At 66.9% G+C, this 54,048-nt stretch carries 51 protein-coding genes; 27 read left to right on the top strand and 24 right to left on the bottom strand.

Going from position 1 to position 54,048, the window contains the following annotated elements:
• Window positions 1-224: 224 nt before the first annotated feature.
• The 3 genes from Rhe02_RS35905 to Rhe02_RS35915 are packed head-to-tail and all read right to left on the bottom strand — an operon-like array spanning window position 225 to window position 2,501.
• Complete coding sequence (locus tag Rhe02_RS35905) at window positions 225-1,175, bottom strand: NAD(P)/FAD-dependent oxidoreductase (protein ID WP_203912913.1); 951 nt, start codon at window positions 1,173-1,175, stop codon at window positions 225-227.
• 28 nt (window positions 1,176-1,203) lie between these two features.
• Window positions 1,204-1,989, bottom strand: a complete 786-nt coding sequence (locus Rhe02_RS35910) for a S1 family peptidase (RefSeq protein ID WP_203912914.1) — start codon at window positions 1,987-1,989, stop codon at window positions 1,204-1,206.
• Between the two features lie 26 nt (window positions 1,990-2,015).
• Complete coding sequence (locus Rhe02_RS35915) at window positions 2,016-2,501, bottom strand: DUF4188 domain-containing protein (RefSeq protein WP_203912915.1); 486 nt, start codon at window positions 2,499-2,501, stop codon at window positions 2,016-2,018.
• A gap of 53 nt (window positions 2,502-2,554) precedes the next feature.
• Here Rhe02_RS35915 and Rhe02_RS35920 point away from each other — a divergent pair, with 53 nt between their 5' ends.
• Window positions 2,555-3,178, top strand: a complete 624-nt coding sequence (locus tag Rhe02_RS35920) for a MerR family transcriptional regulator (RefSeq protein WP_203912916.1) — start codon at window positions 2,555-2,557, stop codon at window positions 3,176-3,178.
• Here Rhe02_RS35920 and Rhe02_RS35925 read toward each other — a convergent pair.
• The 3 genes from Rhe02_RS35925 to Rhe02_RS35935 form a co-directional block, all read right to left on the bottom strand.
• Complete coding sequence (locus Rhe02_RS35925; protein WP_373320763.1) at window positions 3,175-3,768, bottom strand: aggregation-promoting factor C-terminal-like domain-containing protein; 594 nt, start codon at window positions 3,766-3,768, stop codon at window positions 3,175-3,177. The two genes, Rhe02_RS35920 and Rhe02_RS35925, sit on opposite strands and share 4 nt — an antisense overlap.
• A gap of 194 nt (window positions 3,769-3,962) precedes the next feature.
• On the bottom strand, window positions 3,963-5,255 hold the full coding sequence (gene phoH2 / locus Rhe02_RS35930) for an RNA 5'-3' helicase PhoH2 (RefSeq protein ID WP_203912917.1): 1,293 nt from the start codon (window positions 5,253-5,255) through the stop codon (window positions 3,963-3,965).
• A gap of 36 nt (window positions 5,256-5,291) precedes the next feature.
• Window positions 5,292-6,242, bottom strand: a complete 951-nt coding sequence (locus Rhe02_RS35935) for a GlxA family transcriptional regulator (protein WP_203912918.1) — start codon at window positions 6,240-6,242, stop codon at window positions 5,292-5,294.
• Window positions 6,243-6,313: 71 nt separating this feature from the next.
• On the opposite strand from Rhe02_RS35935, the gene Rhe02_RS35940 reads away from it, so the two are divergent.
• From Rhe02_RS35940 to Rhe02_RS35950, 3 genes are read left to right on the top strand one after another with little or no spacing between them, the layout of a single operon-like run.
• Complete coding sequence (locus Rhe02_RS35940; RefSeq protein WP_203912919.1) at window positions 6,314-7,570, top strand: MFS transporter; 1,257 nt, start codon at window positions 6,314-6,316, stop codon at window positions 7,568-7,570.
• A 29-nt stretch (window positions 7,571-7,599) separates the two neighbouring features.
• The gene (locus Rhe02_RS35945) at window positions 7,600-8,055 is read left to right on the top strand and encodes an RrF2 family transcriptional regulator (RefSeq protein WP_203912920.1); all 456 of its coding nucleotides are present in this window, start codon (window positions 7,600-7,602) and stop codon (window positions 8,053-8,055) included.
• 10 nt (window positions 8,056-8,065) lie between these two features.
• Window positions 8,066-8,836: an isoprenyl transferase gene (locus Rhe02_RS35950; RefSeq protein ID WP_203912921.1), complete on the top strand. Its 771-nt coding sequence runs from the start codon at window positions 8,066-8,068 to the stop codon at window positions 8,834-8,836.
• Window positions 8,837-8,949: 113 nt separating this feature from the next.
• Here Rhe02_RS35950 and Rhe02_RS35955 read toward each other — a convergent pair whose 3' ends face one another.
• On the bottom strand, window positions 8,950-10,785 hold the full coding sequence (locus Rhe02_RS35955; RefSeq protein ID WP_203912922.1) for a phosphoenolpyruvate carboxykinase (GTP): 1,836 nt from the start codon (window positions 10,783-10,785) through the stop codon (window positions 8,950-8,952).
• A gap of 270 nt (window positions 10,786-11,055) precedes the next feature.
• Between Rhe02_RS35955 and Rhe02_RS35960 the strand changes: the two genes are divergently transcribed.
• The 3 genes from Rhe02_RS35960 to Rhe02_RS35970 all read left to right on the top strand — a co-directional run bounded on the left by Rhe02_RS35960 (window position 11,056) and on the right by Rhe02_RS35970 (window position 14,706).
• Complete coding sequence (locus Rhe02_RS35960; RefSeq protein ID WP_203912958.1) at window positions 11,056-13,569, top strand: sigma-70 family RNA polymerase sigma factor; 2,514 nt, start codon at window positions 11,056-11,058, stop codon at window positions 13,567-13,569.
• Window positions 13,570-13,588: 19 nt separating this feature from the next.
• Entirely contained in the window at window positions 13,589-14,056 is a 468-nt protein-coding gene (locus tag Rhe02_RS35965; protein WP_203912959.1) for a GtrA family protein, read from the top strand.
• Window positions 14,057-14,118: 62 nt separating this feature from the next.
• Window positions 14,119-14,706, top strand: coding sequence for a GtrA family protein (locus tag Rhe02_RS35970; protein WP_203912923.1), 588 nt, complete (start codon window positions 14,119-14,121; stop codon window positions 14,704-14,706).
• 8 nt (window positions 14,707-14,714) lie between these two features.
• Here the strand turns inward: Rhe02_RS35970 and Rhe02_RS35975 are convergent, their stop codons facing one another.
• The 3 genes from Rhe02_RS35975 to Rhe02_RS35985 are packed head-to-tail and all read right to left on the bottom strand — an operon-like array spanning window position 14,715 to window position 16,405.
• Window positions 14,715-15,269, bottom strand: a complete 555-nt coding sequence (locus tag Rhe02_RS35975) for a PH domain-containing protein (RefSeq protein ID WP_203912924.1) — start codon at window positions 15,267-15,269, stop codon at window positions 14,715-14,717.
• Window positions 15,270-15,318: 49 nt separating this feature from the next.
• On the bottom strand, window positions 15,319-16,092 hold the full coding sequence (locus Rhe02_RS35980) for a biotin--[acetyl-CoA-carboxylase] ligase (protein WP_203912925.1): 774 nt from the start codon (window positions 16,090-16,092) through the stop codon (window positions 15,319-15,321).
• A gap of 16 nt (window positions 16,093-16,108) precedes the next feature.
• Window positions 16,109-16,405 (bottom strand): hypothetical protein, encoded by a 297-nt coding sequence (locus tag Rhe02_RS35985; protein WP_203912926.1) that lies wholly within the window; start codon window positions 16,403-16,405, stop codon window positions 16,109-16,111.
• Window positions 16,406-16,449: 44 nt separating this feature from the next.
• On the opposite strand from Rhe02_RS35985, the gene Rhe02_RS35990 reads away from it, so the two are divergent.
• The 7 genes from Rhe02_RS35990 (at window position 16,450) to Rhe02_RS36020 (ending at window position 23,028) form a co-directional block, all read left to right on the top strand.
• A complete protein-coding gene (locus Rhe02_RS35990) occupies window positions 16,450-18,024 on the top strand; it encodes an acyl-CoA carboxylase subunit beta (protein WP_203912960.1) in 1,575 nt (524 codons plus the stop codon).
• A 57-nt stretch (window positions 18,025-18,081) separates the two neighbouring features.
• Window positions 18,082-19,026, top strand: coding sequence for an NYN domain-containing protein (locus Rhe02_RS35995; protein ID WP_203912927.1), 945 nt, complete (start codon window positions 18,082-18,084; stop codon window positions 19,024-19,026).
• Window positions 19,023-19,205 (top strand): acyl-CoA carboxylase subunit epsilon, encoded by a 183-nt coding sequence (locus Rhe02_RS36000; RefSeq protein WP_203912928.1) that lies wholly within the window; start codon window positions 19,023-19,025, stop codon window positions 19,203-19,205. The genes Rhe02_RS35995 and Rhe02_RS36000 overlap by 4 nt, the downstream gene beginning before the upstream one ends.
• A gap of 53 nt (window positions 19,206-19,258) precedes the next feature.
• A complete protein-coding gene (locus tag Rhe02_RS36005; protein WP_203912929.1) occupies window positions 19,259-19,825 on the top strand; it encodes a hypothetical protein in 567 nt (188 codons plus the stop codon).
• A 65-nt stretch (window positions 19,826-19,890) separates the two neighbouring features.
• Window positions 19,891-21,294 carry a hypothetical protein gene (locus Rhe02_RS36010; RefSeq protein ID WP_203912930.1) on the top strand — a complete coding sequence of 468 codons (1,404 nt, stop codon included), beginning with the start codon at window positions 19,891-19,893 and terminating at the stop codon, window positions 21,292-21,294.
• Entirely contained in the window at window positions 21,291-22,394 is a 1,104-nt protein-coding gene (locus Rhe02_RS36015; protein ID WP_203912931.1) for a S8 family serine peptidase, read from the top strand. Before Rhe02_RS36010 ends, Rhe02_RS36015 begins: the two co-directional genes overlap by 4 nt.
• A 10-nt stretch (window positions 22,395-22,404) precedes the next feature.
• The gene (locus Rhe02_RS36020; protein WP_203912932.1) at window positions 22,405-23,028 is read left to right on the top strand and encodes a Maf family protein; all 624 of its coding nucleotides are present in this window, start codon (window positions 22,405-22,407) and stop codon (window positions 23,026-23,028) included.
• Here the strand turns inward: Rhe02_RS36020 and Rhe02_RS36025 are convergent.
• Genes Rhe02_RS36025 through Rhe02_RS36040 form a run of 4 tightly spaced genes read right to left on the bottom strand, consistent with a single transcriptional unit; the run spans window position 22,969 to window position 26,595 of the window.
• The gene (locus Rhe02_RS36025; RefSeq protein ID WP_203912933.1) at window positions 22,969-24,177 is read right to left on the bottom strand and encodes an MFS transporter; all 1,209 of its coding nucleotides are present in this window, start codon (window positions 24,175-24,177) and stop codon (window positions 22,969-22,971) included. The genes Rhe02_RS36020 and Rhe02_RS36025 overlap by 60 nt on opposite strands.
• A gap of 50 nt (window positions 24,178-24,227) precedes the next feature.
• The gene (locus tag Rhe02_RS36030; RefSeq protein ID WP_203912934.1) at window positions 24,228-24,983 is read right to left on the bottom strand and encodes an ABC transporter permease; all 756 of its coding nucleotides are present in this window, start codon (window positions 24,981-24,983) and stop codon (window positions 24,228-24,230) included.
• Between the two features lie 2 nt (window positions 24,984-24,985).
• Window positions 24,986-25,939 (bottom strand): ATP-binding cassette domain-containing protein, encoded by a 954-nt coding sequence (locus Rhe02_RS36035; RefSeq protein WP_203912961.1) that lies wholly within the window; start codon window positions 25,937-25,939, stop codon window positions 24,986-24,988.
• Window positions 25,940-25,995: 56 nt separating this feature from the next.
• Entirely contained in the window at window positions 25,996-26,595 is a 600-nt protein-coding gene (locus Rhe02_RS36040) for a PadR family transcriptional regulator (RefSeq protein WP_239124272.1), read from the bottom strand.
• Between the two features lie 69 nt (window positions 26,596-26,664).
• Here Rhe02_RS36040 and Rhe02_RS36045 point away from each other — a divergent pair, with 69 nt between their 5' ends.
• From Rhe02_RS36045 to Rhe02_RS36055, 3 genes are read left to right on the top strand one after another with little or no spacing between them, the layout of a single operon-like run.
• Window positions 26,665-28,410, top strand: a complete 1,746-nt coding sequence (locus Rhe02_RS36045) for an acetyl/propionyl/methylcrotonyl-CoA carboxylase subunit alpha (protein ID WP_203912935.1) — start codon at window positions 26,665-26,667, stop codon at window positions 28,408-28,410.
• A gap of 36 nt (window positions 28,411-28,446) precedes the next feature.
• Window positions 28,447-28,617: a hypothetical protein gene (locus Rhe02_RS36050; RefSeq protein ID WP_203912936.1), complete on the top strand. Its 171-nt coding sequence runs from the start codon at window positions 28,447-28,449 to the stop codon at window positions 28,615-28,617.
• On the top strand, window positions 28,617-29,012 hold the full coding sequence (locus Rhe02_RS36055; protein ID WP_203912937.1) for a type II toxin-antitoxin system VapC family toxin: 396 nt from the start codon (window positions 28,617-28,619) through the stop codon (window positions 29,010-29,012). Before Rhe02_RS36050 ends, Rhe02_RS36055 begins: the two co-directional genes overlap by 1 nt.
• Window positions 29,013-29,047: 35 nt before the next feature.
• Here the strand turns inward: Rhe02_RS36055 and Rhe02_RS36060 are convergent, their stop codons facing one another.
• Entirely contained in the window at window positions 29,048-30,481 is a 1,434-nt protein-coding gene (locus Rhe02_RS36060) for a GuaB1 family IMP dehydrogenase-related protein (RefSeq protein ID WP_203912938.1), read from the bottom strand.
• 180 nt (window positions 30,482-30,661) lie between these two features.
• Window positions 30,662-32,065, bottom strand: coding sequence for an NAD(P)H-quinone dehydrogenase (locus Rhe02_RS36065; RefSeq protein ID WP_203912939.1), 1,404 nt, complete (start codon window positions 32,063-32,065; stop codon window positions 30,662-30,664).
• A gap of 125 nt (window positions 32,066-32,190) precedes the next feature.
• Here Rhe02_RS36065 and Rhe02_RS36070 point away from each other — a divergent pair, with 125 nt between their 5' ends.
• The gene (locus tag Rhe02_RS36070; RefSeq protein WP_203912940.1) at window positions 32,191-32,646 is read left to right on the top strand and encodes a gamma-glutamylcyclotransferase family protein; all 456 of its coding nucleotides are present in this window, start codon (window positions 32,191-32,193) and stop codon (window positions 32,644-32,646) included.
• On the opposite strand, the gene Rhe02_RS36075 is transcribed toward Rhe02_RS36070, so the two are convergent.
• The 3 genes from Rhe02_RS36075 to Rhe02_RS36085 are packed head-to-tail and all read right to left on the bottom strand — an operon-like array spanning window position 32,611 to window position 34,926.
• Window positions 32,611-33,495: a GNAT family N-acetyltransferase gene (locus tag Rhe02_RS36075; protein WP_203912941.1), complete on the bottom strand. Its 885-nt coding sequence runs from the start codon at window positions 33,493-33,495 to the stop codon at window positions 32,611-32,613. The genes Rhe02_RS36070 and Rhe02_RS36075 overlap by 36 nt on opposite strands.
• Window positions 33,496-33,505: 10 nt before the next feature.
• Entirely contained in the window at window positions 33,506-34,297 is a 792-nt protein-coding gene (locus Rhe02_RS36080; protein ID WP_203912942.1) for a helix-turn-helix domain-containing protein, read from the bottom strand.
• On the bottom strand, window positions 34,294-34,926 hold the full coding sequence (locus tag Rhe02_RS36085; RefSeq protein WP_203912943.1) for an MBL fold metallo-hydrolase: 633 nt from the start codon (window positions 34,924-34,926) through the stop codon (window positions 34,294-34,296). Before Rhe02_RS36085 ends, Rhe02_RS36080 begins: the two co-directional genes overlap by 4 nt.
• A gap of 28 nt (window positions 34,927-34,954) precedes the next feature.
• Between Rhe02_RS36085 and Rhe02_RS36090 the strand changes: the two genes are divergently transcribed.
• Complete coding sequence (locus Rhe02_RS36090; RefSeq protein ID WP_203912944.1) at window positions 34,955-35,887, top strand: DUF4349 domain-containing protein; 933 nt, start codon at window positions 34,955-34,957, stop codon at window positions 35,885-35,887.
• Window positions 35,888-35,927: 40 nt separating this feature from the next.
• Here the strand turns inward: Rhe02_RS36090 and Rhe02_RS36095 are convergent, their stop codons facing one another.
• Both Rhe02_RS36095 and Rhe02_RS36100 read right to left on the bottom strand, forming a co-directional pair.
• A complete protein-coding gene (locus tag Rhe02_RS36095) occupies window positions 35,928-37,190 on the bottom strand; it encodes an amidohydrolase (protein WP_203912945.1) in 1,263 nt (420 codons plus the stop codon).
• A gap of 211 nt (window positions 37,191-37,401) precedes the next feature.
• Complete coding sequence (locus Rhe02_RS36100) at window positions 37,402-38,964, bottom strand: acyl-CoA mutase large subunit family protein (protein ID WP_203912946.1); 1,563 nt, start codon at window positions 38,962-38,964, stop codon at window positions 37,402-37,404.
• Between the two features lie 135 nt (window positions 38,965-39,099).
• Between Rhe02_RS36100 and Rhe02_RS36105 the strand changes: the two genes are divergently transcribed.
• From Rhe02_RS36105 to Rhe02_RS36115, 3 genes are read left to right on the top strand one after another with little or no spacing between them, the layout of a single operon-like run.
• A complete protein-coding gene (locus tag Rhe02_RS36105) occupies window positions 39,100-40,710 on the top strand; it encodes a serine/threonine-protein kinase (RefSeq protein WP_203912947.1) in 1,611 nt (536 codons plus the stop codon).
• 4 nt (window positions 40,711-40,714) lie between these two features.
• Entirely contained in the window at window positions 40,715-43,090 is a 2,376-nt protein-coding gene (locus Rhe02_RS36110) for a hypothetical protein (protein ID WP_203912948.1), read from the top strand.
• A gap of 45 nt (window positions 43,091-43,135) precedes the next feature.
• The gene (locus Rhe02_RS36115; RefSeq protein WP_203912949.1) at window positions 43,136-44,779 is read left to right on the top strand and encodes a phospho-sugar mutase; all 1,644 of its coding nucleotides are present in this window, start codon (window positions 43,136-43,138) and stop codon (window positions 44,777-44,779) included.
• Between the two features lie 20 nt (window positions 44,780-44,799).
• On the opposite strand, the gene Rhe02_RS36120 is transcribed toward Rhe02_RS36115, so the two are convergent.
• The 3 genes from Rhe02_RS36120 to Rhe02_RS36130 are packed head-to-tail and all read right to left on the bottom strand — an operon-like array spanning window position 44,800 to window position 48,411.
• Window positions 44,800-46,536 carry a glycosyltransferase family protein gene (locus Rhe02_RS36120; RefSeq protein WP_203912950.1) on the bottom strand — a complete coding sequence of 579 codons (1,737 nt, stop codon included), beginning with the start codon at window positions 46,534-46,536 and terminating at the stop codon, window positions 44,800-44,802.
• Between the two features lie 26 nt (window positions 46,537-46,562).
• Window positions 46,563-47,195: a uracil phosphoribosyltransferase gene (upp, locus tag Rhe02_RS36125; protein WP_203912951.1), complete on the bottom strand. Its 633-nt coding sequence runs from the start codon at window positions 47,193-47,195 to the stop codon at window positions 46,563-46,565.
• A complete protein-coding gene (locus tag Rhe02_RS36130; RefSeq protein ID WP_239124274.1) occupies window positions 47,137-48,411 on the bottom strand; it encodes a glycosyltransferase in 1,275 nt (424 codons plus the stop codon). The genes upp and Rhe02_RS36130 overlap by 59 nt, the downstream gene beginning before the upstream one ends.
• Window positions 48,412-48,526: 115 nt before the next feature.
• Between Rhe02_RS36130 and deoC the strand changes: the two genes are divergently transcribed.
• The 5 genes from deoC to cydD all read left to right on the top strand — a co-directional run.
• Window positions 48,527-49,477: a deoxyribose-phosphate aldolase gene (gene deoC, locus Rhe02_RS36135; RefSeq protein ID WP_203912953.1), complete on the top strand. Its 951-nt coding sequence runs from the start codon at window positions 48,527-48,529 to the stop codon at window positions 49,475-49,477.
• 2 nt (window positions 49,478-49,479) lie between these two features.
• Window positions 49,480-50,901: an aldehyde dehydrogenase family protein gene (locus Rhe02_RS36140; RefSeq protein ID WP_203912963.1), complete on the top strand. Its 1,422-nt coding sequence runs from the start codon at window positions 49,480-49,482 to the stop codon at window positions 50,899-50,901.
• Window positions 50,891-51,688 (top strand): aldehyde dehydrogenase family protein, encoded by a 798-nt coding sequence (locus Rhe02_RS36145; protein ID WP_203912954.1) that lies wholly within the window; start codon window positions 50,891-50,893, stop codon window positions 51,686-51,688. Before Rhe02_RS36140 ends, Rhe02_RS36145 begins: the two co-directional genes overlap by 11 nt.
• Before the next feature lie 57 nt (window positions 51,689-51,745).
• Window positions 51,746-52,258, top strand: a complete 513-nt coding sequence (locus tag Rhe02_RS36150; RefSeq protein ID WP_203912955.1) for a hypothetical protein — start codon at window positions 51,746-51,748, stop codon at window positions 52,256-52,258.
• Between the two features lie 22 nt (window positions 52,259-52,280).
• On the top strand, window positions 52,281-54,048 hold a 1,768-nt coding region (gene cydD / locus Rhe02_RS36155; RefSeq protein WP_203912956.1), incomplete at its 3' end, for a thiol reductant ABC exporter subunit CydD.

Here is a 54,048-nt window from a genome sequence, read left to right on the forward strand (position 1 = left end):
GCACAAACTCACGGCCCACAACCATCAGCGACCGATGCAAGGAAATGCCGCGCAAATTCATGGCTCGCAAACCACACGACCAGCGCGACGAGATGTGCAAATTTGCGGCGCGTGAAACCAGCGACGACTCAGAGAATCGGTGCAGGCAAAAGGAAAGGGGCGCGGGGAGGGGGCTAAGGGGCCGCGGCGACGCTGGCGCGGCCGGCAGTGGGGGCTGGGAGGGGTCAGCCGGAGGAGTGGCCGGGGAAGAGGTGGGCGGCGGGATCGATGGCGATGGCTGCGTTGTTTACGGCGGTGGCTGCTTCGCCGAAGCCGGTGGCGATGAGGCGCACCTTGCCGGGATATTCGACGATGTCTCCGGCTGCGAAGATGCGCGGCTGGTTGGTGAGCATGGTCGAGTCGACGAGGATGTGCCTCTTGTCGAGGGTCAGGCCCCATTCGGCCAGGGGGCCTAGGTCGGCGGTGAATCCGAGGGCGGCGACGATGACGTCCGCGGGGATGGTTTCGTTGCCGTTCAGCTCAACCGACTCGACACCGGGATCGCCAGTGATCTTGGTGACCTGTGAGTTGATCGCGATGCGGACGGGTAGTGCCTTCACCTTGTCGACGGTGGCGGCGTGGGCTCGGAACTTGTCCCGCCGGTGGACGAGGGTGATGCTGGCCGCGATGTCAGCGAGGGCCAGCGCCCAGTCGAAGGCGGAGTCGCCGCCGCCGACGATGACCACGTGCTTGCCGGCCAGCTCACCGGGTTGGGGCACGAAGAACACGATGCCCTCACCCGAATGCCCGTCCGCGGCCGGCAGTGGCCGCGGCGTGAAGGAACCGAGGCCGCCGGTGATGATGACCGAGCCGCAGGTGAGTTCCGTGCCGTCGGCCAAGCCCAGCACCGGCAGGCCCTCCGCGTAGGTCAGCGTCTTCGCCTGGACACCCAGGCGATATTGCGGGTTGAACGGTGCGGCCTGCTCCACCAGATTGGCGATCAGGTCACGCCCCAGCACCTGCGGAAACCCGCCCACGTCGAAGATCTGCTTCTCCGGATACATGGCCGTCACCTGGCCCCCGGCTTCCGGCAGCGTATCGATCACCGTTGTGGACAGGCCCCGGAAACCCGCGTAATAGGCGGCGAACAGACCCGTCGGTCCCGCCCCGATAATCGCGATATCGACGTCGCTCATGGCCGCAAACCTAGCTGGCGCAGCCCATCTACTCAATCGTGGATCGCTCGATAACCTTGGCGATATCAGGCAAGAAGCGCGATATCTGGGTGTAGATCCCAGGAAATTCCGCACGTCCGCAGCCCACACCCCAGCTGACTATGCCAACTTGCACCCAGCCGTTTTCGTGCCGGCGAAGCAGCGGACCGCCAGAGTCGCCCTGGCAGCTGTCCTTTCCGCCGCGGGCGGTGTCGCCGGCGCAGATCATGTCCGAGGCGACGATCCCGTAGCCCTCCTGGCCGAGGAGCTCGGCGCAGCGGCTGTCGGGGACGAACGGCACCTCGACCTTGCGCAGATTGCGCTGCTGCTTTTGGGAGCCCTCGCTGGTCGAGCCCCAACCGACCGCGACGAACGTCCCGTTGTCGAGGTCGGCGTTGCTCGGCAGCGTGACCACGGGCAGATCCAGCGCCTCGGCCAGCTTCACCACCGCCCAATCGTTGCCGTCCACCACCGAGTTGAAGCCGGGCGCCCGGCGGACCTCGCGGCTGCGCACATCGAAGGCGCTCTGCGAGTAGAGGTCACTGGAACCGGCGGTCACGATGACCGAGGAGGTGCGGCCGGACTTGCGCACGCAGTGGGCCGCGGTCAGCACGTACTGGGCGCGGATCAGGGTGCCCGCACAGCCGTTGGAAAGCCTTACCACCCAAGGGAACTCGCCGCGGGCGGCCCGGCTGCCGCCGATAACTTCGACCCGGGGATCGTCCGGCCGGGCGTGGGCGTGAGCTACGCCCGGCATCGAGAACAACAGGATCAACACCATCGCCATAGTCCTCATGTGAGGATGCTATCTCCCCGATTGTCCTATTTGACGGTAGCGACTCCGCGACGCTGGGCTGCAGAATCGCCCTTTCGCGCCACGGGCACGTGTTCTGCCGCCTTGGCCAGGCCCACTCGCGGCATGTTGCCATAGACGGTCTCGTATTTTCCGGCCGGTACCTGATAGGTCTCGTGCCAGATCCCCACGTCACCGTTGCCGCCGATGGCCCGGTTGAACGACTTCCACGCGGGGTTGTGCGGCATGGACGCGTCACGGGCGAACGCCTCGAGCTGTTCGGCGCTGCGCCAGTACTGCACGAGCAGCGGGCCGGTCGCGGTGATCGCGAAGGTGGCGCCCAGGAAGCCGGTCTCCGGCCTGCGGTAGAGCACCTTGAGCATGCGCGGCATGGCGGTGAAGACGGCCCACCATTTGTGCACCTTCCACGGCTTGTTGAAGCGCATGCCGATCAGGAACACCACGAAGTCGCCCTCGATATCTGCGGTCATCCTGCCGTTGAATACCCTGGCCATCACGGGCCACCTTTCCTCAGATACTGGATAGTGCTACTATCCATCGTATGAGAATGGCGGAGTTAAGTCAACGCAGCGGGGTCTCCATTGCGACGATCAAGTTCTATCTGCGTGAAGGGCTCCTGCCGCCGGGCACCGCCACCGGGCGCAACCAGGCCGACTATCCCGATGAGCACCTGCGCCGGCTGCGCCTGATCCGGGCGCTCATCGACGTCGGCGGGCTGACGGTCGCGGCCGCCAAGAACGTCCTGCAAGCCATCGACGATCCGGCCATCTACGGGCACGACCTGCTCGGCGTAGCCCATCACGCGATCGCGAAACAGTCGCGCTGGGATCGATCATCCCCGCAATGGATTGCGGCCAGGCGCGAAGTCGCCGAGCGAATCACCCAACTCGGCTGGCAAGTCCACTCAGAAGCGGCCGCGCTCGACCAGCTCGCCGATGCGGTGGCGGCAATGCGCGAGCTAGGCCAGGAGGACCTATTGTCGCTTTTGGACGTTTACGCCCCGGCCATGGAAAAGCTTGCGCAGAAAGAAGTTGAGGCGGTCGTGGCGCGAGGCGAGCGGGCCGCCATGGTGGAGGGCGTCGTCACCGGAACAGTTCTGGGCGAGGCAATCCTGACAGCGTTACGCCGCCTCGCCCAGGAACACGCTTCGGCAGGGCAGCAAGGGCCCTAGTACCAACCCTTGCTCTGGAAGGTGGCCCACGCGTTGCACGGGGTGCCGTAGCGGCTCTTGATGTAAGACAGCCCCCACTTCACCTGTGTCGCCGGGTTGGTCTTCCAGTCGTCACCGTAGGCGGCCATCTTGCTGCCGGGCAACGCCTGCGGGATGCCATAGGCGCCGGAACCTCCGTTCGAGGAGGTGTGGTTCCAGCCGGATTCCTTGGTCCACAACGGTTCCAGGCAGTTTGCCATATCGCTGAGGGTGAAGCCCGCTTCCAAAAGCAACGCGCATCCGATGGCGCGGTTGCCGCTGTACTCGTTACAGCTGGCGGGAATCTTCACGGTGACACCCGGACGGGACTTGCGGCTGGTCGTGCTGGCGGCCTTCTTGCGCGCCTCTTCGGCAGCAGCCGCCGCCGCGATAGCCGCTTCTTGCTCGGCTTTCACCTTGCGTTCCAGGACATTGTGCTGACTCCAGCCGTTGACGCTGGCCTCGGTCAGCTCCTGCTCGGCGAAGAGCGCCTCAGCGCTGGCCGCCTCTTGGTCAGCCTTGTTGTCCGCCAGGTAGAGCCCTCCGCTGACTCCGGTGAGGAGAGTGAGCATCGCTGCGGAGCGGATGCCAGCCTTCTTTAGCCGGGTCAGCTGAAGGCTCTGTCGATGTCGGGGCACGGGGGTGTTCCCTTCTCGTCAAAACAAGACAAGGAAACACCCTCGCGCACTTGTTGTCTGTTACGACTCACCCGCCCATACAAATGTGACTTGTATCACGCCGCATATCACCCTTTAGTGGGGTGAAATCACCCCTCCAGGAGGTCTGTTACCACTTCTGCGATGACCGAACGCTCTGACCGAGTGAGAGTCACATGCGCGAAGAGTGGGTGTCCTTTTAGTGTTTCGATGACGGCTGTTACTCCGTCATAGCGTCCTACGCGCAGATTGTCGCGCTGTGCGACGTCGTGGGTGAGAACAACCCTTGACCCTGAGCCAATTCGCGAGAGCACGGTCAACAACACGTTGCGCTCCAAAGACTGCGCTTCGTCAACGATCACGAACGCATCGTGAAGACTGCGGCCCCGAATGTGCGTCAGCGGAAGCACCTCAAGCAGTCCTCGAGAGAGCACCTCATCGCGGACGTTATCGTGCACCACGGCTCCGAGCGTGTCGAAGACGGCCTGCGCCCAGGGTGACATCTTTTCGGATTCCGAACCCGGCAGATAGCCGAGCTCCTGGCCGCCCACCGCGTAAAGCGGCCGGAACACGATGACTTTCTTGTGCTTGTTGCGTTCCATGACCTGTTCCAGGCCGGCGCATAGGGCCAACGCGCTTTTCCCGGTACCGGCCCGGCCTCCCAGCGAAACGATGCCCACCGAGTCATCCAGCAACAGGTCGAGCGCGATGCGTTGCTCCGCCGAGCGCCCGCGAATGCCGAAAGCCTCGCGATCGCCGCGCACCAGACTTACCGTCTTGTCCGCCTGTACCCGGCCCAGCGCCGATCCGCGCCCGGCGTGCAGGATCAGTCCAGTGTGGACAGGCAACTCGCTCGCCTCGTCCAAACCTATTGGCTCTCCAGCGTAAAGCGCGCTCATGTCCTCGTCGGTGATGTCCACTTCGGCCAGACCGGACCAGGTGGGGTCGGTCGCCTGACCGTGCCGGAACTCGTCTGCGGCAAGGCCTACCGCCGCCGCTTTGACACGCAAGGGCATGTCCTTGCTCACCAGCGTGACGTCCAGCCCTTCCGCACTCAGTCCAATCGCGACAGACAAAATCCGCGTGTCATTCGAATCGTTGCGGAAGCCTGGCGGAAGCAACTGCTGGTCGGCGTGATTCAGCTCGACGCGGATCGTGCCGCCCTCGTCGTTGACCGGCAGCGGCACGTCGAGCCTGCCGTGCTTGATCCGCAGATCATCAAGCTGACGCAGGGACTGTCGCGCGAACCAGCCAAGCTCGGGATGGTGCCGCTTACCCTCCAACTCGGAGATGACCACCAGCGGGAGCACCACGTCATGCTCCGCGAAGCGGCGCATGGCAGCGGGGTCGGCTAGCAGAACGGAAGTGTCTAGAACATAGGTGCGTCTCGGGACATCAACCATGACTCACGCTAACGGCCAGGCTGACCAAACACCAGGCTAACGCGCACTTCTAAAGGTTCTTCGATACGCCGTGGGGCCGACGCCGACGGTCGCGTGAAGACGCTGGCGCATCGCGGTGGCCGTGCCGAAGCCGGACTGGGTGGCGACCCGGTCGACCGGAAGGTCGGTCTGCTCGAGCAGGTGGCGTGCCCGTTCCACGCGCTGGTTGAGCAGCCACTGGCCGGGGCTGAGGCCCATTTCCTCGCGGAATCGCCGGGTGAACGTTCTTACGCTCATCCGGGCATGCTCCGCCATAGCGGACAAATCGAGTGGTTCGTGAAGCCTGTCCTGGACCCACGCCCTGGTGGGCGCGGTTGTGGTATCTGCTGGATCCGGTACCGGCCGCTCGATGAACTGCGCTTGACCGCCGTCCCGCCACGCCGGTGCGACACATCTGCGGGCCGCGTAGTTGGCCACCTCGGTGCCGTGGTCCTTGCGCACCACGTGCAGGCACAGGTCGATCCCGGCGGTCACCCCGGCCGAGGTGAGCACGTCGCCGTCATCGACGAACAGCACCTCCGGGTTGAGGTGCACCCGGGGATAGAGCCGCCGGAAGCGCTCGGCGTGCCGCCAGTGCGTGGTCGCCGGCCTGTTGTCCAGCAGACCAGCCGCGGCCAGCACGAACGCTCCCGTGCAGATCGAGATGAGGCGCGCTCTTCCGGAGGCTTCCAGCAGTGCTTCGCGTACCGGCTCGGCCAGGCCACCCGTGGTGATCGGCGGCCCGCCGTGGATCCCCGGGATGACCACGGTGTCGGCCTGCGCTATGGCCGAAAGGTCATGCGGCGCAACGATGTGACACATCCCGAACTCGGCGGTCACCCCCTCCGCGGTGGGCGTGCAGATCTGCAGCTCATAGCGCCCGTCGGTGCTGCCGAAGACCTGCGTCACGGTGCCCATGTCCATGGGGACGACGTGATCAAGGGCGAGGATGGCGACCCGATGTTTCATGGCCCGATTCTTTCACATAGTGGCCCTCCGGCCACTGGCACGCTGGATAGCGCTCACAGCAAGCTTGATCCGTGCGTAAACGCGTTCATTTCGCTTGGGTGGTTGTCGGCGTCGCTTTCATCACCCTGCTCGGCGCCGCCGGGTACCGCTCCTCGCCGTCAGTGCTGATGGTGCCGATCCAGGACGAATTCGGCGGGCCGCGGGCCGCCGTTTCCGCCGCGATCTCGGTCAACCTGCTGCTTTTCGGGCTGGTGGCGCCGTTTGCGGCGTCGCTGATCGAGCGTTTCGGCCTGCGCCGGGTGGCATCGGTCGGACTGCTCCTGATCGGGCTCGGCGCGGGCCTGCCCGTGTTCATCACCGCCACCTGGCAGCTCGTTTTCCTTTGGGGGGTACTGGTGGGCGCCGGCGCGGGATCCATTTCCCTCGTCTTCACGGCGAGCCTCGCCAACCGCTGGTTCGTCAAGCACCGCGGGCTGGTCACCGGCCTGCTCACCGCGGCCACCGCCACCGGCCAGCTCATCTTCTTGCCCGTGCTTGCGGCGCTTGCCGAGGAGCGGGGATGGCGCACGGCTTCGCTTGTGGTGGGGACAAGCACCCTGCTCGTGGTGCCCCTGGTCCTGCTCTTCCTGCGGGATCGCCCGTCCGACAAGGGTTTGCTGCCCTATGGCGCTGACGCTTCGTACACGGAGAACCGCGAGAAACCGGGCAACGCCATCGCCACGCTGCGCATGGCTTCCCGCTCCCGGACGTTCTGGCTTCTCGTGGCGGGCTTCGCGATCTGCGGCGCCACCACCAACGGGCTCATCGGCACCCATTTCCTGCCCGCCGCCCACGACCACGGCATGGCCCCCACCACGGCAGCCAGCCTCCTTGCCCTGATTGGGGTCTTCGACATCATCGGGACCGTGGGCTCGGGCTGGCTGACCGACCGGGTCGACTCGCGCATCCTGCTCGGCGTCTACTACGGGCTGCGCGGGCTTTCCCTGCTCTCCCTGCCACTCCTGCTGACCGGGGAGGTCAAGCCCAGCCTGCTCATATTCGTGATCTTCTACGGGCTCGACTGGATAGCGACCGTTCCGCCCACCGTCGCGCTGTGCCGCGAGAACTTTGGGGCGTCCGGAACCATCGTGTTCGGCTGGGTCTTCGCCTCCCACCAGATCGGCGCGGCCATCGCGGCGCTCGCCGCCGGTGCGGCTCGGGACGCGTTCGGCGACTACATCACCACTTGGATCTTCACCGGAGCCCTCGCGATCGTGGCAGCCGGACTCTCCGTAGCCATTCGCGCACTGCCCTCCGGTGTCCAGGATCCCGTCCCAGCCCATGCGTGAACTGTCGGCTGAGGCGTCATGATGGACAGGTGCAGATCTCGGCAAGGGGTGATTACGCGGTCCGGGCGACCCTGGAGCTCGCCGCCGCATACCCGGCAACAGTTTCGGCCCAGGCCCTCGCCGACGCGCAGGCATTGCCGCGCAAATTCTTGGAAGCGGTGCTCGCTGATCTTCGGCGCTCCGGTGTGGTCCACGCCGTCCGGGGCGCCGAAGGCGGGTACGTGCTGACCCAAGCCCCGACCGAGGTGACCATCGGATCGGTGCTGCGGGCCGTCGATGGTCCACTGGCCGGGGTTCGGGGTCATCGCCCCGAGCAGACCAGCTATGCGGGAACAGCCACCCACCTGCCCGAGCTGTGGGTGGCGGTCCGCGCCGCGGTGCGCAACGTCCTCGATGAGGTTTGCCTCGCCGAGGTGGTCACCGGGGACCTGCCCGCCCGAATCAAGGAACTGACCGCGGGACCAGACGCCTGGCAGCCGCGTTAGGCTGCCCCTGATGAAAATCCGCGACCTTGTCTACTCACTCTACGGACGGCGACTGGCCGCCAGCCTCGCCGGCAAGGCGCGACCCAGACACGTGGGCGTCATAGTCGACGGTAACCGGCGCTGGGCCCGCGAGATGGGCTACGTCGACCCCAACGACGGCCACCGGGTCGGCGCGGAGCGGATCAAGGAGCTGCTCCGCTGGTGCGACGAAGCGGGCATCGAGCACGTGACGCTCTGGCTGCTGTCCACCGACAACCTGTCGCGGCCGCCGTCCGAGCTCGATCCCCTGCTCCAGATCATCGAAGATCTCGCGACCGAGCTGGCCGAGGAGGGCAACCCCTGGCAGCTTCGGATGATGGGCGCCCTCGACGTCCTCCCGGCCGCCCACTCCGCCGCCCTCAAGGCAGCCGAGGAACACACCGTCGGCCGGCGCGGCGGGGCCCAGGTGAACCTGGCCATCGGGTACGGGGGGCGCAAAGAGATCGCCGACGCCGTGCGCTCGCTGCTGCAGGAACACGCCCGCGCCGGGTCCACGCTGGAAGAGCTGGCCGAATCCCTTGACGTAGAACACATCGCCGGGCACCTCTACACCAAAGACCAGCCCGATCCCGATCTCATCATCCGCACCAGCGGCGAGCAGCGGCTCTCCGGCTTCCTGCTCTGGCAGTCGGCCCACTCCGAGTTCTACTTCTACGACGGCAACTGGCCCGAGTTCCGCCGGGTCGACTTCCTCCGCGCCCTACGCGCCTACGCCGGCCGCCAACGCCGCTTCGGCTCCTAAGCAGACACAGCCTCACGTTGTTTGATCGGAGCGGTGCTGTTTGGCGTCGTCCTGCCGAGTGGCGCTAACGCAAGAGGCCCGCCGATGGCGGGCCTCCGCAAGAACCTAGTTGATTAGTCGTTGACGCCCAGGCGGGCTTTGAGGGCGTCCAGTTCGGCCCAGAGGACTCCGGGGAGTTTGTCGCCGAATTTGGTGAACCACTCCGTGATCTGGGGCAGCTCGGCACGCCATTCTTCCTCGGAAACCTCAAGCGCTGCTTCGATATCCGCCATCGGAACGTCCAAACCGGACAGGTCCAGATCGGACGGTGACGGGACGAAGCCGACCGGGGTTTCGATCGCGCCGCCGGTGCCTTCGAGCCGTTCTACCACCCACTTGAGAACGCGGGAGTTCTCACCGAAGCCGGGCCACAGGAACTTGCCACCCTCGCCGCGGCGGAACCAGTTGACATAAAAGATCTGCGGAAGCTTGTCGGCGTTGCCGTCGACGCCCTTGCCCATGGCGATCCAGTGCCGGAAGTAGTCGCCGGCGTGGTACCCGATAAATGGCAGCATCGCCATCGGATCTCGCCGCACGACACCGACCTGCCCGACCGCGGCGGCGGTGGTTTCGCTGGAAAGCGTGGCGCCCTGGAACACCCCGTGCACCCAGTCACGGGCCTGGCTCACCAGCGGGATGGTCGTCTTGCGGCGGCCGCCGAAGAGGATCGCCGAGATCGGGACACCGCGCGGGTCATCGTATTCGGGGGCGAGGATGGGGCATTGCGTGATCGGGGTGCAGAAGCGCGAATTCGGGTGGCTGGAAAGCTCTTCCGAGCCAGATGTCCAATCGCGACCCTTCCAGTCGGTCAGGTGCTCGGGCGGGGAACCCATGCCCTCCCACCAGATGTCGCCGTCGTCGGTCAGTGCCACGTTGGTGAAGACCGAGTTGCCGGAAGCCAAGGTGCGCATGGCATTCGGGTTGGTCTTCCAGTCGGTGCCGGGCGCCACTCCGAACAGACCGTATTCCGGGTTCACCGCGTAAAGACGGCCGTCCTCACCGAACCTCATCCAGGCGATGTCGTCGCCGAGGGTCTCCACCTTCCAGCCGGGGATGGTCGGCTCGAGCATGGCGAGGTTGGTCTTGCCGCACGCCGACGGGAAAGCACCAGCGATGTAGTGCACCTTGCCCTCGGGCGAGGTGAGTTTGAGGATCAGCATGTGCTCGGCGAGCCAGCCTTCGTCGCGGCCCATCGCGCTGGCGATGCGAAGTGAATAGCACTTCTTGCCCAGCAACGAGTTTCCGCCGTAGCCGGAGCCGAAGGACCAGATTTCGCGGGTCTCGGGGAAGTGGGAGATGTACTTGGTCTGGTTGCACGGCCAGGCGACGTCGGCCTGCCCGGCCTCGATCGGCGCGCCCACGGAGTGCAACGCGGGCACGAACTCGGCCTCGGTGCCCATCGCCTCAAGCACCTTGGTACCCATTCGGGTCATGATGCGCATGCTGGCCACGACGTAGGGGCTGTCGGTCAGCTCCACTCCGAACATCGGATTCTGCGCCGTGAGCGGGCCCATGCAGAACGGGATCACGTACATGGTGCGCCCACGCATGCTGCCCCGGTAGAGCTCGGTCATGAGCTGCTTCATCTCGGCCGGGGCCATCCAGTTGTTGGTCGGCCCGGCGTCGGCCTCGTCGACGGAGCAGATGTAGGTGCGCTCTTCGACCCGGGCGACATCGGACGGATCGGTGCGCGCCCAGAACGAGTTGGGCCGCTTCGTCGGATCAAGCTGGACGAGGGCACCGGCGTCTACAAGCGCACTGGTCAGCTGCTCCCACTCGGCCTGGGATCCGTCGCACCACACCACTTGCTGAGGCGTGGTGAGTTCGGCTACCTGCCGCACCCACGCGAGGAGCTTCGGATGCTTGGTCGGGGCCTGTTCCAGCCCTGGGATGACTGCCGGCGCGGTCATGAAATCGTCTCCTAATGGGTCTGCACTGACCTTTTGTTCAGGGTAAGGTCCCACGCCCCGAGCACGTCCACGCTAGCTTGTGAATAAGTGCACAAGCTTTTCCCGAAGCGCGTTCTGATGCACGAATCTGCGTCCAAACGAGCAACTTCCCGCAAATTCTTCGGTTCTTGTGATCGAGGTCCTAGGCCTTCTCCGAAACGGACATTTCCTCTAGGGTCATCAACGACCGTTATGTTCCCATTGTCCCCCTGGGAGGCGGCCGTGACCACCATGCTCGAACCCGAGCTGGAAAGCGACCCGTACTTGATATCCCTGGTGCGCGGCGGCGACACCGAGGCGTTCGGCCGGCTCTATGAGCGCCATGTGGCCGCGGCACGCAGGCTGGCGCGCGTGCTGACCCGCGATCCGTCCGACGCGGACGATCTGGTGGCCGAGACCTTCACCCGCGTGCTGTCCGCCATGCGGACCGGCCACGGACCCGACACCGCGTTTCGCGCCTACCTGCTGACGAGCTTGCGGCACACGCTCTACGACCGGGCCAGCCGCGATCGCCGCATCGAGTACACCGACGACCTGACCGCTTACGAGCGCCCCAACGCGCCGGAGGATCCGGCCGTGCGGACGCTCGAAAGCACCTACGCCGCAAGGGCTTTCGCCCGGCTGCCGGAACGGTGGCGGGCGGTGTTGTGGCACACCGAGGTCGAGGGTGAGAGCGCGGCACAGGTGGCGCCCCTGCTCGGGCTGACGCCCAACGGGGTTGCCGCGCTCGCTTACCGGGCAAGAGAGCGCTTGCGCCAGATGTATCTGCAGGAGCACATCGCGATCACCGAGTCGCCGCGCTGCCATTGGACCGGTACCCATCTCGCCGGCTACGTCCGTGCCGCGCTGGCGCGCCGGGATCGCTCCAAAGTGGAGGATCATCTCACCGAGTGCCACCGTTGCCGAGCGCTGCATCGCGAGCTTTCCGAGGAGAATTCGGGTCTGCGCAGCGTCATCGCCGGTCTGCTGTTAGGAGGCGCCGCTCCCGCCTACCTCGCCGAGGGCTCACCGCTCGGGGCACGCTGGCTGGCCACAATCGGGGCGGGGATCCTGTTGTGGGGCAAGGGCTGGCTCGCGCAGCTGGCCGCGATCGCGACCGAGTTGTGGTGGCGCGTGCTCAGCCTGCCCAGGTCGGTCATCCAGCGCTACGGCCCGGGCAACGTGGCTGCGGCCGGCGGTTTGGCGGGAGCGGGGCTCATCGGCGTCGCCGTCTTCACTGGTGTTCTGCTGCAAAGCACGCCCCAGCAACACGCGGCGCCCCCGCGCGTGCCGCCGCTGCCACGTCCGGTTCAGCCGCCGCCGACCGGGGCGGCTCAGCTGCTCCCGCCGCCGCAGCTTTCCGCGCCGCCACCCGTTCTGCTTCCGCTAGAGCCCACACCGGCTCAGACGAAACCGGCTCAGACGAAACCGGCTCCGGCCCCGGCGCAGGCCGGCTCCGCGGTCATCGCGTTTGAGCCCGCGCAGGCGCGCCTCACCGCGATGGGCAGCGGCACCTTGCCGATCACCGTACGGATGGCCGAATCGTCGGCGATGAGCTCTGATGCGCTTTCTTTGGGGGTACTGGTTCCTGCCCCCATGAAGCTGGCCGGTCCCGACGCGGGTGACGGCTGGCGATGTCAGGCCGGGGCCGGCACGGTCATGTGTGAGCGTGCCGGACCGGTGCGCAACGGCATGACCACCGCCAAGATCCCACTCGAAGTGGGAAACCTCACTGGCTACCAAGGTTTCGACGTCACGCTCAAGGCGGGCAGCACGGTGACCCGCTCGATGGTGCGGGCCCCCATCGCCCCGGCCGGGCTGGACGTCGGTTACGCCGCGCACGGCCACCTCGGCTACGCGCTCGGCGGTAACACGCTGCTGGCCTGCCAGCCCCGGCCCACCTGTCTCAGCTCGGACAACAACAGCCGGGCGATGCTGCCCGCGCTGCCCGTCGATCGGGAACCCGGCGCGCCGAAGGGGCTGCTGGCCGCTGGCGGACCGTCCGGGCCTTCGGGTCAGCTGGTGGCCCTGGCGGGTGGCAAAGCGGCCAGCGGCGCCCACCTCAGGCTCCCGGCTGGGGCGCGGGTGCGCTGGGCCGGGCTGACCATCACGGCGTCGGCCAGCGCCCCACCGGTTTTCGCCGGCGTGCATACGCCGCGCGGTGGCTGGTACCCGATAAAACTCAATCCATCAAAGAACGTCATCGCCGATAGAGCGGTCAGCCAGTCATTTGCCGAGGTCACCGACCTTGTTCGGGCCGATGGCGGCGGCGACTGGTGGCTGGCGACCGCCGCCGATGATCTTCCGAGCGGGCTGGGCCAGTTCGCCGGGTGGAGCCTTGCCGTCGTTTACGACAGCGCCGCCTCGGCCGACGGCGAGCTGGCCGTCTACCTGGGCCCGAAGCCGTTGCGCTGGCAACAGGAGGTTTCGGTGCAGCTCGGGGCGGGCGGCAAGGTCGACGTGGGACTGGTCGTCTGGGACGGGGATCGGGCGCTCAGCGGCGATTCACTGGTAGTCGGCAAGAACACAGTCGGTGATCCGGGCAACGTGGCGGGCGGCAGTAACGCTTCAGCGGTCGCCTGCACGGCCACCCCGGACCAGTGCGCGTGGCCGACCCCCGGTCTCGATGTGCTTCGCTTCCGCGGCAGCGCTGACGTGGGCGCCACCACCACCCTGCTCGCGGGAGAAGATCCATTGGAGCTTGGCGTTCTCGCGGTGCTGACGGAAACAGCGCAAGCCGGAGGGCGCGCCGTGGCGAGCCGGTAGGCTCAGGGGCGTGGTTGCCATGACCTTCACCTCTCGCCTTCTCCAACGCTTCCAGCATCTGAAATATGAGCTGGGAAAGTTCGGCATCGTCGGCGGGCTTGCCTTCATTCTGGATGCAGCGATCAACTCGACGCTGCTCTTCAACGGCATGAACGAGAACAAGGCGAAGATCATCGCCGCGGTGGTCTCGGCGAGCGCCGCCTTTATCGGTAACCGCTTCTGGACCTGGCGGGATCGCGAGAGGTCAGGCCTGGCCCGAGAATATCTTTTGTATTTCTTCTTCAACGCCGCCGGACTGGGTATAACCCTTATCGTGTTGAACTTCAGTCACTCGGTGCTTGGCAGCGTGTGGCCGGTTTTCACCACGAACATGGCCGACTTTTTGTCCGGCCAGCTAGTGGGCACGGCATTCGCGACGGTCTTCCGGTTCTGGGCCTACCGCAGATTCGTGTTCCTCGCGCCTGCTGCCGCCGAAGTAACACGGTGAGTTGGCGCGCAATGACGACACGTAAGCATGACCCGATGACAACGATCGCGTAAGGTGGCCCAGTGCGTCTAGACGGTCTACTTCCGCAGCGCCTGCGGACGCTAGCCCCGGAGGCGGTGAAATTCGCCGTCATCGGCGGCCTCAATGTGGTCGTCAATTTCATCGTCTTCAATCTGCTTCTGCTGGTCCCGGTGTTCCACAACGGCGAGCTAAAAGCCAAGGTCGTGGCCACCGCGGTAGCGATCGTGTCGTCCTACTTCATGAACCGGCACTGGACCTACAAGGACCGCGACAAGTCGGCCGCCCATCGTGAGTTCGTGCTGTTCGTCGGGTTCAACCTGGCGGGTCTGCTCATCGAGCTGACCGTGATGGGTGTCACCAAGTACTGGTTCGGCCTGACCAGCTGGCTGGCGATCAACGCGGCCTTCGTCATCGGTCTGGGCCTGGGCACCGTCTTCCGCTTCTTCACCTATCGGCGTTACGTGTTCCTGCACGCGCCTCAGGTGGTCATCCCGGCCCCGGCTGTCGAGGCCCAATTCGCCGAGCTGACAGCGCCGCTGGAGGCGGAATTCGCCGGAGCGGCGACCACCGCCCAGCGCAGGGGTTCCAAAAAGCGCGGGGCTCCGAAGAACCCCGCGCATATTCGCTAGCCGGAAAATCAGTTCGTTGTTTCCTGGGCAGTGGTGTCGCCCTGGGCAGGGACCCGGCGGCGCTCGTCGTCGTTGTACGAGTGCGCGTCGCGGTCGGCTTCCACAAGCTCGTAAAGCTTGGTCTGCACAATCCCAACCCGCGGGATGTCCTTGAGCACCGTCTGCCCGCGCTCGCCGGCCGACTCGATGGTCAAGGTGCCGCAGGTGAGCATCCGCTCCAGGAACGTCTGCGACATCGCGTGGTCGTTGACGCGCATCAACGGGATGTCGCGGCGATCACGAGAGAAGACGCCGGTCTGGAAGATGATGCGCTCGTTGGTGAAGACGTAGTGGGTGCACCGCCAGACGAGCCAAGGCCAGAAGGACAACCAGACGACGGCGATCAGAGCGATCCCTGCCACCACATAAAGCGCAGCGTTTGCCCAGCCCAGCGCCAGTCCGGTGACTACTGCGCCAACGGCCAGCAGAAGGACCAGCGTCGGCACGATCATTACTTTCCAATGTGGACGCAGATGCAGCACGATCTTTTCGTCGGCCGTCATCACGTCTTCGGGGAACGCCATATCTCTCCCCTACCTCCTCGTCCTACGATTACGCCGGTAGGTTAGTGGGTCAACGCACGTGCGTCACGTCCCCGGCAGCGATCGGACACAGCTGTTCTTGCTCGTCGCGTAAGACGAGCCTGCCGTCATCGTCCACAGTGATCGCTTCGCCCAATATCTGGCGATTGTCCGGGAGCATGATTCGCACGTCACGACCGATCGTCGCACAGCGCTGCCGGTAAGGGTCCACGATGCTTTCCGGAGCTTGCTGCCAGCTCTCGTAGCGCTCGCGCAGCCGTTGCAGGAACCCGATCGTGAGCGCCGTACGGTCCGCGTCGAGCACGCCTGCCAGCCTCAATGAGGTCGCCGGCAGGCCGGTCGCGGTCATCGGCAGGTCGGCCGACCGCTGCCAGACGTTCAGCCCGACCCCGACCACAACCGCACCGGGCGAAGCCACCTCGGCCAGGATCCCGGCACACTTTCGGCCATCGATGAGCAGATCGTTCGGCCATTTCAGGTCGGCTTTGACGCCATGGAGATCGTTGACCGTGTCCGCCAGCGCCACACCGGCGAGTAGGGGGATCCATCCCCAGCGGGCCGACTCGACCTTCGGGCGCAGCAGCGCCGTGAGCCAGATTCCCGCCGAGGGTTGGGAAATCCATGTCCGGCCGAGGCGGCCGCGGCCCGCCGACTGCGACTCCGCGATCACCACCACGCCTTCGTCAGCACCCGACTTGGCCTGCTCGATCACGTCGGTGTTGGTGGATGCGGTCTCGGCTTTGACCTCCACCCGCCAAAACGCCAGGTCTCGCAGGCGGCGGCGATCAAGGACCGGAGGTGGCATGCAGCCAGATTAGACCTCAGCGTGGGCCGGAAACCGGGCCTAGCCACTCGGGCAGCAGGATTTCCTCCCGCCCAGGCTCGGGCGGAACCCGCCGCGCCCGGGAAATGACCTCAACGCGGTGGCGCTTGGGCGCCCCGGACGCGGGACGGGCGCTGCCCGGACGCGGCCGCGGACGCTTCGGGCGCGGGGCCGGCCTGACCCTGTCGACGACCGCCTCCGGTTCGTCCTCCTCCGGATCGGGCCGCCACGGCCGTACGGCGGCGAGCACCGCCAACCCGCCGACGACCATCAGGACTCCCAATACCGTTGCCACGTGATGATTAACGACGGCGGCCCGTTACCATCACGCAGGTGACGATGACGCAGCCGGATATTCACACCACGGCAGGCAAGATCGCCGACTTTGAGCGACGGCTGGATGACGCGGTCCACGCCGGTTCGGCTCGCGCGATCGAAAAGCAGCACGCGCGCGGCAAGAAGACCGCCCGGGAACGCATCGAAATGCTTCTCGACGAGGGTTCGTTCGTCGAGCTGGACGAGTTCGCGCGGCACCGTTCGACCAACTTCGGGCAGGAGAACAACCGCCCCTACGGCGATGGCGTCGTGACCGGCTACGGCACTGTCGACGGCCGCAACGTCTGCGTTTTCGCCCAGGACTTCACCATCTTCGGCGGCTCGCTGGGCGAGGTGTTCGGCGAAAAGATCGTCAAGGTGATGGACCTGGCGATGAAGACCGGCTGCCCGGTCATCGGCATCAACGACTCCGGCGGCGCGCGCATCCAGGAGGGGGTGGTCTCGCTCGGGCTCTATGGCGAGATCTTCTTCCGCAACGTGCGGGCGTCGGGCGTAATCCCCCAGATCTCCCTGGTGATGGGACCGTGCGCGGGCGGTGCGGTCTACTCCCCCGCGGTCACCGACTTCACGGTGATGGTCGACCAGACCTCGCACATGTTCATCACCGGGCCTGACGTCATCAAGACTGTCACCGGCGAGGACGTCGGCTTCGAGGAGCTGGGCGGCGCGCGCACCCACAACACCAAGTCCGGCAACGCCCATTACCTCGCCTCGGACGAGCAGGACGCCGTCGATTACGTCAAGGCGCTGCTGTCCTATCTGCCGAGCAACAACCTCGATGCCCCGCCCGCCTGGCCGGCCACCGCTGACCTCGCCCCGAGCGAGGCCGACCTCGCGCTCGACTCGCTGATGCCCGACTCGGCCAACCAGCCCTACGACGTGCACACGGTTATCGAGGCGGTGCTCGACGACGGCGAGTTCCTTGAGGTTCACCCGCTTTTCGCGCAGAACATCATCGTCGGCTTTGGACGGCTAGAGGGCCGTCCGGTCGGTGTGGTCGCCAATCAGCCCATGCATTTCGCGGGCTGCCTCGACATCGCCGCATCGGAGAAGGCCGCCCGCTTCGTGCGCACGTGCGACGCGTTCAACATTCCAGTGGTGACGTTCGTTGATGTTCCAGGCTTTTTGCCGGGTACCGGGCAAGAGTGGGAAGGGATCATCCGGAGAGGCGCCAAACTGATCTACGCCTATGCCGAGGCCACCGTCCCGAAGCTCACCGTGATCACGCGCAAGGCCTACGGCGGCGCCTACGACGTGATGGGCTCCAAACATCTGGGCGCGGACCTGAACTACGCGTGGCCCACCGCGCAGATCGCGGTGATGGGCGCGCAGGGAGCGGTCAACATCCTGTATCGCGCTGAGCTGGCGGCCGCGCCGGATCAGGCGGCCAAGCGCGCCGAACTGATCACCGAGTACGAGGACGCCCTCTGCAACCCCTACGTAGCGGCCGAGCGCGGCTACGTCGATCTCGTGATCCGGCCCTCGACGACCCGAGCGCACCTTATTCGCGGTTTGCGCACGCTTGCCACCAAGCGGGAGACCTTGCCACCAAAGAAGCACGGCAACATCCCTCTATAAGTTGAATGCGAGATCAACTCTCAGAGAACGTTCAACAATATGTGGAAAGATGATGGGATGAATCAACCCCGTCGTCACGCGGTGCTCGTGGATGTGGGGTATCTCTATGCGGCCAGCGGGGAGCTGTTGCTCAGCACGCCCAACCGGTCGGAGTGCAAAGTGGATGCCGAAGGGCTCATCCACGCGCTCATGAAGCTGGCCGCTTCGCACCTCGGCGACGATCTGCTGCGCCTGTACTGGTTCGACGCCGCGCGCGACCGGGTGCCCACCATCGATCAGCGCGTGATAGCCCAGATGGGACAGGTCAAGCTGCGGCTGGGCAACCTGAATCTGCGCGGGCAGCAAAAGGGCGTTGACGCACAGATCCGCAGCGACCTGGAGACGCTGGCCCGGCATCGGGCCATCACCGACGCCGTGCTGCTCGCCGGCGACGAGGACATGACCTCGGCCGTGGAGGCCGCGCAAAGCTATGGGGTAAGGGTTCACCTGTGGGGGGTCGAGCCGCCCTACGGCACCAACCAGGCCGAGCGGCTGGTCTGGGAGAGCGACACCGTCCACACTCTCGACGCGGAGTTCGTCCGGCCCTATTTCACTGCGGTGGCCGTCCGCCCGCGCACGCCCACCCCGACCGAGGTCTTCTCGGGACGGCCAGCCATCGCCCTGCCCGCCTCCGCGATCCCGCATGCGCCCACCGAGCCGCGCCCGGTCCCGCCGCCCCGGCAGACCCGCTCCCCGCTGCCCGAGCGCGCGGACATCGTGGAGATCGGCGAGTACGTGGCCCAGAAGTGGATCCTCACCCGCGGCCGCGACAACATAGGCGACCTGCTTCCCGGCCCGCTGCTGCCCACGGTGATCGACAAGGAACTCCTGGTCGAGGCCGAAAAGGAGCTGGGCATCTCGCTTCGGCCCCACGAGAAGGCGCGGCTGTGGGTGCGCGACGGCTTCTGGTCGCGCGTCTATCGTGAGTTCGGATTGGCCCGACCCACAGGAGAACAGCCTTGAACCTCCGGATAGATCGCGGTTCGCCCACCCCCGAGGAAATCGCCGCATTGATCGGCGTGATCGTATCGTTACCGTCGTCCACATCGGAGCCTGCCCAGCAGCCATCCCTGTGGTGGCGCAGCGGCCTGCCGGTCACTCGTGCCGGATGGCGTGAATCGGGACTTACCCGTCCGTCGTAAGGGTGGGGTACGCTCCTAAGCGCGTGAATTAGTCTCAGGGGAGGGGCTAGCCGATGGGGCTTCCTGAAGAAGATAGAGGGCCAGCCTGGCTGCGAAATTGGGGTAATTCGACCGGCCACACCGACTCCGATGTATTCACCGGATACGTCGATCCCGATGCGTTGTCGGTCGACATCGGCAGTCTCGTGGCCTTCGCCCAAGCACTGCAGGCTGAGCACGAGCAAGACTACAGACCACATGTGCAGACCGTTTTCGAGCAGATGAGCGCGGTCGTGACCCAGCCCGACGCGCGCTTCATAGAGCTGACCGAGGGTTTGACCCACCACCGCGACATGCTGGTGCAGACTTCGACCGCGATGGCCAACCACGACAAGGCGGTCATCGCTTTCGTCGAGGCGGCCCGCGCGATCAGCACCGAATACCGCAACGCTGATGCCATGTCCGCGGCCACCGTGTCCGATGTCGAGGCCGGGCTGACCAACACCTCAGTCACCCGGAACACCACGGGCAACGAGGTCTACACCCCACAGCAGGCCGCCGACCAGACCAGCACGCCCGTGTCGACGGATGGCACCAACACCACCGGCACCACAGCCGACAATGGAGAGAAGGTCTCCTGATGTTTGAATCCGGCGGGGGCGGCGGGGGCGGTGGCACCCCTTGGTATGCCCTCAGCATTGAAGACATGTGGACATGGGTCAATCGCGACCTGAGCCCGCATTACCAGCAGGCCAACAGCTGGAAGAAGACCAGCGAGCTCTATGGGCTCTACTCGTCGCGGCTGCAGACCTTCCGCGACCGGCTCGCGCAGGTGTGGAATCCGAAGACCAGCCCGGCTGCGGAGGCCTACCTCACCCGGCTCGATGAGCTCATCGTCGCCGTCAAAAATGTCGATGAGGTGGCGGGGCGCAACTACCAGGCTTCGGTGGACATCCCCAACGCGATCTCCGAGGCGAAGTACAAGCTCAAGCCGATCTATGAGGAATACCGGGCGGCAGCCTCCACCTTCGTCAAGGAGGGCGGCTACAACACGCAAGGCTCCTATGCCAACGTCAGCGGGTCGACGACGCCTGAGGCGAAAGACGCGGCCGAGCTGGTGAACATGAAGCATTACGCCGCACAAAGCGTGATGTACAAGCTTTCCGAAGACCTCAGCGAGTCGCGCTCCCGCTTGGGACGCCCCGAGCCCTACACCCCGCCCGGGGTGGACGCCACCGACGATGGCAACAACATCGGCGGCGGCGGCAACACCGTGGCCCCACCGATGATCCCGCCGGTGATCCCGACGCCCGCGCCGGCACCCATGCCGACCGGGCCGATGGCGCCGATGCCGGCGCCGAAGGGTCCCGACCTGAGCGGTCTGCAGCCAACGCCGACGGGTCCTGGTCCCGGTTACACACCCGGTCCTTTCACCCCACCGCCGACGACCACGCCGACCGGGCCCAGCCCGGCGCCCTTCCCGCCCACCGGAGTCATCAACCCGCCCGGCCAGGGCCTGCCCGGCAGTCCGCCGGTGGCCCCACGGCCCGGCACGGGTCCGCTGCCCGGCGGTCTGGGCGGCGCGCCAAGGCCGGGCACGCCCACCGGCATCATCGGTGGCACCGGCGGCAACCCCCGCGGTCCAGCTGGCGTGCGCGGTCCTAACCCGCCCGGCGGCATGATCGGCGGCGGTGGCGCTGGCGGGCGTGGTCCCACGGCAGCAGGCGGTGTGCCCGGTCGCGGCCCAGCTGGCGCCGCCGGCCCGGGTGGCCCAGGCGGCAGAGGCACCCCCGGAGCTCCGGGAATCGGTGGCACGGCTGCCCGTGGCGGCGGTGCCGCAGGCGGCGTGGCCGGTCGCGGCCCGGCCTCGGGTGCTGGCGGTCGTGGCCCAGCGGGCACGGCCGGCGCGCGCGGTGGCACCGCGGGCCGGGCTGGAGTTGTCGGCGCCATGGGCGTCGGCGGGCGTGGCCACGGTCACGATGACGAAGACGGCGAGCACTTCGATCCAGACACCGCTTGGGAAGTGGCCCAGGGGGTCACTCCGGTGCTCGACTCGCCTGAGTACCACCGGCCCATCGATCCCGGCCCGGCGATCGGCCTCGACAGATGAGGCGTGTGCTTCACGCAGTGGCGGCGAGCATGCTCGCCGCCACTGTCGGTTTGGCCATCGAGACACCGGCTCGGGCCGATAATATTCGCGATCTCCAATGGCATCTGTCCTTTTTAGAGATAGCCAAAGCGCAGGCGATCAGCCAGGGCGAGGGCATCACCGTCGCGGTGATCGACTCGGGCATCGACAACAACCACCCCGACATGACGGGCAACGTCCTGACCGGGCTCGATGTCGTGGTGGGCGGCTCGGGCAACGGCTGGGGTGACAAGCTCGGCCACGGCACAGGTATGGCCGGGCTCATCGCCGCGCACGGGCATGGCGCGGGCAACAAAGACGGTGCGCTCGGGCTGGCCCCGAAGGCGAAGATCCTCCCGATCCGGATCGAGACGGGTTCCGGCTACGGTGATGGAAAGGCGCTCGCCAAGGGGGTAGACGAGGCCGTCAGCCGTGGCGCGAAGATCATCACGGTTCCCGTCAACAGTGACGCCAACTCATTCGACGCCGTGCAGCGGGCCGTCAAGGCGGGCGTCATCGTGGTGGCGTCGACCGGCAACCGCCCACGCGAGAACTTCATCGGCGATCCCGCGGCCCACCCCGGAGTGGTGGCCGTCGGCGCGGTGGACAAAGAAGGCAACATCGCCGAGGTCTCGGTTCGCGGCCCGGCGGTTTCGCTGGTGGCGCCCGGCGTCGACATCGTCAGCGCCAGCAACGACGACGGCTACCGCAAAGGCACCGGCACCAGCCCATCGACGGCGATCGTCTCCGGCGCGGCAGCTCTGGTCTGGGCGAAGTATCCGAAGCTGACCAGCACCCAGGTCGTGGAGCACCTGACGAAGACGGCCACCGACAAAGGCGCGCCGGGGCGTGACAACGACTACGGCTTCGGGGTGCTCAATGTCCTGAAGGCGCTGACAACGGAGCCTTCCACCGCCCCGACCGCAAGCCCGACCCAAAGTTTCCAGAACGCGCCCATCATCGAACCGTCCGATCCGGAGCCGAAGTCCAACCTCGTGCTCTGGGGCACAATCGCAGGGGTAGCCCTGATTGTGGTCGGTTTGGTGGTGCTGGTGAGCAGAAGGCGTTCGGCGAGCCGGTAGTCTGACCCGAATGGGAGCTAAACCCGTTCTGGTGCTCGCTTCGGCGAGCCCAGCTCGCAAAGCGCTGCTTCATGCCGCTGGCATCGACGCCGAGATAATCGTCTCTGGCGTCGATGAGTCTGCTGTGGACGCGACGGCACCCGACACTCTTTGCGGTGTGCTGGCCCGCCTCAAGGCGCATGCGGTGGCCGAAAGGCTGCGCCACCGCGAGCCGGCCCGAGGAAGTGTGCTGGTTTTGGGCTGTGACTCGGTGCTCGCTTTCGACGGGCAGATTCTCGGCAAGCCCGATAGCGCCGAGGATGCCGTGAAACGCTGGCATGCCATGCGCGGGCGCTCTGGAGTGCTGCACACCGGGCACTGTCTGGTGGACCTGGAGTCGGGCGACACCGCGGAACGCGTGGGATCGACGACCGTCTACTTCGCGGAGCTGTCCGACGAGGAGATCGATGCCTATGTCGGAAGCGGCGAACCGCTCTGGGTGGCGGGTGCTTTCACCATCGACGGTCTGGGCGGCCCCTTCGTCGAGGGCATCGAGGGCGACCACAGCAACGTGATCGGGCTGTCGCTGCCGCTGCTACGCCATTTGCTGGGCGACCTCGGCTGGTCGATCACCGATCTTTGGCGTGCTCGCTGAGCTGCGCACGCCCAGTGCCAGCACCGCCGCCCCGGCTAGGAACAGCGGGATGAGCAGCAGCGCGGTGTGGGCTCCCACCTCGTCGGCGAGCAACCCGAGCAGGAAGGGGCCGACGCCGAAGCTCAGGCCCATGCCGTAGGAGGAGACACCCGCCGCGCGGTCGGCCTGCCCCGGCGCGACCGTAATCGCCAACGCGATCGCCAGCGGATAGTGCATGGCGTTGCCGAGCCCAACCACGAACAGGCCGACGATGGCCAGCCATGCGCTGCCGGAGAGCCAGAAGACGACGAAGCCCGCCAGGCTGACGACGAGCGCGCCGAGGTAAAGCGGGATTGTGTCCACATAAAGGGCGATGCGTGCGCCAGCGGTGCGGCCGATCAGCATGCCGGCCAGGATGGCCGAAACCGTGGCCGCCGCAGCGCCCGCCGAGAACCCGGCTTCCTCCCGCAACACGAGCGCCGCCCACAGCGACATGACGATTTCGACCGTGCCGGTCATCACCATCATCATCCAGGCCAGCCAGTAGGCGCGCGGCAGCGCTGCCCTCGGCTGGGCGGCGGCCGCCACCTGAACCTCACCGGCGGGCAGCGCCATCATGCGCATCCGCCAGGCCACGAGCGCCACCACCCCGATCAGTCCAATGAGGACCACCAGCCCGGCTCGCCAGCCCCAGCCCATGTCGACCGCCCAGCCCACCACGAGCGGCGCCACGAAGCCTGCGGCAACCGCGAGCGCGTTGGCTTCGCTGATCGCGGCCGGGCCTGACGCGCCATGCATCTGGGAGAGGGTGACCACCACACAACTGATCACCCACATGCCGCCGAAGGCCACCAGCACGCTCAGCGAAAGCGTGATTGGGAATTGCGAGGGAAGCGTGACGAAGCCGAGCACCGCGAGCGCCACCGCGCAGAGCGCGGCCCACATCGCCGTGCCACGGCTGAAACGCTGCGAGAACCAGGGGAACAGCGCTCCCCCGACCATGGCGCCAACGGCAAGGGCGGAGGTGTGCAGGCTCGCCTGGGCGTTGGAGGTTCCTTGCTCATCACGCAGGAAACCGACAACAGGCCCGAAGCTGTAGAGGAAGTAGGCGTAGAGCCCGAGCTGCACATAAATCAGCCAGGTGAGGGGGGTTCGCACAAGGCGCGGCACCGTCCAGACGGTACGCCGGGACGGTGCCGAAACCCCACAGTGAGACGAAGCTAACGCACCGACCTGGCGAACTGGCGCGATGAGATCACAACGGTCAGCACGGTCAGCGGAAGCAGGATCACCAATGCCTTCCACACCACCGGGTTGCCCGGGTCGCCGGCGAACAGCGCCCGCACCCCCTGCACCGACCAGTTGAACGGGTTGAAGTCAGCCACCCGCCGCAACCAGGCCGGAGCGAAGGTGAGCGGAAGCAGGATGCCCGAAAGCAACATGATGGGCTGAATGAGGGTGTTGAGCATGGGCGCCAATGCGTCTTCGCTCTTGAGGGCGAGCCCGAAGGCGTAACCAACGGAGGAGAGCAGCAGCGCCATCAACGCGATCAGCAGGTAGGCCAGGACCGCGTCGCCGACGTTGACCCGCAGCCCGAACGGGAGGGCCAGCAGGGTGACCAGAACCGCTTGGAACAGAAGGGAAACGACGTCGCGCAGGGAGCGCCCGAGCATGAGCGCGACCCGGCTGACCGGGGTGACCCGGTTGCGCTCGATAACTCCCGCCCGCAGCTCGGCGATGAGCCCGAACCCGGAGAAGGCGGTGAAAAGGGCGACCATCACCAGCATGCCCGGCACGAAGATCTTGTAGGCCTCGGCGTCGGTGGTGTTGGGGCCTAGCGCCGGCTTGAGCAGTGGTGCGAAAAGCAGGAGGTAGAACAGCGGCTGAACGATGCCCACCCCGACCCACACCGGGTTGCGAAGCAACAGCAGCATCTGACGCTGGAAAACCAGCCAGGTGTCACGGAGAAATTTCATGGTCAGCTCTCTCTCAGGCTGCGGCCGGTCTTGGCCAGGAAGACGTCGTCAAGGCTGGGCCGGTGCAGCTCGATCGAGGTGAGTTTGATTCCGCCAGAGTCGAGCGCGCGCAACACATGGGGGATCGCGGTCGCGCCGTCCTCCACGTAGAGGCGGATGCTGTCGTCGCCGGTCTCGAGTTTTTTGACGTAGTCGGCGCTGTCGAAGAGCTCCGCCGCGCCGGTCACGTTCTGCGGCAGCGAAACCGAGACCACGTCGCCGAGAACCTCCTGCTTGAGCTCGCTCGGCTTGCCCTCGGCCACGATCTCGCCGTGGTCGATGATGGCCAGCCGGTCGCAGAGCGCGTCGGCCTCGTCGAGGTAGTGGGTGGTGAGGAAGACGGTCATGCCCAGGTCGCGCAGCTTGCGCACCTCGTCCCACATGTGGGCACGCGACTGCGGGTCGAGCCCGGTCGTCGGCTCGTCGAGGAAGACGACCTTCGGCTTGTGGATGATGCCGAGCGCGATGTCGACCCGGCGCCGCTGACCGCCGGAGTAGGTCTTGCACTTGCGGTCGGCGTATTCGGTCAGCTCGAAGGCTTCCAGCGCCTCGGCTGCCAGCTTCAGCGCTTCTGTTTTGCGGATGCCGTACATCCGCGCGTGTAGCACCAGCTCTTCGCGAGCGGTGGAGTCGTCCCAGGTGCTGCCGCCTTGGGCGACATAACCGATGAGTTTGCGAACTTCGCCGGGGTGTTTGCGGAGATCGGCGCCGGCGATGGTGGCCTCGCCGCCATCGGGCTCGATCAGGGTCGCCAGCATGCGCAGGGTTGTCGTCTTTCCGGCGCCGTTGGGGCCCAGGAACCCGAAGACCTCACCCTCGGCGACCTGCAGGTCGACACCGCGAACGGCTTCCACCGTCTTTTTCTCGCGGCCGGCCCTGGAAATAAACGATTTCCGAAGCCCAGAGGTCTCAATGATCATAGGTCGGAACCCTACCGGCCGGGTCCGACATTAGTCAAGTTTGAATAATCAAACTAGTACTCCAAGGCAGCCTTCCACTTGGCCATCAGCTCCTCGGACACGTATTCCGCACCGTCCTCGATCTCCTGCGCCACCCGCTCGCACCACGCGATCTCGCCCTCGTTGCGGGCGATCTGCAGCTCAAGCATCCAGCGCACGTTCTGCGGCTTCTGCTCCGGAACCGCCCAGCCCGACGTGTACGCGGCCTTCATGCCCTCGTTGGCAGCGGACAGCTTGCCCGCCCGCTGCCGAAGCACGGCAACGGTTTCCGCCCGCGGCACCTCCATCAGGAAGGAGAAAGCGGCCACAAATGGATCGACATGACCCTCGGTGGACCCCCACAGATAGGTGTTCAGCAGGTCGCGGAACTGCGCCTCGCCCTTTGGCGTGCACTCGTACCTGGTCCGAGCCGGCCGGCCGCCCACCTGCTCCTGACCGACCTCCCGCAAAGCGTCCTCGTCGGTGAGCTTCTTGAGCGCGTGATAGATCGACCCCGGCTGCAGATTGGCCCACTTGTCGGCGTTCCAGCTCAGCAGCTCCCGCCGCACGTCATAGCCGTGCACCGGCTGCAGCAGCCGGACCACTCCGAGGATCATCATGCGCGTGATGGACACCAGATCAGCGTAGAGGCAGAGCGTCAGATCACAGGGCGAGGTTACTGATCGGTCGTTTAGACTCCGGCCATGGCCGTCCTCTCCAAAGTGTTGATCGCCAATCGTGGCGAAATCGCCGTCCGGGTCATCCGAGCCTGCCGCGACGCGGGCCTGGGCAGTGTCGCGGTCTACGCCGACGGCGACCGGGAAGCACTGCACGCGAGGATGGCCGACGAGGCCTACGCGCTCGACGGGGAGACCAGTGCCCAGACCTATCTGCGCATCGACAAGCTTCTTGACGTGGCGCGGCGGTCCGGGGCCGACGCTGTCCACCCGGGCTATGGGTTCCTGGCCGAGAACGCTGATTTCGCCCAGGCCGTGATCGATGCCGGGCTCACCTGGATCGGCCCGACCCCGCAGGCCATCCGCGATCTGGGCGACAAGGTCACCGCCCGGCACATCGCCCAGCGGGCGGGGGCGCCGCTGGTTCCGGGGACGGCTGAGCCGGTACCCACCTCATCTGAGATTTTGGCTTTTGCAGAGGAATTCGGGCTGCCGGTGGCCATCAAGGCCGCGTTCGGCGGGGGCGGGCGCGGCCTCAAGGTCGCGCGCACCATGGAGGAGATCCCGTCGCTTTTCGAATCGGCCACCCGCGAGGCCGTGGCGGCTTTCGGCCGTGGCGAGTGCTTCGTCGAGCGCTACCTCGACAAGCCAAGGCATGTGGAGGCGCAGGTCCTGGCCGACCAGCACGGCAACGTGATCGTGGTCGGCACCCGGGATTGTTCGTTGCAGCGACGGCATCAGAAGCTGGTCGAGGAGGCCCCGGCGCCGTTCCTCACCGACGAGCAGCGCGCCCAGATCCACTCCTCGGCGAAGGCGATCTGCCGGGAGGCCGGCTACCACGGCGCGGGCACGGTGGAATACCTGGTTGGCGCCGACGGCACGGTCTCGTTCCTCGAGGTCAACACCCGCTTGCAGGTGGAGCATCCGGTGACCGAGGAGACGGCCGGCATCGACCTGGTGCGCGAACAGTTCCGCGTCGCCAGCGGCGAGAAGCTCCGCTTCAGCGAGGACCCGGTCGCGCGCGGGCATTCCATCGAGTTCCGGATCAACGGCGAGGATCCGGGAAGGGGCTTTCTGCCCGCCCCGGGAAAGGTGACCGAGCTTCGCCTTCCCGAGGGCCCGGGGGTGCGGGTCGACACCGGGATCGAGTCCGGAAACACCATCAGCGGCAACTTCGATTCGTTGCTGGCCAAGGTAATCATCACCGGCGAGACGCGCACAGAGGCTCTGGAGCGGGCCCGGCGCGCGCTCGACGAGATGGTGGTGGAGGGCATGGCGACCGCGCTGCCGTTCCACCGCGCCATCGTGCGGGACAAGGCTTTCATCGACTTCACCGTCCACACCCGATGGATCGAAACCGAATGGGTGAACGAAGTCCTTCCTTTCACCAATGTGTCCGATGTGGAGCAAGAAGAGACGCCTCGCCGCACAGTCGTGGTAGAGGTTGGTGGCAAACGGCTTGAGGTCTCGCTGCCCGCCTCGCTCGGTGGCGCACCGGCGGCTCCGGCAGGCGCCAAACCGGCTCGCCGTGCCAAGAAGGGCCACGGCATAGCGGCGAGCGGCGATGCGCTGGCCGCGCCGATGCAGGGCACGATCGTCAAACTCGCTGTGGCGGAAGGTGACTCGGTCGCCGCTGGGGACACGATCGTGGTCCTTGAGGCGATGAAGATGGAGCAGCCGCTGACCGCCCATAAAGCCGGTGTGGTAACCGATTTGAAGGCCGCCGTCGGTGACGTGGTGCAGTCGGGATCGGTGCTCTGCGAGATCAGATGATTGACTAAGTTGTCATATCGCCGTAGATTTCTGCCCATGGATGAAGATCCTGAAATGACGGCATTGCACGTCAGATTGATTGCCGAAGGTCGGCTGCATCCAGCGGAAGATCCTGACAGCCTCTTCCTGATCAAGTCGCATGATCGCGGCATCAAACCCGATCAGATTGACGACGCCATCGGCGAAACAAGGGAAGATCGCCGTTGATGATCTATCTGGATGCGTCGGCGCTGGTGAACCTGGTGGAAGAGAACGAGCGCAGTAGACACCTACGCTCCTGGCTCGACCTCAACGCCCACCTTCCGTTTGCCACCAGCCAAATCACCGAAGTCGAACTGCCCCGAACCCTGCACCGGCTGGGACATCCCACCCCGGTGGAAAGAGCGGAGCGCCTCATGGAAGGACTCATGCGGGTGGAGACAGACGTCGCGATACGCAAACTCGCGGCCCGTCTGCCTGACCCGTTTCTGAGATCGCTGGACGCCCTTCACCTGTCCTGCGCGGCTCAACTCGGGCCCAGGCTCACCATCGTCACCTACGACAAGAAGATGGCCCGGGCCGCGGTGCGCTCCGGCGCGGTCGCGGTGAGCCCCGGAGCCTGAACCACCCACGGCCTACCTAGCACGGATGGCCGGTTTCACCAGCTAGTTGGAAGCGGCATTCCTTCGGTGTAACCGAACGCCGACTGGAAGCCGATGACCGCTCGGTCGTGGAAGTCCTCCAAGGTCCGGGCGCCTGCGTAGGTACAGGCGCTGCGGACCCCGGCGACAATCTCGTCGAGGAGGTCTTCCACGCCCGGGCGCAACGGATCCAGGTACATCTTCGCCGTCGAGATTCCCTCCTCGAACACGGCTTTGCGAGCCCGGTCATAGGCCGAATCGTCGGCGGTGCGCGCACTCACCGCGCGGGCCGACGCCATCCCGAAGCTCTCCTTGTACCGGCGGCCGGCCGCGTCGAGGTACAGGTCGCCCGGCGACTCGAAGGTGCCGGCGAACCACGAGCCGATCATCACGTTCGCCGCGCCCGCCGCGAGGGCCAGCGCCACATCGCGCGGATGCCGCACCCCGCCGTCCGCCCACACGTGCTTGCCCAGATTCCTTGCCGCCACAGCACATTCGAGCACCGCGGAGAACTGCGGCCGGCCCACACCGGTCATCATCCGGGTGGTGCACATCGCCCCCGGCCCGACACCGACCTTCACGATGTCCGCCCCGGCCGCGATGAGGTCGGCAACCCCTTCCGCGGTAACCACATTGCCCGCCACGATCGGCACCGGCGCGCCCCGCACCGCATGCAAGGCGCTGATCATCCGCTCCTGATGCCCGTGCGCGGTATCGACCACGAGCGTGTCGACCCCCGCCTCGATCAGTGCCGCGGCCTTACCCGCCACATCGCCGTTGATGCCCACCGCCGCCGCTACCCGAAGCCCGCCTTTGCTGTCCAGCGCCGGCTTGTAAAGCGTCGCCCGCAACGCGCCCTGCCTGGTTTGGATGCCCACCAGCACGCCCTCGTGGTCCACCACCGGGGCTACCTTGCGCCGGCCATGGTGCAGCCTTTCGAAGGCGAGCCTCGGATCGGCGTGCGCCGGCACCGTCAGCAGATCGGTCGACATGACTTCGGCCAGTTGCGCGAAGCGGTCCACCCCCACCGTGTCGGCCTCGGTGACTATCCCCACCGGACGCCCCTGCGGATCCACCACGACCACCGCGCCGTGTGCCCGCTTGGGCAGCAGGTGAATCGCGTCGCCCACCGTGTCGCTCGGCCCGAGCGTGATTGCCGTGTCGTGTACCAAGTGCCGCTGCTTCACCCAGGAGATGACATCCTTGACGATCTCCAGCGGGATGTCCTGCGGGATCACCACGAGCCCGCCGCGGCGGCTCACCGTCTCCGCCATCCGCCTGCCCGCCACCGCCGTCATGTTCGCCACGACGACCGGGATCGTGCACCCGGTCCCATCGCTCGTGGACAGATCCACCTCAAGCCGCGAGCCGATCTCGGATCTGGTGGGCGCCATGAAGACGTCGTTGTAGGTCAGGTCATAGGGAGGAATCGTCCCGGACAGAAACCGCATGAACTTGATAATTCCACTGCCCAACCCTTTCTATACGCCGGTTCGCCGTGGTCGCCCGCCGTTAGCTCCCGCCCGCCTTGGAGTTCTCCCTTGGCGGCTCCGCGGTGTTGGCGGGCCGCCGGGTGAACTCCTGGGCGGAGGGAACCAAGGTCCGTGCTTCCACGCTTCAACCCTGCGCGCCTACTCCGTCTCGTGTTGCATCAGCTGGCGGGCGGCTTCGGCTATGGAGCCGGACAGCGACGGGTAGATGGTGATGGTGTGGGCCAGCTGGTTGACAGTGAGGTGGTTCTCCACCGCGATCGTGATCGGCATGATCAGCTCGCTGGCGCGCGGGGCGACCACGACACCGCCGACCACGATGCCGCTGGCCGGGCGGCAGTAGAGCTTGATGAATCCGTCGTCCAGCCCGGCCATCTTGGAGCGGGCATTGCCGGCGAGCGGGAGCATCACCTCGCGGGCGGGAATCTTGCCACTGTCCACATCGGTCTGAGACACGCCGACGGTGGCGAGCTCGGGATCGGTGAAAACGTTGGCGGCCACGGTCCGCAGTCGCAGGGGCGCCACCGCATCGCCGAGCGCGTGCCACATGGCGATGCGCCCCTGCATCGCGGCGACACTGGCGAGCGGGAGCACCCCGGTGCAGTCGCCGGCCGCGTAGATGCCGGGCACGTTGGTACGAGACACCCGATCGACGGTCACATAACCGCCGGTGCTGACCGCGATGCCGTACTCCACGAGCCCGAGATCGGCGGTGTTGGGCACGGAACCCACCGCCATGAGCGCATGCGAGCCCGTGACGACCCGGCCGTCGGCCAGCGCGACCGAGACACCTTCCCCGTCGCGGACCACGGACTCGGCGCGGGAGTTGTTGAGGATGGTCATGCCCCGGTTACGAAAGACGCGCTCGATCGCCGTCGCGGCGTCGGCGTCCTCGTGCGGCATGACCCGGTCGCGGCTGGAGACGAGCGTGACCTGCACCCCCATCGCCAGGTAGGCGGAGGCGAACTCGGCCCCGGTCACGCCGGAGCCGATGACGATGAGATGGCTCGGCAGGGCCGGCAGATCGTAGACCTGCCGCCAGGTGAGGATGCGCTCGCCGTCGGGAAGCGCGGTGGGAAGCTGCCGAGGAGTGGCCCCGGTCGCGATCAACACGGTCGCCGCATCGATGAAGTACTCAGAGTCACCGTCATGGGGGCGAACCTTGACCCGGTGGGTGTGCCCGAGCATGTCGTCGCCGAAGCGCGCGGTGCCGTGCACCAGGGTCACCCCGGCCTTGACCAGCTTGGCCTGGATGTCCCGGGACTGCGCGGTTGCCAGGCGTTTGACCCGGGCATGGACCGCCGTTGCATCAACGGTTATCGCTTCCAGCCCGTCCGAATGGATGCCGAACTCCTCGGTGTCCCTGTACCCGGTCACCACCTCTGAGCTGGCGATAAAGGTCTTCGACGGCACACAGTCGTCGAGCACGCACGCGCCGCCCGCGCCCGCCGCCTCGACCACGGTTACGTCGGCGTCGAGCTGGGCGGCGACCAGGGCCGCCTCGTATCCGGCGGGGCCGCCACCAATGATCACGATCTGGGTCACGAGGTCATTGTCTACCAGCGAGGTTGCCCTCAGGCCTCTGGCCGGGACAGTCAAGACGATATGGCTGGGAAAGACACGCGCTGGCGTATTCTCACCAGGGCTCGGCGCGGGATATCGTCATCGCCGTGCGTCATTACGCAGCGTACGGATCGAACCTCGATCCCGGCCGGATGCGGGCTTACTGCCCGCACTCCCCCATGGTCGGCACTGGTTGGCTGGAAAATTGGCGGCTGACCTTCGCCGGCGAGGAGCTTGTGGGCTGGGAAGGGTCGGTCACCACGATCGTCGAGTCCCCAGGCGACCGGGTCTTCGTCGCGCTCTATGACGTGCATCCCTGGGACGAGGCCCGCCTCGACGAGGTCGAGGGGGTCGACGCGGGCACCTACACCAAGCTGCATCTGCGGGTGGCCACTTTGGACGGTGAGGTCACCGCCTGGGTCTACGCCTTCAACGGTTTTGAGGGCGGGCTGCCCACGGCTTGGTACATCACGGAGATAGCCAACGCCGCGCAGAAGGCGGGCGCGCCCGACGACTACGTGGCGCAGCTACGCGGAAGGCCCAGCCGCACCAACGGGCTCTAGGCGGTAGATGTTGACCCGATAGGACGCCGTCATGCCTACCCCGGTGTAGAGCTTGATGGCCCGTGTCGGGTTTTCCAGATCGACGCCGAGCCCCGCCTTCGGGTAGCCCTTGGCCGCGTAGATCCGGAAGGCCTCGGCGAGCAGTGCCCGGCCCACGCCGCGCCGGCGATACCGCGCCAGCACGCCCAGATTGTTGATCCAGCCCTCGTCCCCGGACTTGGATTGCAGCGCCCCGGCCAGGCTGCCCTCCACCAGCGCGACCAGCCACTCGTCCCAGCGCACGGCCTGATCGGTGACCCAGCGATCCAGCCACTGCTGATAGGTGCGGGTGTTGTGGTCGAGGGAGTCGGCGAAGGCGGCTTCCATGAGGCTGTAGAAGTCGCCCATTTCCTCCTGGCGCACCGGCCTCACCTCGACTCCGGACACCGGGGGCAGGGCGGCAGGCAGGTCGATCGACATCCTCACGTTCTGCTTCAAGAACCGGAATCCGGCCTCTTCCAGCGCGGCCATCCAGTCGGTCTGGGTGGGCACCGCCCCGGCCCGGGCTGACCTTCGGCGCGAACCAAGGTGGTCCATGGCCTTCGCCAGCAGCGGTCGCTGCGAGGCCTGGCCTATTTCCGGATGAGTGAAGACTTCAAGCCAGTCCTGCTGGTCGCCGCTGGAGTCGACGAAGGTCCACCCCAGGATCGGGCCGCCCGGTTCCTGGGCGATGTAGCTGAACTCCGCCTTGAGTGCGAACTCGACTTCGGACATCTCGAACTCGGCTTGACCGACGGCGGCGATCTCGTAGGCGCGCACCAGCGCAAGCAACTCGTCGGCGTCCGCGGGGGTGGTCGGGCGAATCAGCATGAGCGGCAAACTAGCTCAGACCGGCGTGTGCCTGCGCCTGATTTAGCAGCGTTACCAGCTCAGCCCGCTCCTTCGCCTCGAGCACCTTGAGCGCCTGGCCCGCGATGTGATCGGCGATGGAGTCGGCCCACGCCCGGCGGCGCAGCAGCGGCCCGGGTTTCGGGTAGGGCGGCTGCCAGCCGAAGGCGACCGCCGCCGCTTCCCCCTCCGGCCCGCTGATGAGCGCCTGTACCGGAGTGAGCCCGCTGGCCTTTATGCCGACCAGGGTCGCGGCTGCGCGGTGCTCTGCAAGCAGATGAAGGGCGATTGCGGCGCGCGCGCCCGGCCCGTCCAGCGGCCCGCTGAGCGCGCCGCCGCGCGGGGCCTCGAAGGTGGCTCTGCCCGACGGCAGCGGCATGGCCCGCCAGGCGGCGAAAAGGGGCATGCTCACGGCGTCGGCGGCCAGCGCCACCTGCTCGCTGAGCAGCACGAGCCGGACCACCTTGGGCGCATCCTCGAGCTTCTCCGCGCCCCAGCGGCAGCATTCGGCGAGCATCTGAGCGGCCACCTTGGCCGGTGACAGGACCGTACGCGCCGCCATCCAGCCGTCGCGTACCGCCTCCGGCGCGATCAGGCCGAGCGCGGCCGCGACCGTATCGGGCCGCACCTCGCCCAGCGCTCCACCCCGACCGGCCACATAGCAGGCCCAGCCGGTAAGCCCGAGCTCGCGCGCGCGGCGAAGGGTCCGGGGACATTCCAGAAAGGCCGAGCCGAGGCGGGTGACCGCTTTCCTGCTAGCCGCTGCGGCTTGGTCGGGGTTCACGCATCGATTGTGGACCCTGGAACGAGCCGCTCATATGGACAACCGGAGCGAGCGGAGAGGTGACCGTCCACGAGCGCGGCGCTGCGGTCGTTATCCAGACAGTCATGCAGGGCATAGGCCCGCTTCGGGGCCACCGCACGCACGAAGTCGAGTGACTCGGCCAGCTTCAGCCAGGGCGCGGAGACCGGCACGAAAAGAGTTTCGACTTCGACGCCTGCTGGCACATCGAAGGAGTCGCCCGGGTGATAAAGATCTTTGATCAAGAAGCCTATGTTGGGTACCCGAGGAATCTCCTCATGGATCACCGCGTGCCATCCCCCGAAAGAGCGAACGGGCAACCCGGCCGCGTCGAAGGACTCCCCCGGGTTGACCGCCCGGGCGGCACCACCCCATTGCGCGGCAAACTTCTCCACCACCGCCGGATGGGCGAAAACCGTCGCATGTGGACGCTTCGCCAGAGCGTCGGCGAGCCTTGCCGCGTCGATGTGGTCCACGTGCTCGTGGGTGATCAGCACCGCGTCCACCCCGTCCAGCGCGGCTTCCGCCTCGCTCCAGATCCCGGGATCGACCACCAGCACGCCACCGTCTTCGATCCTCACGCAGGCGTGCGAGTACTTCGTGACCTTCATGTGATGAGTCTGCCGCAACTTCTGACTGATGGGACGCGTCGGGAAGGGCATGAAGCGAATAGTGTTCGCGGCGCTCGCGGTGGGAGCGCTTTTACTTGGGGGTTGCTCGGCGAATGACAGCGCCAAGCCGACCTCCGCCGAGGCGCCGGGGGCCGCGCCGCTACGGGAAAACGCCGGTGGTGACGCCCAAACCGACCAGAGCAAGGCCATGCCCCCGATCGACGGGGTCACCGCGACCTCCGGCCCGGTCGAGGGACGCGCGCTGATCTACCGCGGGGACATCACCGTGCGCGTGGAGGACGTGGAGATCGCCTCGGGCAAGGTGGAGTCCATCGCCACCAAGCTCGGCGGGCACATCAGCAGCCAGAAGCGGGTCTCGGGGAGCCGGGACGCCGCCGCGTCGATCACGATGCGGGTGCCGTCGAAGAGCTTCGACGCGGCCATGACCGAGATCGCCGGGCTCGGCAAGGAGCAGAGCCGTGGCTCCAACACCGAGGATGTCACCGAGGCCATCGTCGATCTGGACACCCGGATCGCCGCGCAGAAAGCCAGCGTGGATTCGGTCCGCAAGATGTTCGAAAGGGCCGTCGCCCTCAGCGATGTCGTGCTGCTGGAGAAGGAGCTGAGTCAGCGCCAGGCCGAGCTGGCCTCGCTGGAGGCCAAGAAGCGCCGCCTCGACGATCTCGTCTCGCTCTCGACCATCACCATCTCGCTGGCCGGGCCCAACACCGAAATCCCGGTCGAGAAGAAGCGCTCGCCCGGCTTCCTGGGCGGTCTCGAGGCCGGCTGGGACGCCTTCGTCAGCTCGATCCAGGTGATCCTCGTCGTCATCGGCTTCATGCTGCCGTTCCTGGTAGCGATCGCCATCCCGATCGTCCTGTACGCCTGGCTCGCCCGCCGCAAACGCCGCCTAGCCCCAGCCCCGCCTCCGAACCCCGGAGTCCCCCCACTAGAGGGATAACGCGCATTTGCGGATCGCCCTCCGGGGCGATCCGCAAATGTCAGAAGGGTGAGGACAGTGCGGCTAGGGCTGTGTGCACCATGGTGCGGATGCCGTAGCCGAGGCAGCGTTCGTCGACGTCGAAGTTGGCCTGGTGGATATCCATCTTCACGTCGATGCCCGGGATCCCGGTGCCCAGCCTGATCATCGCGCCGGGCACGTGCTCCAGGTAGAAGGCGAAGTCTTCGCCGCCCATGCTGACCTCGGCTTCGACAACTCGGTCGGCGCCGAGCGCGGCTCCGGCCGCTCCGGCGATCACGGCTGAGGCCATGCGGTCGTTGATCACCGGCGGGAAGCCGCGCGTGTAGCGGACGTCGACGGTCGCGCCGGTCGCCGCCACCACGTCTTTGATCAGCTGCTCGACCAGCTCTGGCGCCTCGCGCCACGCTTCGCGGCTCAGCACGCGAAGGGTGGCCTTGGCCACGCCCTCGTTCGGGATCGCGTTGAAGGCCTCGCCGGCGTGGATGGCGCCGAAGACCATCGACATCCCGGCGCGGGCATCGACGCGACGTCCCAGCAATGCCGGCACCTCGGTCACCACCCGGCCCAGCGCGTGCACGAGGTCGGCGGTCAGGTGCGGGCGGGCGGTATGCCCGCCGCGGCCGGTCAAGCGCACCTCCACCGAGTCGCAAGCCGCCGTGAACGGGCCCGACCTGACCCCGACCAGGCCCACCGGGAACTGCGGCGCACAGTGCAGGGCGTAGATGGCGACCACGTCCTTGAGCGCGCCCGCGTCGATCATCTGCAGCGCACCCGAGTTGATCGACTCTTCCGCGGGCTGGAAGATCAGCCTGACCCGGCCGGGCAGCTCGCCCAGCTCGTCGAGTTGAGCCAGCGCCATGCCCACGCCGAGCAGGACAGTCGTGTGCACGTCGTGGCCGCAGGCGTGGGTGACCCCATCAACGGTCGACCGGTAAGGCACATTTTTGACATCGAGCAGCGGCAGCGCGTCCATGTCGGCGCGCAGCGCCACCACCCGGTCACCCTTGCCGATGTCACAGGTCACCCCGTTGCCCCGCTGGATCAGCTTGGGCCGCAGCCCCGCCGCGGTGAGCAGCCGCGCCACGTAGGCGGCAGTCTCGAACTCGTGATGGGAAAGCTCGGGATGCATGTGAATGTGGCGGCGTACACCTACGAGATCGTCGTGTCGCGCGGCAAGCCATCGGTCAAGCTGGCCGGGCAAAGAGAGGGTGCTATCTGACATCACCGGGCTGCTTTTTATCGCCATAGGTGTGGATGGCGGCAGCGTCATCACTCTCGTCACGGAAGATTCTCGATCTCGGTCGATTGGACAAACTTCGACAAGCCTAGCCCTGAGGTAGTAACTCTGCGCAATCACGTTCTTGTGACCAAAAGGTAGCTCAGAGCGTTCACCCTGGTAGAGCCCAACTAGCATCCGACTTGTCTCCTACAACGGGTGACGAAGCACCCGGTCACGGATGACGGACATTCATCGCACAGCTTGTGTGATTGGTCTAGAAGGTCTCTCGAGGCTTGTATGTGCCCCAGACTCGACGGAGCGTATGGCACACCTCACCGACAGTTGCCTTGGCGCTCAAGGCTTCCCGCATCGGATAAAGCACATTTGTATTGCCCGTGCCGGCGGCTTTCTCCAGCTCACCAAGCGACTTGTCCACCGCGGCCTGGTCTCGGGTCGCCCGAAGGTGGACCAATCTTTCGCGTTGAGCCTGCTCGATAGTGGGGTCCACGCGGAGGGGTTCATAGGGCTCTTCGACGTTGATGGTGAACCGGTTGACCCCAACCACCACCCGTTCGCCGGAATCCACCTGGAGTGCGTTGCGGTACGCCGACGTCTCGATTTCACGCTTCTGGAACCCGGCTTCAATCGCCTCCACGCTGGACCCATGCGCGAATACGCGCTGCATAAGGTCGCGCGACTCCTGCTCGATCGTGTCGGTCATCGCCTCGATCGCATACGACCCGGCGAAGGGGTCGACTGTCGCGGTGAGATCTGTCTCATACGCGAGCACCTGTTGCGTTCGCAAGGCCAGCCGCGCCGCTTTTTCGGTCGGCAGCGCGATCGCCTCGTCGAAGGAGTTTGTGTGCAGCGATTGGGTGCCACCCATGATCGCTCCGATCGCCTGGGCGGCGACCCTGATCAGGTTCACCTCCGGCTGCTGGGCGGTGAGCTGCACGCCCGCGGTCTGGGTGTGGAAGCGCAGCATCCAGGATTTCGGATCCTTGGCGCCGAACTCGTCGCGCATCACGCTGGCCCAGATGCGGCGCGCGGCGCGGAATTTGGCGATCTCCTCCAGCAGGGTGGTCCTGGCCACGAAGAAGAACGACAGCCGCGGGGCAAAGTCGTCGACGGCCAGACCGGCCTTGATCGCGGCGCGAACGTATTCGATCCCGTTGGCCAGCGTGAAGGCGATCTCCTGAACGGGCGTCGCCCCGGCCTCGGCCATGTGGTACCCAGAAATAGAAATCGTGTTCCACTTCGGAATCTCGGCGCGGCAGTAGGCGAAAGTGTCCGCGACCAGGCGCAACGATGGCTTGGGCGGGAAGATGTAGGTGCCCCGGGCGATGTATTCCTTGAGGATGTCGTTCTGGATCGTGCCGTTGAGCTCGGCGGCGGAGAGCCCCTTCTCCTCCGCGACGAGCTGGTAGAGCAGGAGCAGCACGCTTCCCGGAGCATTGATGGTCATGCTCGTCGAGACCTTGTCCATCGGGATGTCCCGGAAGAGGATTCGCATGTCCTCAATGGAGTCGATGGCGACCCCGACCTTGCCGACCTCGCCGTGCGCGATCGGCTCGTCCGAGTCGAAGCCCATCTGGGTCGGCAGGTCGAAGGCGACCGAGAGGCCCATCGTGCCGGCGGCCAAAAGCTGCTGATATCGGGCGTTCGACTCGGCCGCTGTGCCAAATCCGGCATACTGCCGCATCGTCCAGGGGCGCTTGGTGTACATGGTCGAGTAAACACCACGGGTGAACGGAAATTCGCCGGGCTGTTCCCCGTCAGCAGGGCCGTATACAGGCTCAATAGGGAATCCGGACTCGCTTAGCCGCCGTTCAGTCACGTATCCGATCGTAGGCTCACAGCTGGTTGCCAGGGCTGAGGTATTTCACACAGCTTCCGTTGACGGGCGGGTTCAAGCAAGAATAGGGCTGGCTTACCCCCAAGTCCCTCCCCTCGAAAGCGACACGGAAGCAGCATGCACTCCTCGACACGTGCGGCCCCCGGCACCATCATCGGTGGTCGATATGCCCTGCGCACGGCGGTGGGGCATGGCGGCATGGGCACCGTCTGGCGTGCCGCGGACACCATCCTGCGGCGCGAGGTCGCCGTGAAGGAGGTCGTGCTCCCGCCCGGTTTGGCCGCTAGTGACGCTGAAGCCATGTACGAGCGGACGCTCCGCGAGGCGAGGGCGGCCGCGGGCCTGTCCCACCCCAGCGTCGTCCAGGTCTTCGACGTGGTGACCGAAGAGGGCAGGCCGTGGATCGTCATGGAGCTGCTCGACGCCCGCAGCCTCGCTGACATGGTCATTGAGGACGGTCCACTCGCGCCACGCTCGGTGGCCAAGATCGGCATTGCGCTGCTCGGCGCGCTCGAGGTCGCTCACGCCGGAGGCGTGCTGCACCGCGACGTGAAACCGGCCAACGTCCTGATCACCCGCGAGGGCCGCTGCGTGCTCACCGACTTCGGTGTCGCCAAGCTTCCGGCCGACGTGCAGCTCACGACGCCGGGCATGGTGCTCGGCTCACCCCACTTCATCTCGCCGGAGCGCGCGCTCGGTCACCGCTTCGGGCCACCCAGCGACCTGTTCTCGCTCGGGGTCACGCTCTACACGGCGGTGGAGGGACGGCCGCCCTTCGACAAGGGTGACCCGCTGGCCACCATGCACTCGGTGGTCGAAGACCCGCCCGCGCCGCCGCAGCGCTGTGGTCCACTCATCGATGTCCTGTACGGCTTGATGGAGAAGGATCCGCAGCGGCGCTGGGATGTCGGCATGTCCCGCGGCTTCCTCCGCGAGCTGCTGGCCGGCCCGCTGGCGCAGAATCCGTCGGTTCAGCATTCCACCGACCCGTGGGCCGTGGTGCAGGCCGCGCCCGCCCCGCCCCCGGTTTACGATCAGCCGCCCGCACGGCAGGTGGGTGGCCGAGCCATGCTGCACACCGGGGAGTCCCCGACCGCGCGGCGTCCCCGCCACCAGACCAACGCCATGCCCGCGCTCACCCCGCGGCCGCAGCCCAACCGGCTGCGCCTGGCCCTCGCCGCGGGCATCGTCGGGGTGCTCGCGCTGGCCACGGTGAGCTGGGCGGTCTTCGGACGCGACAAGGAACCCATCACGGTCAGCCAGCAGCCGACCCAGTCGCCGTCGGTCGCACCGGCCAAGGTGCAGCTTGTGGAATACGGCGGCATCACGGTGAGCGCGCCGCTCGACTGGACCACCGACAAGACCAACTCCGCTTTCCTCGACATCAAGAACCCCACCGACAGCGATCGCTGGCTGCGCCTCAACGCCGTGACGGCGGAAAAGGACGCCAAGAAGACGCTGGAGAGCGCCGAGCGTGGCGTGCTGAAGACCCTGTGCACCGACGGCTACAAGCAGGTGATCCTGGCCGAGGCCGAGCTGGCCGGGACAAAGGGCATGCAGCTCGAATTCCTTTGCACGCCAAAGGGAAAGGCGCAAAAGCACGGGGTCTGGCGAATTGCCATCATCGGTGGCAAGTCACGGCATCTCTACCTGCAGACGTGGGTGACCACCTATCAGCAGGACAAGGCCGTCTTTGATGCCGCCGCTGCCAGCTACAAAGTGACGTGAGCCCGTGGAGTTGACTCAGGCCGAGAAGCGACTCTGGGCCAACTTCGCCACGGGCGAAGAGCTTCGGCTGGGTGAGGACGACCCGCTCGGCGATGACTTCGACGCCGCGACTTGGGGCGCGGATCGCCAGATCCGAGCCGAGGTGATCGCGAGCCTGATGCTCGGCGCGGCCGAGGGGGTGGCCGGCCAGTCGTCGCGGGTCTATCTGACCGGCGCGCACATCGTCGGCCCGCTCGTGCTCAACGGGGCGACGCTGACCCAGGAGCTGGCGATCATCAACTCCTACTTCGACACCGCCCCCGATTTCGGCAACGTGCAGGCCCGCAGCATCTGGCTCGACAGCTGCCGGATGCCGGGCTTCGGCGGCTGGAGCATGGAGATCACCAACACGCTCGCGCTGCTCAACTGCAGAGCCGAGTCGATCCTGCTGCGGTCGACCCGGGTCGGCATCGACTTGGAGATGTCGGGGTTGAGGGTGGGCGGAAACAGCGACCTTTGGGCGCTGGACTGCTCGGGCCTGGTGGTCAACGGCGGCTTGCGCGCGGACAGGATGGTCGCCACCGGCGGGGTGAACCTCACCGCCGCCCGGGTAGGGCCGTGGCTTGACCTCACCGGCGCGCAGATCACGGTGGAAGCGGGCGCTGCCGCTTTGCTTTCGACCGGTGTCGTGGTCGAGGGCATGATGAACGTCAGCGACATCAAGACCAACGGCATGGTCGACCTCCTGGGTGTCAACGTCACCGGAGCCCTGATGCTCACCGGCGCACGCATCTGCGTGCCGCCGCCGGTCGGCGCGGAGCAGCACCAGGCGCTGAGCCTGGAACAGGCCCGCATCGGCCAGCACCTGCTCGCGCCCCAGCTGCACCTCGACGGCCAGCTCAACTTGCTCGGCACCAAAGTGGAGGGCGTGCTGGAGCTGCGCAACGCCACCCTGCACAGCCCGGGGGCCATCGCCTGCTTCGCCGACCAGCTCCAGGCCGGGCGCTTCGACGGCGACAACATGGTGGTCGAGGGCCAGGTCAGTCTCGTCGGCGCGCAGATCGGCCGGAGCGTCACCTTCGATCGGGCGCGTTTCGAGTTCCCGGAGGGCATCGCGCTCGACGCCATGCAGATCTCGGTGGCCCACAATTTCGAGCTGACCGAGGTACAGGCCCAGGGCGGGATCTCCATCTACTCCGGCGAGATCGGCGGCGATCTCGTCATCACCGGCAGGACCCCCGCAAACCACGAGATCAAGGCAGGCCCGACGGCCGATCTCACCGCGATGCTGCCCGTGGCCGCGGTCGATGGCCGCCAGCTGCGCGTCGCCAAGTCACTGCTGCTCTCCGACGTCAGGATCGACGGCCAGATCACGCTGGAGTCGGCGACGATCGGTGACATCAGCGCCAACCGGGTCACCATGGACGGCGACTGGGCCATCGAAACCCTGGTGCTGGACGACTGCACGGTCCAGCGCGATGTGCGCCTCAACGACTGCGTGGTGACCGGCGAGCTTTCCGCGGCCGGGCTGCAGGTGGGCTCCGACTTCAAGCTCAACGGCGGCAGCATCAGCCTCGGCCTGCGGCTGGAGAACAGCACGGTCCAGGGCGACACCTCGATCGCGGGGGTCAGCGCCGCTTACCTGACCCTGGCCAACCTGACCGCCAACGGCGCCATGGTCGCGGTCATCTCCTCACAGGTGCAGGAAAACCTCACCCTCGAAGATGTGACGGGGGCCGGCTCGGTCGTGCTGACCGGGACGACCGTGGGCGGCTCGGTGCTCGCCGGAGGCATGGTGGCCAAGCGGTTCACGCCCACCTCCCAGGTCACTGGCCTGCTCAGCCTCAACCGGGCGACCATCGCCGAGGTCTCCTTCGACCCCTCGCTCTGGCCGAAAAAGCTTGAGCTTGACGGGCTTCGGTTTGAAGAGCTGCGCCATGAGGGCGGCTGGCAACGCATTCTGGGCCGCAGCTCGGGCGCTTTCCGCATGCAGCCCTACACCTATCTGGCCAACTATTTCCGGGGTACGGGCCACGACGACCGGGCTCGGCAGGTGATGCTTTCCGCGCAACGGGCCCACCGCCGCACCAGACCGTGGCTGGTGCGCCTTCCCGGCCTGCTGATGGACGCGATCGCCGGTTACGGCTACGCGCCGGGGCGGGCGGTGGCCGTCCTCATCGGAGCCTGGGCGTTGGGGTACTGGCATTTCCGGGAGTTCAAGGGTGCGGTGGCCAATCCCGCGCTCTACTCCGCCGACCTGATCATTCCGACGGCGCCGTTCGGCCTCGAAGCCGCCGAGGGGATGCCGATGGACGGCGTCGCGATAGCGCTGATCTGCATCGGATGGGCGTTGTCAATCGCCGTGCTGCCCGCTGTGACCAGGTCGTTGGGCCGCAACTAGCTCGAATAGTCGCGATCGTGTCGTTCCACATGCTAGAAATCCGGAATGACCGACCTAGCGGACCTGGTGCAAACCTGGATTGATGACGACCCCGATCCGGAAGCCCAGGCCGAACTTCGGTCTTTGCTTGAGGCGGGATCGTGGGCGGAGCTGAAAGATCGGTTCTCCGGTCCGCTCACCTTCGGCACGGCCGGCCTGCGCGGCCCATTGCGCGCCGGGCCTAACGGCATGAACCTTGCCGTGGTCCGGCAAGCGGCCGCCGGTCTGTGCGCCTGGGTCGCGGCTCGTGAGCCCGGTTCGCTCATCGTCATCGGGTACGACGCCCGTCGCGGCTCGCATACCTTCGCGCAGGAGACCGCCCGGGTCGCCACCGGAGCGGGGCTTCGCGCCGCGATCCTGCCCCGCCCACTTCCGACTCCGGTGCTGGCCTACGCGGTGCGCCAGCTGGATGCCGCGGCCGGGGTGATGGTGACGGCCTCCCACAATCCGCCGCAGGACAACGGGTACAAGGTGTATCTGGGTGCCTCGCTGGGTGGCCCACTGGGCGCGGGCGGGCAGATCGTGCCGCCGGTCGACGCCGAGATCGAGGCGCTGATCCGGTCGGCCGGGCCGTTGTCCACATTGCCGCTCGGCGAGCCCGGCGAAGTCCTGGACGCGACCGTGGTGGCGTCCTATGTGGACGCTGCTGCCACCGTGGTCCGGCCGGAGGAGCGCAAGGATCTGGCCATCGCCTACACGCCCCTGCACGGGGTCGGCCACGGCGTGCTCAACGCGGCGTTCGTGAAGGCCGGTTTCCACGCCCCGAGCGTCGTCGCCGCACAGGCCACGCCCGACCCGGCCTTCCCCACGGTCTCGTTTCCCAACCCGGAGGAGCCGGGCGCGATGGATCTGGTGCTTCAGCTCGCCGCCGCCTCCGGCGCGGATCTGGCCATCGCCAACGATCCCGACGCGGACAGGTGCGCGGTGGCCATCCCTTCCGGGCGCGGCTGGCGCATGCTGCGCGGCGACGAGGTGGGGGTGCTCCTGGCCGACCATCTGATGCGGCGCGGGGTCACCGGTACCTACGCCACCACCATCGTCTCGTCGTCCCTCCTGCGCGCCCTGTGCGCCGCCGGCGGGCACGGCTATGCGGAGACCCTCACCGGTTTCAAGTGGATCGTGCGCGCCGGCGCAGACCTCGCCTACGGCTATGAGGAGGCGCTGGGTTACTGCGTCGCCCCGCATATGGTGCGCGACAAGGACGGCATCACCGCCGCGCTGCTCGTCGCCGAGCTGGCCGCCGGCCTCAAGTCGGAGCTGCGTACGCTGCAGGACCGCCTCGACGAGCTGGCCGTGGAACACGGGCTCTACGTCACCGATCAGCTATCCGTCCGCGTCGACGATCTGTCCGAGATCGCCGACGCGATGGCCCGGCTGCGCGCGAAGCTGCCCAGCTCGCTGCTCGATGATCCGATCACCTCCACCGAAGACCTGCTCCCCGAGGCCGACGTGATCATCCTGCGCACCCAGTCGGCCCGGGTGGTGGTCCGCCCGTCCGGGACGGAGCCGAAACTCAAGGCCTACCTGGAAGTCGTGGAGCCGGTGGTGGAAGGCGATGTGACCGGGGCCCGGGAACGCGCCGCCGCCACCATCGTCGCCCTGCGCACGGAAACGGCTGCGGCCCTTGGCATCTGGTCGGTCAGCCCGTAACCGGGGATGGCGATCGGGGCCTATTCGAGCTGCCACACCGTGACGTCGCGGACGTGCCAGCCCGGTCCGGCCAGCTGGTCGATCAGGCGGCGCAGCTCGGTACCCCGCAAAGTCTTATCCGGAAGCACAAGCGCACCCGCATGCCAGAAAGCCGCGTCCTCGCGCAGATCCTGTTGCATCTGTGCGGTCACCACCGGGACCAGCCCGGTCTTGTAGACGTCGCGGATCAGGCTCGCGGTGGGCCGTGGCGCGGGCCCGAACCGGGCCCGCCCGCCCTGCCCGCCAGGCCCTAGGAAGTAGCCGCCGGCAAGCGGGAAGTCCCCGGCGTCGCGCTGCCACTCCATCGCGCTGGGAAACTCCTCGGTGGTCACCGGCACGGCGACGATGGTCCGGCCGGCCGGAACCCAGTCGCGCCAGACTCCCTCGGTGATGAAGGCGGGTGCCGCCGACTGCCCCCGCACCGGAATCGGCACCGGCAGGATCGGCACCAGCACCGCGACGAGGATGAGCGCGGACAGCCGCCGGAACCGTGGATCGGGCATCTTCTGAACCAGCGTGACCGTCAGCGCCAGCAGCGCACCGAAGATCGGGATCAGGACGAGCGCGAACCGAACCACCAGCACATGTCCCAGCAGAGGCACCCGTTCCAGCAGCACCCACGGCAGCGGGATGCCGGTGCCCCGACGGCCGATCATGAGGTTGCTGCCCAGGCTCAGCACGAAGAAGACCCCGGCCGTGATCGCCATGGCCTTGACGAGCGCCTGCTGCCACAGCCAGATCACCACTCCCGCCATGAGCAGCAGCAGCGGCCAGCCGAAGAAGGTGTTCTCCTCGCTGATGTTCCACGAGAGCCTGCTGTTGGCGGCGTTGCCACCCACGGACAGCTGCGAGTAGGCCGGGAACGATGCCAGGTCGGCCCGGTAGTGAGCCACGCTTTCGGGCAACCCGCTGTAGGTCTGGTCGCCGAAGAACTGGCGGTAGAGCGGATAGGCCAGCAGCGGCACCAGCATCGCGGCCGCGACCGCGAGCCCCGGCAGCACTCGCCTGATTGACGTCTTGGTCATCCAGGCGTAGGCGCCCATGAACACCGCCAGCGCCAGCGCGGTGTAAAGCAGCACCTCTTCGTTGATGAAGACCTGGTAGAGCACAAGCAGCCCCAGCGGGATCCCGTCTTTCCAGGTGCGCAGGCGAAGCGCGGCAAGCACCAGGAACGGCACCAGAAACTGGGCGGTCCAGTTGATGTGCCCGTTGGCGTGACTGATCATGCCGGGCGCGAAGCCGCAGAAACCACCGCCGACCGCCGCGGCGAAGCGGGAGGAGACCAGATGGCGGCTGAACACCCAGTACCAGCCGAAGGCGGTGGCGCTCAGGCCAAGCATCAGCAGCAGCGCGAAGGAGACCTCCGGACCAAAGATCATGGTTATCGGGACCATGGGCAGGGTCAGGCCGAGCGCCGCCGTATTGGCCATCAGGTTCACGCCGTCGGGCGCGTTGAGCAAGTGGGTGTAGAACGGATCGACCCCCTCGGTCACCACCCTGACCGCGTGCCGCAGGAACCAAATGAACTGCGAGTGGTCCGAGTTGATCTCCACTCGGCGATGGCCGAGATCTCGCCACAGCCGAGCGGTGACGAACAGGCCCATCGCCAGGAAGGCCCCCGCCGCGTAGAAGTCAGCGCGCTTGGAGACGCGCTGCTGGTGATCCGGGGCGGGCGCTGGTTCCTGTTGATCTACAGGACGGGATGCGCTCAGAACCACATTTCACAAGTTAGGCCGAATATGCCTCAGAATCGGGGCATTCCCCCGAATTGCCGATCACCTGCATCGCCCAGACCCGGCGTGATAAACATCGTCTCGGTAAGGCCGTCATCGATGGATGCGGTGACGATGCGCATCGGGAGATTGGCCTTCTCCAGGCGCGAGATGGCCTCGGGAACGATCAGCGCGCACAGCACCGTGATGTCCGTGCAGCCGCGGTCCACCAGCAGCCGGCAGCAGTGCTCCAGCGACCCGCCCGTGGCGACCATCGGCTCGAGCACGAGGACGGGCAGCCCTTCTAGGGACTCGGGCAGCGACTCCAGGTACGCCCGCGGCTGGAAGGTGTGCTCGTCGCGGGCCAGGCCCACGAAGCCCATCGACGACTCTGGCAGCAGGGCGAGCGCGGCATCGGCCATGCCCAGACCGGCGCGCAACACCGGAACGATCAGCGGCGGGTTGGCCAGACTCGTCCCGCGCGCGGTCGCGACCGGGGTCTGCACGTCTCGATGCGCCGCCTCGAAGGTGCTTGCGGCCTCGTAGGTGAGCATCGTGGCCAGCTCGTGCAGAGCGGCGCGGAAGCTGGCCGAGTCGGTGCGGGAATCACGCAGCGCTGTGAGCCGCGTCTGCGCGAGCGGGTGTTGCACTACGAGTACGTCCACAAGCCACGAACTTACCGTAGATGTCCAGCATGGCCGCCGCGAACGCCTGCGGCGTATGGCGAGCCGCGTTTGCCCTTGCCAGCTCGCCGAGCGCGGTGGCCGCAGCGGGATCGGCGAGCAGCTCGATGATGGCGTCGGCGAACGTGTCCTTGTCCGCGAGCACGGCCGCGCCGGCCAGAGCCCCGCGGCGATGCAGGACGGGATCGACCAACACGGACGGGACGCCGGCCAGGGCGGCTTCTTGCAAGACCAGGGCCTGAGTGTCTGTACCCGAAGGAAAAGCGAACACGTCGGCACGCTGATAGGCCGCGGCCACCGCCTCGGGCGGCTGCTGGCCGGTGACGATCACGCGATCGTTGCGGATCATGCGGCGTAGCCAGCGGGGTTCGTAGACCGCCCCCACCAACACCAGCCGAGCCCGCGGCTGCGCCTGCAACACGCGGTCGAAGGCGGGCAGGAGCAGATCGATCCCCTTCTCCCGGTTCACCCGCCCAACGAAGAGCACGACCTTGTCGCCGGGCTCGATGCCCCAATGCGAGATGTCCGCGGCCGGGCCGGGCTTGGCTACCCCAGTGGGAACGAGGTAGATCCGCTGCGGGTCGACCGGCAATGTCACCCGTTCGAGCACCGCGGGCGTCGGCACGATCACGGCGTCGGCCGGCCCGAGCAGCAATTGGTTGCCGAGGTCGAGCGGGGAGGGGTGTGCTTGCGCCGCACCTTCGCTCTGCACCCATAGGCGCAATTTCATGGTCAAGTTGCGTCTATGGGTGCAGAGCGAAGGTGATTCCAGGCGGCGGGAGTAGAGGCGGGCGAGCGCTCGCAGCGCGAAGTCGGGAACCCGATAGGCATCGGCATAGGCGTGCAGATCGGTGTGGTACGTCTGCACCAGCGGAACGCCGAGCTCGCGCGCAGCGATGACCCCGAGCAGGCCGACCGGGCCGGGCGAGTGAACGTGGATGAGGTCCGGGGTGTGCTCGGCCAGCGTCGCGATCATCGACGACCGCACCGGGCGCAGCGGCCAGCGGGCCAGCCGCAGGTCAGCGATGCCGCAGGCCAGCGCGGGAAGGCGGATCAGGCCCGGCTCAGCGCCCTGCGCAGGGTGCGCCGGGACCACGGTCACGCTCGGGTGCCCGGCCTCCGCGAGAGGTTCTCGAAGCGTGCGCAACGAGGTGATGACCCCGTCCCGGCGGGGCAGATAGGTGTCCGTGAAATGCATGATGCGCACGAGCAGCAGATTCGCGGGACGTGGCCAATGCCCCATGTCCGGGCAATGACCAGATGGTGAAACGTAGACTTCGCTTTGTGAGGGACAATCGCGCAAGGTGCTCGCGTTGAACAGCCGGACGACGAAGACTGCTTTCGATGTAGCCAGCTCAGACGCGGCGCTGCATCGATTTCTGCACGGTCTGCCGGGCGTCGACAAGGTCGGCGCCGAACAGCGTACCGCGGCGCTGAGCACGCGGTCGATCAAGACGACCGCGAAGGCCTACGCGATCGATCTCGCGATCCGGATGGTCGATCTGACCACGCTCGAGGGCGCGGACACCCCCGGCAAGGTAAAGGCGTTGTGCGCCAAGGGAAGGCACCCCGATCCGGCCGACCCGACGTGCCCTTCGGTCGCCGCCATTTGTGTGTACCCGTCGATGGTGCCGACCGCCGCCGCCGCGCTGAAGGGCTCCGGCATCCACCTCGCCAGCGTGGCGACCGCATTCCCGAGCGGGCAGGCCCCGATGGCCGTGAAGCTCTACGACACCAGCGCGGCCGTGGATGCGGGCGCGGACGAGATCGACATGGTGATCAACCGCGGGGCCTTCCTGGCCGGGCGCTACCTCGAGGTCTACGAGGAGATCGTCGCCATCAAGGAGGCCTGCCGCAGCGCCCACCTCAAGGTCATCTTGGAGACCGGTGAGCTGGTCACCTACGACAACGTGCGGCGCGCCTCCTGGCTCGCCATGATCGCTGGGGCGGACTTCATCAAGACCTCCACCGGCAAGGTCACCCCGGCCGCGACCCTTCCGGTCACGCTGATCATGCTGGAGGCTGTGCGGGACTATGTCGCGGAGACCAGCCGCAAGGTCGGCGTGAAACCGGCCGGCGGGATCCGTACCACCAAAGACGCCATCAAGTACCTGGTGATGGTGAACGAGACCGTAGGCGAAGGCTGGCTCGACCCGGACTGGTTCCGCTTCGGGGCCTCGACACTCCTCAACGATCTGCTGATGCAACGCACCAAGCTCGCGACCGGCCACTACGCGGGCCCCGATTACTTCACTTTGGACTAATGATGTTTACCTATGCGCCAGCACCCGAGTCCAGGTCGATAGTCAACATCAAACCCTCGTACGGCCTGTTCATCAACGGATCCTTCGTGGACGGCGGATCGGCCTTCAAGACGATCAACCCGGCCAACGAAGAGGTGCTGGCGGAGGTTGCCGAAGCCACCAAGGAAGACGTCGACCGAGCCGTGAAGGCGGCCCGTGCCGCGTTCAAGACCTGGAGCAAGCTGCCGGGCAAAGAGCGCGCCAAATACCTGTTCCGGATAGCGCGCATCATTCAGGAGCGCTCCCGCGAGCTGGCCGTGCTGGAATCGCTCGACAACGGCAAGCCCATCAAGGAATCCCGCGACGTGGACGTGCCGCTGGTCGCCGCGCATTTCTTCTACTACGCGGGCTGGGCGGACAAGCTCAACCACGCCGGCTTCGGCGCCAACCCGCGCCCGCTGGGCGTGGCCGGTCAGATCATCCCGTGGAACTTCCCGCTGCTGATGCTCGCCTGGAAGATCGCTCCCGCGCTGGCGTGCGGGAACACCGTGGTCCTCAAGCCCGCCGAGACGACACCGCTGAGCGCGCTGCTGTTCGCCGAGATCTGCCAGCAGGCCGACCTTCCCCCCGGCGTGGTCAACATCGTCACCGGCGCGGGCGCCACCGGGGCGGCCCTCGTCGACCACCCGGACGTGGACAAGGTGGCCTTCACCGGGTCGACCGACGTGGGACGGCATATCGCCAAGGCTGTGGCCGGTACCAAGAAAAAAGTCACCTTGGAGCTGGGCGGCAAGGCGGCGAACATCATCTTCGAGGACGCGCCGATCGACCAGGCGGTAGAGGGCATCGTCAACGGGATCTTCTTCAACCAGGGCCATGTCTGCTGTGCGGGCTCACGGCTGCTGGTTCAGGAATCCATATACGACACGCTGTTGGAGTCGCTGAAGCGGCGCATGGGCACGCTTCGGGTCGGCGACCCGCTCGACAAGAACACCGACATCGGCGCGATCAACTCGCAGGACCAGCTCAAGCGGATCAAAGCGCTCGCCAAGATCGGTTCGGAGGAGGGCGCGGAGGCGTGGTCGCCGCCGTGTGAGTTGCCGCGCAACGGGTTCTGGTTCCGGCCCACCATCTTCACCGGGGTCTCCCAGGCCCATCGCATCGCCCGCGAGGAAATCTTCGGGCCGGTGCTGAGCGTGCTCACCTTCCGCACGCCCGCCGAGGCGATCGAGAAGGCGAACAACACGCCCTACGGCCTGTCCGCGGGGATCTGGACCGAGAAGGGCTCGCGCATCCTCGATATGGCAGACAAGCTGCGCGCCGGGGTGGTGTGGGCCAACACGTTCAACAAGTTCGACCCCGCCTCGCCCTTCGGCGGATACAAGGAGTCCGGTTACGGTCGCGAGGGCGGCCGGCACGGGTTGGAGGCCTACCTTGCCGTCTAAAGCTCGGGTCGCTGTTCGCAAGACCTACAAACTCTTCATCGGGGGCGCGTTCCCGCGCAGCGAGTCAGGACGGACATTCGAGGTGGACGGCAACAACGTCGCGCTTGCCTCGCGCAAAGACGCCCGTGACGCGGTGCTCGCCGCCCGGGCCGCCTTCGGCAAGTGGGCCGGGGCCACCGCTTACAACCGCGGACAAATTCTTTACCGCGCCGCGGAAATGCTGGAGAGCCGCCGCGGCGAGTTTCCCGCGGAGGAAGTCGACGACGCGGTGGATCGGCTGGTCTGGTACGCGGGGTGGTCCGACAAGATCGCGCAGGTGTACGGCAGCGCCAACCCGGTCGCCGGGCCCTACTTCAACATCTCCTCGCCCGAACCCACCGGGGTGGTGGCGATCATCGCGCCCTCATCTTTCCTGGGCTTCGTGAGCGTCCTGGCCCCGGCCATCGTCACCGGCAACACCTGTGTCGTGGTGACCCCGGCCGCGGTCGACGCGATCACCTTCGCCGAGGTGCTCGCCACTTCGGACCTGCCCGGCGGTGTGGTCAACATCCTGACCGGCTCGGTCGCCGAGGTGGCCCCCTGGCTCGCCTCCCACGACGATGTCAACGGGCTCGACCTGACCGGTGTCGACAACGCCGAGCTAGCCCTCACTTTGGAACAGTCGGCCGCCGGAACGCTCAAGCGCATCATCCGCCGCTCCTCTCCAAAGTGGACAGATGACCCCGGCATCGGCCGCATGACAGCCTTCCTGGAAACAAAGACGGTCTGGCATCCGAAAGGTGTGTAACGACGCCAAGCAATTCAGTCACTGGCCGCGACGGTCTGGCATGCTGGGAGCCTGAAGGTGTTTAGGCGCACCGCGATAGCGGGCCGGACGGCCGCCGGGCCGGAAGGCTCGCTGACCGCGCCGCTGAGCGGGGCTGCCTGCGTCTGGTTCAAGGTGCGGGTGGAGTCGTGGCAGGCCAACGCCGACCCGCATCATCGGCGCACCGTGTGCCTGCTTCGCCGGGGCATCATTTTCTCGGTACTGAGTCCAGCCGGCCCCCGGCTGGTGAGCGCGGACGTCATCCGCGCCGAGGGTCCGCCGGTGACCGCGATCGTGGAAACCGTTCGGGTCAAACGCCCGCCCACCCGTGACGAAGCGCCGCTGCTGCACGCCCTCGTCGAGAGCGGCCTGGTGGAATCGTCCGAGCTGGGCCGCCGCGCGCACCTCTTCGACGAGCTGGTCTGGGAGACGACCGAGGCATTCCTCCCACCCGGCGCGAACGTCTCCGTACAGGGACGGCTGGACAGGCGATCCGTGCTTCGGCACGGTCTGCTGACCAGATCGCGTTTTGCGCCATTGCCCCCAAGTTAAGTGACCTGGGTCATCCGGCACGATGGAAGCTGTGCGTCCCTTTGACCCGCGATTGCTCCGGCATGTCCCCGCCCTGCGCCGGGACGTCGCCCTGCTCGCCCTGCTCGGGGTCGCCACCGCGGTCAGCATTGTGGTGGCCGCGACCGGCCTGGCCCAAGCCCTAGCCGCCCTCTTCACCACCCTCGGCTCGGCCGACTTGCCAGCCGCGGTGGGGCAAGGTTCGGGACTCCTCACCCCACCCTTCGCGGCCGCCGACTTGCCAGCCGCAGTGGCGCAAGGTTCGGGACCCGGCGCGGCCGCCGACTTGCCAGCCGCAGTGGCGCAAGGTTCGGGACCCGGCGCGGCCGCCGGCCTGCCGGCTGGAGTGGGGCATGGTCTGGCGCTCTTCATCGGCGGCATGGCCGGGCGGGCGGTGTGTCATGGGCTGTGCGGGGTGGTGGCCGCGCGGATGGCCGCCACGGTCAAAGCTCAGCTGCGGGCCGATCTGCTTGCCGCGGCCGGAAGGCGCGGGCCGGTCTGGCTCGCCGGCCAGCGCGCAGGCGAGCTCGCCACGCTCACCGGGCGCGGGCTGGATGCCCTGGACGCCTACTTCACCGGCTACTTACCGCAGCTCGTGCTTGGGGTCACCGTTCCGGCGGCAGTGCTCATCACCCTCGCCACCGCCGACCTCACCAGCGCGATCATCGTGCTGGTGACGCTGCCGCTGATCCCGATCTTCGGCATTCTCATCGGCTGGCAAACCCGCACCGCCACCGAGAAACAGTGGCGGCGGCTGCAACTGCTCGGCGGACACTTCCTGGACATGGTGACCGGCCTGCCCACCCTCAAGGCCTTCAACCGGGCCCACGCCCAGGTCGCCGCCGTTCGCGACATGGCGGATAGGCATCGAGTCGCCACCATGCGCACCCTGCGCATCGCTTTTCTCTCCGCCCTCGTCCTCGAGCTGGTGGGGACCCTGTCGGTCGCGCTGGTCGCGGTCCCGATCGGTCTTCGCCTGCTGGGCGGCGGCCTCACCCTGGGCACCGCGTTGCTGGTGCTGCTACTGACCCCGGAGGCCTACGCGCCGTTGCGGGTGGCCGGGTCGCGCTTCCACGCTTCGATGGAGGGGCTCACCGCACTCGACCAAGCCTTCACCCTCCTCAACCCCACCGCCCCCACCACCGCCACGCCAGTCCAGCGCTCGGCGGCGGGCGGGGTGGCTGGGCGGGCGGGGGAGATGGTGCTGGCGGGCGTGACGGTGCGGTATGAGCGGATCGTCGCTCTGTCCGATGTGGACTTGGTGGTGCGGCCCGGGGAACGGATAGCTCTGGTGGGGCCGAGCGGGGGTGGCAAGAGCACACTGCTCAACCTGCTGCTCGGTTTCGTCACGCCACAGGCCGGACGGGTGCTGGTGGACGGCGAGGAGCTGTCCGCGTTGGACATGGGTGCGTGGCGGGAACGGATCGCCTGGGTCCCGCAGCGCGCCCACCTCTTCGCCGGAACGCTGGCCGAGAACATCGCGCTGGGCAGGCCCGAAGCCACGCGTCAGGAGATCGAGGCGGCGGCCCGGGCGGCCGCGCTGCCGCACGATCTGGGGATCGTCCTGGGCGAGCGCGGGCAGGGCATGTCCAGCGGCGAGCGGCAGCGAGTCGCGCTCGCGCGAGCGTTCCTGCGCGATGCCCCGCTGCTCCTACTCGACGAGCCCACCGCGCGGCTGGACGCGCAAAGCGAACAGGCCGTGGTCGAGGCGACCATGCGGCTGACCGAGGGCCGCACGGCGCTGCTGGTCGCGCACAGGCCAGCGCTGCTGA

Source organism: Rhizocola hellebori, assembly GCF_016862955.1.
GTDB lineage: Bacteria > Actinomycetota > Actinomycetes > Mycobacteriales > Micromonosporaceae > Rhizocola > Rhizocola hellebori.

Excerpts from the sequence above, each read along its gene's own strand:
- Rhe02_RS36090 (WP_203912944.1), top strand. The coding sequence starts at position 34,955 with ATGGGACGCGTCGGGAAGGGCATGAAGCGAATAGTGTTCGCGGCGCTC.
- Rhe02_RS35980 (WP_203912925.1), bottom strand. The coding sequence starts at position 16,092 with ATGCCACCTCCGGTCCTTGATCGCCGCCGCCTGCGAGACCTGGCGTTT.
- Rhe02_RS35935 (WP_203912918.1), bottom strand. The coding sequence starts at position 6,242 with ATGAAACATCGGGTCGCCATCCTCGCCCTTGATCACGTCGTCCCCATG.
- Rhe02_RS35915 (WP_203912915.1), bottom strand. The coding sequence starts at position 2,501 with ATGGCCAGGGTATTCAACGGCAGGATGACCGCAGATATCGAGGGCGAC.
- Rhe02_RS36055 (WP_203912937.1), top strand. The coding sequence starts at position 28,617 with ATGATCTATCTGGATGCGTCGGCGCTGGTGAACCTGGTGGAAGAGAAC.
- Rhe02_RS35905 (WP_203912913.1), bottom strand. The coding sequence starts at position 1,175 with ATGAGCGACGTCGATATCGCGATTATCGGGGCGGGACCGACGGGTCTG.
- Rhe02_RS36045 (WP_203912935.1), top strand. The coding sequence starts at position 26,665 with ATGGCCGTCCTCTCCAAAGTGTTGATCGCCAATCGTGGCGAAATCGCC.
- Rhe02_RS36050 (WP_203912936.1), top strand. The coding sequence starts at position 28,447 with ATGGATGAAGATCCTGAAATGACGGCATTGCACGTCAGATTGATTGCC.
- Rhe02_RS35995 (WP_203912927.1), top strand. The coding sequence starts at position 18,082 with ATGAATCAACCCCGTCGTCACGCGGTGCTCGTGGATGTGGGGTATCTC.
- Rhe02_RS35910 (WP_203912914.1), bottom strand. The coding sequence starts at position 1,989 with ATGAGGACTATGGCGATGGTGTTGATCCTGTTGTTCTCGATGCCGGGC.
- Rhe02_RS36085 (WP_203912943.1), bottom strand. The coding sequence starts at position 34,926 with ATGAAGGTCACGAAGTACTCGCACGCCTGCGTGAGGATCGAAGACGGT.
- Rhe02_RS36105 (WP_203912947.1), top strand. The coding sequence starts at position 39,100 with ATGCACTCCTCGACACGTGCGGCCCCCGGCACCATCATCGGTGGTCGA.
- Rhe02_RS35960 (WP_203912958.1), top strand. The coding sequence starts at position 11,056 with ATGCTCGAACCCGAGCTGGAAAGCGACCCGTACTTGATATCCCTGGTG.
- Rhe02_RS35990 (WP_203912960.1), top strand. The coding sequence starts at position 16,450 with ATGACGCAGCCGGATATTCACACCACGGCAGGCAAGATCGCCGACTTT.
- Rhe02_RS36030 (WP_203912934.1), bottom strand. The coding sequence starts at position 24,983 with ATGAAATTTCTCCGTGACACCTGGCTGGTTTTCCAGCGTCAGATGCTG.
- Rhe02_RS36115 (WP_203912949.1), top strand. The coding sequence starts at position 43,136 with ATGACCGACCTAGCGGACCTGGTGCAAACCTGGATTGATGACGACCCC.
- Rhe02_RS36140 (WP_203912963.1), top strand. The coding sequence starts at position 49,480 with ATGTTTACCTATGCGCCAGCACCCGAGTCCAGGTCGATAGTCAACATC.
- Rhe02_RS35925 (WP_373320763.1), bottom strand. The coding sequence starts at position 3,768 with ATGCTCACTCTCCTCACCGGAGTCAGCGGAGGGCTCTACCTGGCGGAC.
- Rhe02_RS36015 (WP_203912931.1), top strand. The coding sequence starts at position 21,291 with ATGAGGCGTGTGCTTCACGCAGTGGCGGCGAGCATGCTCGCCGCCACT.
- Rhe02_RS35950 (WP_203912921.1), top strand. The coding sequence starts at position 8,066 with ATGAAAATCCGCGACCTTGTCTACTCACTCTACGGACGGCGACTGGCC.
- Rhe02_RS35965 (WP_203912959.1), top strand. The coding sequence starts at position 13,589 with ATGACCTTCACCTCTCGCCTTCTCCAACGCTTCCAGCATCTGAAATAT.
- Rhe02_RS36005 (WP_203912929.1), top strand. The coding sequence starts at position 19,259 with ATGGGGCTTCCTGAAGAAGATAGAGGGCCAGCCTGGCTGCGAAATTGG.
- Rhe02_RS35920 (WP_203912916.1), top strand. The coding sequence starts at position 2,555 with ATGGCGGAGTTAAGTCAACGCAGCGGGGTCTCCATTGCGACGATCAAG.
- Rhe02_RS36075 (WP_203912941.1), bottom strand. The coding sequence starts at position 33,495 with ATGCTGATTCGCCCGACCACCCCCGCGGACGCCGACGAGTTGCTTGCG.
- phoH2 (WP_203912917.1), bottom strand. The coding sequence starts at position 5,255 with ATGGTTGATGTCCCGAGACGCACCTATGTTCTAGACACTTCCGTTCTG.
- Rhe02_RS35955 (WP_203912922.1), bottom strand. The coding sequence starts at position 10,785 with ATGACCGCGCCGGCAGTCATCCCAGGGCTGGAACAGGCCCCGACCAAG.
- Rhe02_RS36020 (WP_203912932.1), top strand. The coding sequence starts at position 22,405 with ATGGGAGCTAAACCCGTTCTGGTGCTCGCTTCGGCGAGCCCAGCTCGC.
- Rhe02_RS36130 (WP_239124274.1), bottom strand. The coding sequence starts at position 48,411 with ATGCATTTCACGGACACCTATCTGCCCCGCCGGGACGGGGTCATCACC.
- Rhe02_RS35975 (WP_203912924.1), bottom strand. The coding sequence starts at position 15,269 with ATGGCGTTCCCCGAAGACGTGATGACGGCCGACGAAAAGATCGTGCTG.
- Rhe02_RS36060 (WP_203912938.1), bottom strand. The coding sequence starts at position 30,481 with ATGCGGTTTCTGTCCGGGACGATTCCTCCCTATGACCTGACCTACAAC.
- Rhe02_RS36010 (WP_203912930.1), top strand. The coding sequence starts at position 19,891 with ATGTGGACATGGGTCAATCGCGACCTGAGCCCGCATTACCAGCAGGCC.